The organism is Bacillus tianshenii (assembly GCA_020524525.2).
Classification (GTDB): Bacteria; Bacillota; Bacilli; order Bacillales; family Bacillaceae_N; genus Bacillus_AV.
On record CP129018.1, the window covers coordinates 3,342,501 to 3,400,171 of the forward strand.

At 41.4% G+C, this 57,671-nt stretch carries 51 protein-coding genes, 4 tRNA genes, 5 rRNA genes, 1 other RNA gene and 1 other annotated feature (2 of these 62 cut by a window edge); of the genes, 59 read left to right on the forward strand and 2 right to left on the reverse strand.

Features of this window, described 5'->3' with window-relative positions:
* Both LC040_16775 and rrf (LC040_16780) read left to right on the forward strand, forming a co-directional pair.
* A 23S ribosomal RNA gene (locus LC040_16775) occupies nucleotides 1–1,658 on the forward strand; it begins 1,274 nt to the left of the window's first position.
* Nucleotides 1,659–1,759: 101 nt separating this feature from the next.
* Nucleotides 1,760–1,875: ribosomal RNA gene (gene rrf, locus LC040_16780) — 5S ribosomal RNA — on the forward strand.
* Between the two features lie 20 nt (nucleotides 1,876–1,895).
* Here the strand turns inward: rrf (LC040_16780) and LC040_16785 are convergent.
* Nucleotides 1,896–2,855 carry a YaaC family protein gene (locus LC040_16785; GenBank protein WLR50871.1) on the reverse strand — a complete coding sequence of 320 codons (960 nt, stop codon included), beginning with the start codon at nucleotides 2,853–2,855 and terminating at the stop codon, nucleotides 1,896–1,898.
* 131 nt (nucleotides 2,856–2,986) lie between these two features.
* On the opposite strand from LC040_16785, the gene guaB reads away from it, so the two are divergent.
* The 27 genes from guaB (at nucleotide 2,987) to rsmI (ending at nucleotide 27,470) form a co-directional block, all read left to right on the forward strand.
* A complete protein-coding gene (guaB, locus tag LC040_16790) occupies nucleotides 2,987–4,450 on the forward strand; it encodes an IMP dehydrogenase (GenBank protein WLR50872.1) in 1,464 nt (487 codons plus the stop codon).
* Between the two features lie 130 nt (nucleotides 4,451–4,580).
* On the forward strand, nucleotides 4,581–5,891 hold the full coding sequence (locus LC040_16795) for a D-alanyl-D-alanine carboxypeptidase family protein (GenBank protein ID WLR53323.1): 1,311 nt from the start codon (nucleotides 4,581–4,583) through the stop codon (nucleotides 5,889–5,891).
* 220 nt (nucleotides 5,892–6,111) lie between these two features.
* Entirely contained in the window at nucleotides 6,112–6,996 is an 885-nt protein-coding gene (gene pdxS, locus LC040_16800) for a pyridoxal 5'-phosphate synthase lyase subunit PdxS (GenBank protein WLR50873.1), read from the forward strand.
* Between the two features lie 20 nt (nucleotides 6,997–7,016).
* Nucleotides 7,017–7,604 (forward strand): pyridoxal 5'-phosphate synthase glutaminase subunit PdxT, encoded by a 588-nt coding sequence (gene pdxT / locus LC040_16805; protein WLR50874.1) that lies wholly within the window; start codon nucleotides 7,017–7,019, stop codon nucleotides 7,602–7,604.
* A gap of 55 nt (nucleotides 7,605–7,659) precedes the next feature.
* Nucleotides 7,660–7,875, forward strand: a binding site (T-box leader).
* Between the two features lie 75 nt (nucleotides 7,876–7,950).
* Complete coding sequence (gene serS, locus LC040_16810; protein ID WLR50875.1) at nucleotides 7,951–9,234, forward strand: serine--tRNA ligase; 1,284 nt, start codon at nucleotides 7,951–7,953, stop codon at nucleotides 9,232–9,234.
* A 99-nt stretch (nucleotides 9,235–9,333) separates the two neighbouring features.
* Nucleotides 9,334–9,426 (forward strand) — tRNA-Ser (locus tag LC040_16815).
* 84 nt (nucleotides 9,427–9,510) lie between these two features.
* Nucleotides 9,511–9,584, forward strand: a tRNA-Arg gene (locus LC040_16820).
* 146 nt (nucleotides 9,585–9,730) lie between these two features.
* Nucleotides 9,731–11,293 carry a glycosyl hydrolase family 18 protein gene (locus tag LC040_16825; GenBank protein WLR50876.1) on the forward strand — a complete coding sequence of 521 codons (1,563 nt, stop codon included), beginning with the start codon at nucleotides 9,731–9,733 and terminating at the stop codon, nucleotides 11,291–11,293.
* Nucleotides 11,294–11,326: 33 nt separating this feature from the next.
* On the forward strand, nucleotides 11,327–11,797 hold the full coding sequence (gene tadA, locus LC040_16830) for a tRNA adenosine(34) deaminase TadA (GenBank protein WLR53324.1): 471 nt from the start codon (nucleotides 11,327–11,329) through the stop codon (nucleotides 11,795–11,797).
* A 95-nt stretch (nucleotides 11,798–11,892) separates the two neighbouring features.
* An RNA gene (gene ffs / locus LC040_16835) (signal recognition particle sRNA large type) lies at nucleotides 11,893–12,158 on the forward strand.
* A gap of 181 nt (nucleotides 12,159–12,339) precedes the next feature.
* Entirely contained in the window at nucleotides 12,340–14,019 is a 1,680-nt protein-coding gene (dnaX, locus tag LC040_16840) for a DNA polymerase III subunit gamma/tau (GenBank protein WLR50877.1), read from the forward strand.
* 23 nt (nucleotides 14,020–14,042) lie between these two features.
* Nucleotides 14,043–14,366: a YbaB/EbfC family nucleoid-associated protein gene (locus LC040_16845; protein ID WLR50878.1), complete on the forward strand. Its 324-nt coding sequence runs from the start codon at nucleotides 14,043–14,045 to the stop codon at nucleotides 14,364–14,366.
* A gap of 25 nt (nucleotides 14,367–14,391) precedes the next feature.
* Entirely contained in the window at nucleotides 14,392–14,988 is a 597-nt protein-coding gene (gene recR, locus LC040_16850; protein WLR50879.1) for a recombination mediator RecR, read from the forward strand.
* A gap of 29 nt (nucleotides 14,989–15,017) precedes the next feature.
* Nucleotides 15,018–15,245 (forward strand): YaaL family protein, encoded by a 228-nt coding sequence (locus tag LC040_16855; protein ID WLR50880.1) that lies wholly within the window; start codon nucleotides 15,018–15,020, stop codon nucleotides 15,243–15,245.
* Between the two features lie 76 nt (nucleotides 15,246–15,321).
* Nucleotides 15,322–15,588, forward strand: coding sequence for a pro-sigmaK processing inhibitor BofA family protein (locus LC040_16860; GenBank protein ID WLR50881.1), 267 nt, complete (start codon nucleotides 15,322–15,324; stop codon nucleotides 15,586–15,588).
* Between the two features lie 298 nt (nucleotides 15,589–15,886).
* Nucleotides 15,887–17,432: ribosomal RNA gene (locus LC040_16865) — 16S ribosomal RNA — on the forward strand.
* A 195-nt stretch (nucleotides 17,433–17,627) separates the two neighbouring features.
* Nucleotides 17,628–20,561: ribosomal RNA gene (locus LC040_16870) — 23S ribosomal RNA — on the forward strand.
* Nucleotides 20,562–20,662: 101 nt separating this feature from the next.
* Nucleotides 20,663–20,778, forward strand: a 5S ribosomal RNA gene (rrf, locus tag LC040_16875).
* Together the 16S, 23S and 5S rRNA genes form the textbook arrangement of a ribosomal RNA operon.
* 164 nt (nucleotides 20,779–20,942) lie before the next feature.
* Nucleotides 20,943–21,143 carry a sigma factor G inhibitor Gin gene (locus tag LC040_16880; GenBank protein WLR50882.1) on the forward strand — a complete coding sequence of 67 codons (201 nt, stop codon included), beginning with the start codon at nucleotides 20,943–20,945 and terminating at the stop codon, nucleotides 21,141–21,143.
* An 86-nt stretch (nucleotides 21,144–21,229) separates the two neighbouring features.
* On the forward strand, nucleotides 21,230–22,660 hold the full coding sequence (locus tag LC040_16885; protein ID WLR50883.1) for an aminotransferase class I/II-fold pyridoxal phosphate-dependent enzyme: 1,431 nt from the start codon (nucleotides 21,230–21,232) through the stop codon (nucleotides 22,658–22,660).
* Between the two features lie 16 nt (nucleotides 22,661–22,676).
* A complete protein-coding gene (gene tmk, locus LC040_16890) occupies nucleotides 22,677–23,324 on the forward strand; it encodes a dTMP kinase (protein ID WLR50884.1) in 648 nt (215 codons plus the stop codon).
* 14 nt (nucleotides 23,325–23,338) lie between these two features.
* Nucleotides 23,339–24,328 carry a DNA polymerase III subunit delta' gene (holB, locus tag LC040_16895; protein WLR50885.1) on the forward strand — a complete coding sequence of 330 codons (990 nt, stop codon included), beginning with the start codon at nucleotides 23,339–23,341 and terminating at the stop codon, nucleotides 24,326–24,328.
* A 3-nt stretch (nucleotides 24,329–24,331) separates the two neighbouring features.
* Nucleotides 24,332–25,159, forward strand: coding sequence for a stage 0 sporulation family protein (locus LC040_16900; GenBank protein WLR50886.1), 828 nt, complete (start codon nucleotides 24,332–24,334; stop codon nucleotides 25,157–25,159).
* Between the two features lie 16 nt (nucleotides 25,160–25,175).
* Nucleotides 25,176–25,523 (forward strand): DNA replication initiation control protein YabA, encoded by a 348-nt coding sequence (yabA, locus tag LC040_16905; protein ID WLR50887.1) that lies wholly within the window; start codon nucleotides 25,176–25,178, stop codon nucleotides 25,521–25,523.
* A gap of 79 nt (nucleotides 25,524–25,602) precedes the next feature.
* On the forward strand, nucleotides 25,603–26,343 hold the full coding sequence (locus LC040_16910; protein WLR50888.1) for a tRNA1(Val) (adenine(37)-N6)-methyltransferase: 741 nt from the start codon (nucleotides 25,603–25,605) through the stop codon (nucleotides 26,341–26,343).
* Nucleotides 26,330–26,599 (forward strand): GIY-YIG nuclease family protein, encoded by a 270-nt coding sequence (locus tag LC040_16915; GenBank protein WLR50889.1) that lies wholly within the window; start codon nucleotides 26,330–26,332, stop codon nucleotides 26,597–26,599. The genes LC040_16910 and LC040_16915 overlap by 14 nt, the downstream gene beginning before the upstream one ends.
* Nucleotides 26,592–27,470, forward strand: coding sequence for a 16S rRNA (cytidine(1402)-2'-O)-methyltransferase (rsmI, locus tag LC040_16920; protein WLR50890.1), 879 nt, complete (start codon nucleotides 26,592–26,594; stop codon nucleotides 27,468–27,470). The genes LC040_16915 and rsmI overlap by 8 nt, the downstream gene beginning before the upstream one ends.
* A 68-nt stretch (nucleotides 27,471–27,538) precedes the next feature.
* Here the strand turns inward: rsmI and LC040_16925 are convergent, their stop codons facing one another.
* A complete protein-coding gene (locus tag LC040_16925) occupies nucleotides 27,539–27,823 on the reverse strand; it encodes an AbrB/MazE/SpoVT family DNA-binding domain-containing protein (GenBank protein WLR50891.1) in 285 nt (94 codons plus the stop codon).
* 718 nt (nucleotides 27,824–28,541) lie between these two features.
* Between LC040_16925 and metG the strand changes: the two genes are divergently transcribed.
* The 30 genes from metG to LC040_17075 all read left to right on the forward strand — a co-directional run.
* The gene (gene metG, locus LC040_16930) at nucleotides 28,542–30,491 is read left to right on the forward strand and encodes a methionine--tRNA ligase (protein ID WLR50892.1); all 1,950 of its coding nucleotides are present in this window, start codon (nucleotides 28,542–28,544) and stop codon (nucleotides 30,489–30,491) included.
* A 78-nt stretch (nucleotides 30,492–30,569) separates the two neighbouring features.
* Complete coding sequence (locus tag LC040_16935) at nucleotides 30,570–31,337, forward strand: TatD family hydrolase (GenBank protein WLR50893.1); 768 nt, start codon at nucleotides 30,570–30,572, stop codon at nucleotides 31,335–31,337.
* A gap of 324 nt (nucleotides 31,338–31,661) precedes the next feature.
* Complete coding sequence (locus tag LC040_16940) at nucleotides 31,662–32,846, forward strand: ubiquitin-like domain-containing protein (GenBank protein WLR50894.1); 1,185 nt, start codon at nucleotides 31,662–31,664, stop codon at nucleotides 32,844–32,846.
* 118 nt (nucleotides 32,847–32,964) lie between these two features.
* Complete coding sequence (rnmV, locus tag LC040_16945) at nucleotides 32,965–33,528, forward strand: ribonuclease M5 (protein ID WLR50895.1); 564 nt, start codon at nucleotides 32,965–32,967, stop codon at nucleotides 33,526–33,528.
* 7 nt (nucleotides 33,529–33,535) lie between these two features.
* A complete protein-coding gene (rsmA, locus tag LC040_16950; protein WLR50896.1) occupies nucleotides 33,536–34,414 on the forward strand; it encodes a 16S rRNA (adenine(1518)-N(6)/adenine(1519)-N(6))-dimethyltransferase RsmA in 879 nt (292 codons plus the stop codon).
* Between the two features lie 71 nt (nucleotides 34,415–34,485).
* On the forward strand, nucleotides 34,486–35,373 hold the full coding sequence (gene yabG, locus LC040_16955; GenBank protein ID WLR50897.1) for a sporulation peptidase YabG: 888 nt from the start codon (nucleotides 34,486–34,488) through the stop codon (nucleotides 35,371–35,373).
* 209 nt (nucleotides 35,374–35,582) lie between these two features.
* Entirely contained in the window at nucleotides 35,583–35,852 is a 270-nt protein-coding gene (locus tag LC040_16960) for a Veg family protein (GenBank protein ID WLR50898.1), read from the forward strand.
* A 188-nt stretch (nucleotides 35,853–36,040) separates the two neighbouring features.
* Nucleotides 36,041–36,229, forward strand: coding sequence for a small, acid-soluble spore protein, alpha/beta type (locus LC040_16965; protein ID WLR50899.1), 189 nt, complete (start codon nucleotides 36,041–36,043; stop codon nucleotides 36,227–36,229).
* Nucleotides 36,230–36,371: 142 nt separating this feature from the next.
* Entirely contained in the window at nucleotides 36,372–37,241 is an 870-nt protein-coding gene (ispE, locus tag LC040_16970; protein WLR50900.1) for a 4-(cytidine 5'-diphospho)-2-C-methyl-D-erythritol kinase, read from the forward strand.
* Between the two features lie 56 nt (nucleotides 37,242–37,297).
* Nucleotides 37,298–38,125, forward strand: a complete 828-nt coding sequence (purR, locus tag LC040_16975; GenBank protein WLR50901.1) for a pur operon repressor — start codon at nucleotides 37,298–37,300, stop codon at nucleotides 38,123–38,125.
* A gap of 35 nt (nucleotides 38,126–38,160) precedes the next feature.
* Complete coding sequence (locus LC040_16980; protein ID WLR50902.1) at nucleotides 38,161–38,535, forward strand: RidA family protein; 375 nt, start codon at nucleotides 38,161–38,163, stop codon at nucleotides 38,533–38,535.
* Nucleotides 38,536–38,742: 207 nt separating this feature from the next.
* Nucleotides 38,743–39,033, forward strand: coding sequence for a septation regulator SpoVG (gene spoVG / locus LC040_16985; GenBank protein WLR50903.1), 291 nt, complete (start codon nucleotides 38,743–38,745; stop codon nucleotides 39,031–39,033).
* A gap of 229 nt (nucleotides 39,034–39,262) precedes the next feature.
* Nucleotides 39,263–40,642: a bifunctional UDP-N-acetylglucosamine diphosphorylase/glucosamine-1-phosphate N-acetyltransferase GlmU gene (gene glmU, locus LC040_16990; protein ID WLR50904.1), complete on the forward strand. Its 1,380-nt coding sequence runs from the start codon at nucleotides 39,263–39,265 to the stop codon at nucleotides 40,640–40,642.
* Between the two features lie 14 nt (nucleotides 40,643–40,656).
* A complete protein-coding gene (locus LC040_16995) occupies nucleotides 40,657–41,610 on the forward strand; it encodes a ribose-phosphate diphosphokinase (protein ID WLR50905.1) in 954 nt (317 codons plus the stop codon).
* Nucleotides 41,611–41,696: 86 nt separating this feature from the next.
* Nucleotides 41,697–42,344, forward strand: coding sequence for a 50S ribosomal protein L25/general stress protein Ctc (locus LC040_17000; protein WLR50906.1), 648 nt, complete (start codon nucleotides 41,697–41,699; stop codon nucleotides 42,342–42,344).
* A gap of 280 nt (nucleotides 42,345–42,624) precedes the next feature.
* On the forward strand, nucleotides 42,625–43,182 hold the full coding sequence (pth, locus tag LC040_17005; protein ID WLR50907.1) for an aminoacyl-tRNA hydrolase: 558 nt from the start codon (nucleotides 42,625–42,627) through the stop codon (nucleotides 43,180–43,182).
* Between the two features lie 77 nt (nucleotides 43,183–43,259).
* Complete coding sequence (locus LC040_17010; protein WLR50908.1) at nucleotides 43,260–43,490, forward strand: anti-sigma-F factor Fin family protein; 231 nt, start codon at nucleotides 43,260–43,262, stop codon at nucleotides 43,488–43,490.
* Between the two features lie 153 nt (nucleotides 43,491–43,643).
* Complete coding sequence (gene mfd / locus LC040_17015) at nucleotides 43,644–47,174, forward strand: transcription-repair coupling factor (GenBank protein ID WLR50909.1); 3,531 nt, start codon at nucleotides 43,644–43,646, stop codon at nucleotides 47,172–47,174.
* Nucleotides 47,175–47,349: 175 nt separating this feature from the next.
* Complete coding sequence (spoVT, locus tag LC040_17020) at nucleotides 47,350–47,889, forward strand: stage V sporulation protein T (GenBank protein WLR50910.1); 540 nt, start codon at nucleotides 47,350–47,352, stop codon at nucleotides 47,887–47,889.
* A gap of 125 nt (nucleotides 47,890–48,014) precedes the next feature.
* Nucleotides 48,015–49,613 (forward strand): polysaccharide biosynthesis protein, encoded by a 1,599-nt coding sequence (locus tag LC040_17025; GenBank protein WLR50911.1) that lies wholly within the window; start codon nucleotides 48,015–48,017, stop codon nucleotides 49,611–49,613.
* A 3-nt stretch (nucleotides 49,614–49,616) separates the two neighbouring features.
* A complete protein-coding gene (gene mazG / locus LC040_17030; protein ID WLR50912.1) occupies nucleotides 49,617–51,092 on the forward strand; it encodes a nucleoside triphosphate pyrophosphohydrolase in 1,476 nt (491 codons plus the stop codon).
* Nucleotides 51,093–51,121: 29 nt separating this feature from the next.
* Nucleotides 51,122–51,382: an RNA-binding S4 domain-containing protein gene (locus tag LC040_17035; protein ID WLR50913.1), complete on the forward strand. Its 261-nt coding sequence runs from the start codon at nucleotides 51,122–51,124 to the stop codon at nucleotides 51,380–51,382.
* 91 nt (nucleotides 51,383–51,473) lie between these two features.
* Complete coding sequence (gene yabP, locus LC040_17040) at nucleotides 51,474–51,776, forward strand: sporulation protein YabP (GenBank protein WLR50914.1); 303 nt, start codon at nucleotides 51,474–51,476, stop codon at nucleotides 51,774–51,776.
* 601 nt (nucleotides 51,777–52,377) lie between these two features.
* Complete coding sequence (locus LC040_17045; GenBank protein WLR50915.1) at nucleotides 52,378–52,749, forward strand: septum formation initiator family protein; 372 nt, start codon at nucleotides 52,378–52,380, stop codon at nucleotides 52,747–52,749.
* Between the two features lie 262 nt (nucleotides 52,750–53,011).
* Entirely contained in the window at nucleotides 53,012–53,455 is a 444-nt protein-coding gene (locus tag LC040_17050; GenBank protein WLR50916.1) for a S1 domain-containing RNA-binding protein, read from the forward strand.
* 185 nt (nucleotides 53,456–53,640) lie between these two features.
* Nucleotides 53,641–53,717 (forward strand) — tRNA-Met (locus LC040_17055).
* A 7-nt stretch (nucleotides 53,718–53,724) separates the two neighbouring features.
* A tRNA-Glu gene (locus tag LC040_17060) sits at nucleotides 53,725–53,796 on the forward strand.
* Between the two features lie 395 nt (nucleotides 53,797–54,191).
* Entirely contained in the window at nucleotides 54,192–56,585 is a 2,394-nt protein-coding gene (spoIIE, locus tag LC040_17065) for a stage II sporulation protein E (protein ID WLR53325.1), read from the forward strand.
* A gap of 86 nt (nucleotides 56,586–56,671) precedes the next feature.
* Nucleotides 56,672–57,409 carry a VWA domain-containing protein gene (locus LC040_17070; GenBank protein WLR50917.1) on the forward strand — a complete coding sequence of 246 codons (738 nt, stop codon included), beginning with the start codon at nucleotides 56,672–56,674 and terminating at the stop codon, nucleotides 57,407–57,409.
* A protein-coding gene (locus LC040_17075; GenBank protein WLR53326.1) for a protein kinase family protein crosses the window boundary here: on the forward strand, nucleotides 57,378–57,671 show its beginning. The gene runs 702 nt beyond the window's last position; the window shows 294 of its 996 coding nt (coding positions 1–294); the start codon lies at nucleotides 57,378–57,380; its stop codon lies beyond the right edge, outside the window. Before LC040_17070 ends, LC040_17075 begins: the two co-directional genes overlap by 32 nt.

A 57,671-nucleotide genomic window follows, 5' to 3' on the forward strand; every position in this document is an offset into this window, starting at 1 on the left:
GGAGTACTTAGAAGTGAGAATGCCGGTATGAGTAGCGAAAAGACAAGTGAGAATCTTGTCCATCGAAAGCCTAAGGTTTCCTGAGGAAGGCTCGTCCGCTCAGGGTTAGTCGGGACCTAAGCCGAGGCCGAAAGGCGTAGGCGATGGCCAACAGGTTGAAATTCCTGTACCACCTCCTCACCATTTGAGCAATGGGGGACGCAGGAAGGTAGGGTGAGCACGCCACTGGATGTGCGTGTCCAAGCCGTTAGGCTGACAACGAGGCAAATCCCGTTGTCATAAGGCTGAGCGGTGATGGCGAGGGAAATTTTAGTACCGAAGTCCCTGATCCTACACTGCCAAGAAAAGCCTCTAGCGAGGTGAGAGGTGCCCGTACCGCAAACCGACACAGGTAGGCGAGGAGAGAATCCTAAGATGAGCGGGAAAACTCTGGTTAAGGAACTCGGCAAAATGACCCCGTAACTTCGGGAGAAGGGGTGCTCTTTGGGGTTTATAGCCCCGAAGAGCCGCAGTGAATAGGCCCAAGCGACTGTTTAGCAAAAACACAGGTCTCTGCGAAGCCGCAAGGCGAAGTATAGGGGCTGACACCTGCCCGGTGCTGGAAGGTTAAGAGGAGGGGTTATCCTCACGGAGAAGCTCTGAATCGAAGCCCCAGTAAACGGCGGCCGTAACTATAACGGTCCTAAGGTAGCGAAATTCCTTGTCGGGTAAGTTCCGACCCGCACGAAAGGTGCAACGACTTGGGCACTGTCTCAACCAGAGACCCGGTGAAATTATACTATGCGTGAAGATGCGCATTACCCGCGACAGGACGGAAAGACCCCGTGGAGCTTTACTGCAGCCTGATATTGAATTTTGGTACAGCTTGTACAGGATAGGCAGGAGCCTTGGAAGCGTGAGCGCCAGCTTACGTGGAGGCGCTGGTGGGATACTGCCCTTGCTGTATTGAAATTCTAACCCTGAGCCGTTATCCGGCTCGGAGACAGTGTCAGGTAGGCAGTTTGACTGGGGCGGTCGCCTCCCAAAAGGTAACGGAGGCGCCCAAAGGTTCCCTCAGAATGGTTGGAAATCATTCGCAGAGTGTAAAGGCACAAGGGAGCTTGACTGCGAGACCTACAAGTCGAGCAGGGACGAAAGTCGGGCTTAGTGATCCGGTGGTTCCGCATGGAAGGGCCATCGCTCAACGGATAAAAGCTACCCCGGGGATAACAGGCTTATCTCCCCCAAGAGTCCACATCGACGGGGAGGTTTGGCACCTCGATGTCGGCTCATCGCATCCTGGGGCTGTAGTCGGTCCCAAGGGTTGGGCTGTTCGCCCATTAAAGCGGTACGCGAGCTGGGTTCAGAACGTCGTGAGACAGTTCGGTCCCTATCCGTCGTGGGCGCAGGAAATTTGAGAGGAGCTGTCCTTAGTACGAGAGGACCGGGATGGACACACCGCTGGTGTACCAGTTGTTCCGCCAGGAGCATCGCTGGGTAGCTACGTGTGGACGGGATAAGTGCTGAAAGCATCTAAGCATGAAGCCCCCCTCAAGATGAGATTTCCCATAGCGTCAAGCTAGTAAGATCCCTCAGAGATGATGAGGTAGATAGGTTCGGGGTGGAAGCGTGGCGACACGTGCAGCTGACGAATACTAATCGATCGAGGACTTAACCAATTTAATTGGAATGCAAGACAACCAGCGTGCATCACACATGCACTGCACACTTCTGTTTCACGTGTTATCTAGTTTTGAGGGAATAAACCTCAATTAAATAGTCTGGTGGCAACAGCGAAGAGGTCACACCCGTTCCCATACCGAACACGGAAGTTAAGCTCTTCAGCGCCGATGGTAGTTGGGGTTCTTCCCCTGTGAGAGTAGGACGCCGCCAGGCATATAAAAGAGTCAATCTTCTTATGGATTGACTCTTTTTTCGTGTAATAAAAGAGAAATATAAAAAGGGATCTTCTCTTTAGTAGTTTGTAAAAACTGCATAATAAAAGGGAAATCATGATGTGAAAAGTGATGTCGAATATCTCCCCACCACTCTGTTTCATAGCGACAGATCATGCTTAAATTGTATAAAAGAAGATAGTGAACCATAAGCTCATTTAAATTGGAGGTTAATAATGGTTTATTCTTTGGAAGGAAGAAAGATTCTTCCTGATAATGATAAAGCAGTGGTATGCTTGAAATAGGCGAAGGATTGTATGGTAACTCTAGGATGAAATGGTCATCAGTAATCATAATATTATCTGGATGTAAAATTTGTTTAATGAATCGACTGAAATGTTGCACTGTCATCTTTAATTGATCGATAATGGACAGAGGGATAAAAAGTCGCTTTCCCTCCTTATTGATAGGGTAATGATAAGAACGGTTAAAACTATCTGAAAATAGAGCATTCATCTCAGGTATATGCTGTAGGAGCATTTCCATCGAATATTTTTCGTTTTCTAGATGTTCCACGTGAAACATTTTGCTGAAAAAATGTGTAAACAGTCCATTCTTTTGTATTTTGATTTGGTCATGTAGGAATTGGTACTGTTTTTTCTTTCTCTTTCGCGTTGTTACGCCATGAGATAAAACAGCTGCGCTTTCAGGATAGGTTGCATCGGTTGTGAGGAGACAAGCTTTCATCAGCTGGATATATCCATAGAAAAGTAATACTGGCTGAATTGATATAGGTGCTTTTTCTGCTGTAATATAATAATTTTGTCCATGTTCTAAGTAGTAAATAAAGGCATAGCAGTTTTCATAGCTCCACTTTTCTGCATTTTCAATATTCTCTTTAAGATAGCTTTTATGTAAGTATGTTTGCACATGATCTGTAGAAAGATAAAAGTTGAGCCAGCTCCAATTTGATGCAGACATATGATTCCTCCGAAGGTGAATAAATTTTGAAAATTCAATCTAATTGTTCGTTTCTTGACAGTAGTTTAACCAATTGTTAAGCTACTAATTAATATTTTCACGAAAATTAGCGGGAGAGAGGGTTGAAATAAATGTGGGAAGATAAATTTGTTAAAGAAGGTCTAACGTTTGATGATGTGCTTCTTGTTCCACAAAAGTCAGAAGTATTACCTAGAGCTGTATCAGTTCAGACAGAGCTTTCAGACTCGATTAAATTAAACATTCCAATGTTAAGTGCAGGGATGGATACGGTAACTGAATCGGAAATGGCAATTGCAATGGCTAGACAAGGTGCGCTTGGTGTTATCCATAAGAATATGTCGATTGAGCAGCAAGCGGAACAAGTGGATAAAGTTAAGCGTTCTGAAAGTGGCGTCATTACAGACCCTTTCTACTTAACGCCAGATCATCAAGTATATGATGCAGAACACCTAATGGGTAAATATCGCATCTCTGGTGTACCGATTGTCAACAATGTAGAAGAGCAGAAGTTAGTTGGTATTCTTACAAACCGTGACTTAAGGTTCATTCAAGATTATTCAATTCAGATTAAAGAAGTTATGACGAAAAAGGACCTTGTTACTGCTCCAGTTGGCACAACTCTCGACGAAGCAGAAAAAATTCTTCAACAATACAAAATCGAAAAACTGCCGTTAGTAGATGAGAATGATGTACTTAAGGGACTTATTACAATCAAAGATATTGAAAAAGTAATTGAGTTCCCTCACGCGGCGAAAGATAATCAAGGGCGTTTGTTAGTAGGAGCTGCAGTAGGCGTTACTGCTGACGCGATGATGCGTGTTCAAAAGCTTGTTGAGGCAGCAGTAGATGTGATTGTTTTAGATACTGCTCACGGCCACTCAGCGGGCGTGTTGGACAAGGTACGGGAAATTAGAGAAGCGTACCCTAAATTAAATATTATTGCTGGGAATGTAGCGACTGCTGAAGGAACAAGAGACTTAATTGAGGCTGGGGCAAATATTATTAAAGTCGGTATCGGACCGGGCTCGATTTGTACAACACGTGTAGTAGCAGGTGTTGGTGTTCCGCAAATTACAGCTATTTATGACTGTGCAACAGAAGCTCGTAAATATGGTGTCCCAATTATTGCTGATGGTGGCATCAAATATTCTGGTGATATTGTAAAAGCATTAGCTGCAGGAGCACATGCGGTTATGATGGGAAGTATTTTTGCAGGAACATCAGAAAGCCCTGGTGATACAGAAATTTATCAAGGGCGTCGTTTCAAAGTGTATCGCGGCATGGGTTCTGTCGGAGCAATGAAGCAAGGAAGTAAGGATCGTTATTTCCAAGAAAATAATCAGAAATTCGTTCCAGAGGGTATTGAAGGTCGTGTTCCATATAAGGGGCCTGTTGCTGAATTAATTTATCAATTAATTGGTGGTCTTCGTTCCGGTATGGGCTATTGTGGTGCGAAAGATTTACAAGTGTTGCGAGAAGAAAGCAAATTCATTCGTATGACAGGTGCTGGCTTACGTGAAAGTCATGCTCATGATGTCCAAATCACGAAGGAATCACCAAACTATTCCATTTAGACAGAGGGACTTTCCTCTGTCTATTTTTTTATGGAATCTTGTGATAGAATTACCTCTGTACATAATAAAGTTGGAGGTTTAGGCATTGGATAATAAGTGGAAGAAAATGCTGTCTTTCGGCATGATTCTGATGCTTCTGATTGGAATTTTTTCAACACATGGAGCCAAAGAAGTACATGCTGCAGGCGAATTAGAAATGAATGCAAAATCTGCTATCTTAATTGATGCAGACACAGGGAAAATTTTATATGCTTTGGAACCGGACTTAACGCTTCCTCCTGCAAGTATGACAAAGATGATGACTGAGTACTTAGTGTTGGATGCAATAAAGAAGAAGCAGATTTCTTGGAAAGATAAAGTCAAAATTTCAGACTTTGTATACAAGATCTCTCAGAATAAGCAATTATCGAATGTTCCTCTTCGCAAAGATGCAGAATATACAGTAGAAGAACTGTATGAAGCGATGGCTATTTATTCAGCAAATGGTGCTACAATCGCGCTAGCAGAACATATCGCTGGTTCTGAAACGAAATTCGTGAAGAAAATGAATGAAAAAGGTAAAGAGTTAAATCTTAAGGATTATAAATTTGTGAATTCTACGGGCCTGAATAACCGTGACTTGAAAGGGAACCATCCAAAAGGAACAGGTGCTAATGAAGAGAATATGTTGTCAGCACGAGCAACTGCTAAGCTTGCTTATCAACTTCTGAACAAATATCCAGAGGTTTTAGAAACGGCAAGCATTCCAACTAAAACATTTCGTAAAGGAACAAATGATGCAATTGAAATGTTGAACTGGAACTGGATGCTCCCTAATATCCCTGGTTATCTACAAGCATATGCCTATGAAGGCGTAGATGGCTTGAAAACAGGTTCAACTGAACTGGCTGGCTATTGTTTCACAGGAACAGCTGAACGTGACGGTATGCGCTTAATTAGTGTCGTGATGGGAACAGACTCAATTACGAAGCGTTTTGAAGAAACGAAGAAAATGATGGATTATGGCTTTGAAAATTTTGAAAAGCAAGAGGTTTTCCCTGCAAACTATAAAGCAAAAGAAAAATCTTCTGTTGCTGTAGAAAAAGGGAAAGAAAAATCAGTTGATGTTGTTTCGGCGAAACCATTAGCTATGGTTATGAAGAAAGGTGAAAAGAAACAATATTCACCGAAAGTGGTGTTTGATAAGTTAAATAAAGATGATGCATTAGTTGCTCCAATTAAAGAAGGCCAAAAAGTTGGTACTTTAACATATGATTACAAAGGCAAAGATGAATATGGTTATATAACAGCTAAGGGTGAACAGGCAGCAAGTGTAGACATGGTTACAGCTTCTTCTGTGGAAAAAGCAAATTGGTTTATATTATCAATACGTGGTATTGGTGGGTTTTTTGCCGATATATGGACTAGTGTAGCCAGCTCTGTAAAAGGGTTATTTTCGTAAATAACGAACGTTTATGAATCCTGTTGTAACTACAACAGGATTTTTCATATGGAAAGCATATTTTCCTGCCATAAATAATAGGAATTTTCAGCATTTTGGGTTACAATAAAGGACGTGAAGAATGACAGGTGTTTAATTTACACAATGTTCTAATTGTCATATGAGACTTTTTTCAGTAAAATTAGAAATTAAATGATTTGCATAACAGGAGGAATCTTCGATGGCACAAACAGGTACTGATCGTGTAAAACGCGGAATGGCAGAAATGCAAAAAGGCGGCGTAATTATGGACGTTGTCAATGCAGAACAAGCAAAGATTGCTGAGGAAGCTGGCGCTGTAGCCGTAATGGCTCTTGAGCGAGTTCCTGCTGATATCCGCGCAGCAGGTGGGGTAGCACGTATGGCTGACCCAACTGTTGTAGAAGAAGTTCAAAATGCAGTAACAATCCCAGTAATGGCAAAAGCTCGAATTGGCCATATCGTTGAAGCGCGTATATTAGAGGCGCTTGGCGTTGATTATATCGACGAGAGTGAAGTACTAACACCTGCTGATGAGGTGTATCATATTAATAAGCGCGATTACACGGTTCCATTTGTATGTGGATGCCGTGACTTAGGTGAAGCAGCACGCCGTATTGGTGAAGGTGCTTCAATGCTTCGTACAAAAGGTGAGCCGGGTACAGGTAATATTGTTGAAGCGGTTCGTCATATGCGTGAAGTTCAAGCTCAAATTCGCAAAGTTGTGAGCATGAGTGAAGATGAGCTTATGACATATGCAAAGAACATTCAAGCACCATATGAGTTGCTTCTTGATATCAAACGTGAAGGCCGTCTTCCTGTTGTAAACTTTGCAGCAGGTGGAATTGCAACACCAGCAGATGCAGCACTTATGATGCAGCTTGGTGCAGACGGTGTATTCGTAGGTTCAGGTATTTTCAAATCAGATAATCCGCAACGTTTTGCTCGTGCAATTGTGGAAGCAACAACTCACTACGAAGATTACAAGCTAATCGGTGAGCTTTCCAAAGGTCTTGGCACAGCAATGAAGGGGATTGAAATTTCATCATTGCAGCCGGAACAACGTATGCAAGACCGCGGCTGGTAAAAATAAAGGAGTCATGTGTGATGATTAAGGTTGGAGTATTGGCATTACAAGGCGCTGTCCGTGAACATATTCGTGCGATTGAAGCGTCTGGTGCAGAAGCCGTTTCAGTCAAGCGTATTGAACAGCTAGATGAAATAGACGGGCTTGTTATCCCGGGCGGTGAAAGTACGACAATGCGCCGTCTTATCGATAAGTATGATTTCATGCAACCGCTAAAAGAATTCGGCGAGAGTGGAAAACCGATTTTTGGTACATGCGCTGGGATGATTCTTTTGGCAAACCGTATTCAAGGCCAGGAAGTTGTTCACCTTGGTTTAATGGATATGTTAGTTGAGCGAAATGCATTCGGCCGTCAGCGGGAAAGCTTTGAAACACAGCTTATCGTAAAAGATGTAGCGGATGATTTTGAAGCAGTCTTTATTCGGGCGCCACGCATCATTGAAGTAGGCGAGAACGTCGAAGTATTATCAAAGTATGGAGAAGAGATCGTAGCTGCAAGACAAGGGCAATATCTTGCATGTGCTTTCCATCCAGAGTTAACCGATGACCATCGCTTAACTAATTACTTTGTTCAGATGGTTGAGGCTTCAAAGCTCGAACTTGTATAAGGGTGTTGTCATTTGGAAATAAATATAGTAAATTAACTAATACGTTATTTATATGTTTAATGTGATGATGGGAAGTAGTAATACAAGTATCTGTTTGATAGAGAGCCGGTGGTTGGTGCAAACCGGTACAGAGCCTTGTATGAATCCATCCCTGAGCGAAATGCTGAAAATGATTAGTAGGCATTTACGGTGACGCCGTTATCGTTTTTAAGTGGAAGGCTTATAATGTCTTCAACTAGGGTGGCAACGCGGGTAAACTCTCGTCCCTTCTTTTATAGAAGGGCGGGAGTTTTTTGTATTTAGAAAGGGAAAAGAAAAAGGCAAAGATTTTATAGGAGGGTGAACCATGCTTGATATTAAATATTTACGTGAGAACTTTGTAGAAATCAAAACGAAGATGCAGCACCGCGGAGAAGATGTAGGGGATTTAGACCGCTTTGAGGAGCTTGATGAAAAACGTCGTGAACTGATTCAGAAGACAGAGGAGTTGAAACATAAACGAAACGAAGTATCGAAAGAAATCTCTGTTTTGAAGCGTGAAAAGAAAGACGCAGAAGATAAAATCGTTCAAATGCGTGATGTAGGGGCCCAAATTAAAGAAATGGATAATGAGCTTCGTGAGGTCGAAATTAACCTTGAACATTTGCTTCTTTCTATTCCGAATGTACCGCATGAAAGCGTACCTGTAGGGGAAACAGAAGATGACAATGTAGAAGTTCGCAAATGGGGGGAAATCCCACAGTTTGATTATGAAGCCCAACCTCATTGGGACATTGCTGATGAGCTTGGTATTCTTGACTTTGAACGTGCTAGTAAAGTAACGGGAAGCCGCTTTGTTTTCTATAAAGGTCTTGGAGCGCGCTTGGAGCGGGCGTTAATTAACTTTATGATGGATTATCATGAAGAAAACCATGAATATGAAGAAGTTATCCCGCCTTATATGGTTAATCGTGATAGCATGACAGGTACTGGGCAGCTTCCGAAGTTTGAGGAAGACGCCTTCAAAATTGAAGGGGAAGAATATTTCCTTATTCCGACAGCTGAAGTACCAGTGACTAACCTTCATCGTGATGAAATTTTAAATGCAGAAGAATTGCCGAAGAGTTATGTTGCTTACAGTGCTTGTTTTCGTTCAGAGGCAGGTTCTGCAGGTCGTGATACACGCGGCTTAATTCGTCAGCATCAGTTTAATAAAGTAGAACTTGTAAAATTCGTGAAGCCAGAGGATTCTTATGCAGCGCTGGAAAAACTAACAGGGCATGCAGAGAAAATCTTGCAGCTTCTTGGCCTGCCATACCGTGTTATGAGCATGTGTACAGGTGACTTAGGTTTTACGGCTGCGAAGAAGTATGACATTGAAGTATGGCTTCCAAGTTATGAGACATATCGAGAAATCTCTTCTTGTAGTAACTTTGAGTCATTCCAAGCAAGACGTGCAAACATCCGCTTCCGTCGTGAGTACGGAGCAAAGCCTGAACATGTTCATACATTGAATGGTTCTGGACTCGCGGTAGGCCGAACTGTTTCTGCAATCTTAGAAAATTATCAGCAAGCTGATGGCACGGTTATCATTCCAGAAGTTCTTCGTCCTTATATGAGGGGAAAAGAAGCAATCAAACGCAAAGCATAAAGTAGAAGGGAGCAGGTCGAACTGCTCCCTTTCGCTTTTTCTGAAAAAGTGTTGACAGGCTATTTGTTCTATGCTAAATTAAGTGTTGTCGGTCGTTACGGAGGAGTACCCAAGTCCGGCTGAAGGGAGCGGTCTTGAAAACCGCCAGGGGGTTTACGCCCCGCGGGGGTTCGAATCCCTCCTCCTCCGCCATAAAACTACAAACAAACCCAAACGCAAACATATTGGAGATTGTCAAAATTCGTTACAGATGTAACGAATTTTTATTTATATTGTGTCCCAGTAGCTCAGCTGGATAGAGCAATCGCCTCCTAAGCGATAGGTCGGAGGTTCAAATCCTCTCTGGGACGTTTTGAAGCTTTCTGTAACTTACAGGAAGCTTTTTCTTTTTGTCTTATCTAGAGATTTGAGAGAGAACTTATGAATGATTTTCTGCACAAGGACACTCACCTACTGAATATAGTAGAACAGATAGCCATAAAGGGGAGAGGTTACTGTGCATTCAAATCATTACTTGTATTTCGTTCAGCCGGGGGATAGTCTTGTCTCAATTTCGAATCAGTTTCAGACAACGGTAGAAACTGTGCAAAGCTTAAACCAATTGCGTTCTACAACTCTCTATTATAATCAGCCGCTTATTATCCCTGTTGAGGAGATGACAAGAACGGTTGAATATGGGAGAGAGAGACAGCAAGGTGTTACAACCTACAAGGTTAAGTCTGGTGACTCTTTATTTGAAATTGCTAAGAAGTATAATACGATTGTCGACGCAATCAAGCAGTTAAATAATTTGGAAACAAATGCACTTACGGTGGGGCAGGTATTGCGTATTCCTGCTTATACGGAAGCGGTCATCACTGTTTCGCGGGCAAATATTCGAGAGGAGCCGACATCTGGGGGAAGAGTTATTATTCAAATGGATAAGGGCACGCGCTTAGCTGTAACGGGAACACGTGGAGACTGGTATAAGGTAACATTATTTAATGGAGGCACTGGCTGGGTTTCGAAAAATGTTTCTGAATTAAAGGTGTATGACGGAAGCAAGCCAATTATTTCGATTCTTGGATATTACACCTTGCGTGAAGGTCCCGCGTTACCGGGCTCTTATCAATCATTTGTTTCTAACACAGATGATTTAAGTCAGCTAGGGTTATTTTTATTTCAAATTTCAAAAGCAAATCCAACAAAGATTGATAAGTTTGGAGAGTTTGAAGATAATGAGGTTAACGTCTTACGGGCGCTTGCACACCGAAATAATATAAAAGCCCTTGGAGTGGTCCATAATTTATTATATGAAAACGGAAGTCAGGAAGTATCCAAGAAAGTAGTAGAAGAGATGCTGTCCTCACCGCAAAATCGGACTGCTTTTGTGAATTCACTTGTCGAACTTGTGGAACGTTACGGGTTAGATGGTGTTGATATTGATATAGAAGATGTATTTGAGAAAGATCGAGATCGTCTTTCGCTTCTATATGAACAGGTTGGCCGTGTCTTTAGGCAAAAAGGTTATTTTTTCTCAACTGCTATTCCTTCTAAAACAGGCCCTGAGGACCCGAGTGAATTTGCAAAACCGTTTGATTACCCTCGCATTGGAAATGCTGCCGATCAAGTTGTCATTATGCTCTATAATGAACATGGCTGGCCTGGCAGTGGTCCTGGACCTGTCGTGTCGTATGGGCGAATGGAGAATGTCTTAAAATACGCCACTTCTGTTATGCCGAAGGAAAAAATCATAGCAGCTGTGTCGGTGTTTGGATTTGACTTCAACTTAACGACTGACAAAAGTCAATATGTGACGTATCAGGGTGCGGTTGATTTAGCTAACAAGTACAATAGTGAAATCATGTTTGACGAGGAAACGAAAACACCAATGTTCTCTTATACAGCTGAGAACGGGGATAAGCATGAAGTTTGGTTTGAAGATGAACGAAGTATTAAAGCAAAAGCTGAGCTTGCAAATCAATATGGGGTAAGAGGCCTTGCTCTTTGGCGGTTAGGAATGGAAGACCCGCAGATTTGGGCGATGTTAAATCGTGATGTGATCGTCAGCAAGCCATAAATGACTGATTATTAAAGGTGAGAAGCAATGGATATGAAAACAGATGAATACTGGATGAGAGAAGCAATTGCAGAAGCAAAAAAAGCACAGGATATTGAGGAAGTGCCAATTGGAGCCGTACTTGTAAAAGGTGGCGAAATAATTGCAAAAGCACATAATTTGCGTGAAACGGAACAGCGTTCACTTGCACATGCAGAAATGCTTGCAATTGATGAAGCATGTCGTAAGCTTGGAACATGGCGCTTAGAAGATACAACGTTATATGTAACGTTAGAGCCCTGCCCGATGTGCGCGGGAGCTATTGTTCTTTCAAGGGTGGAACGGGTTGTATTTGGAGCTAAGGACCCGAAAGGCGGCTGCGCTGGAACATTGATGAACCTTTTACAAGAAGAACGTTTTAATCATCAGGCTGAGGTTACAGCAGGGGTGCTGGAGGAAGAGTGTGGTCAAATGTTGACTCTCTTCTTTCGGCAATTACGTGAACGTAGGAAAAAGAACAAATAATTGGTTTTGTACGTGAGTTGCATTTTAAGTAAATACGAGTTATACTTATTATTGCGCTTGATTGAAAGCGTAACTGAATATTGGTAGTAACTTTGCCGTGCTAGGTGGGGAGGTAGCGGTGCCCTGTACCCGCAATCCGCTATAGCGGGACTGAATCCCTTCCCGAGGTAGATACGCCTTGAGGTCTGACTTAAGTAAGTGGTGTTGACGTCCGGGTCCTGCGCAACAGGAACCCGTGAACCCTGTCAGGTCCGGAAGGAAGCAGCAGTAAGCGGCCACTCTTGTGTGCCGCAGGGTTGCCTGGTCCGAGCTAACTGCTTAAGTAGCGCTTGGGGCGATCTTATCGACGGAAGGTGCACGGCGTTATATACATATAAAACAACTCACCCATCATAATGGCGTGGGTTTTTTTATGCTTTGAGGGGAAAACGGCCGTCATTTATAAATGGGTGCGCTGGTCTTTCTTTATTTAGTTTTGGAAAGCGAAAAAAGAATCAGTTATAATAATGAAAGATAACCGAAAGGAACAGGAGGGAAGTACAATGGCATATCAGGCCCTGTACCGTGTTTGGCGGCCGCAAGCATTTCAAGATGTAGTCGGACAAGAGCATATTACACAAACACTACAGAATGCATTGGTACAAGAAAAGTTTTCACATGCTTATTTATTTTCAGGGCCACGCGGTACAGGTAAGACGAGTGCTGCCAAAATCTTATCGAAAGCGGTAAACTGCGAACAAGCGCCTGTTGCTGAACCTTGTAATGAGTGCCCTTCCTGTGTCGGTATCACAGATGGTTCGATTTCTGATGTCATTGAAATTGACGCAGCTTCTAATAATGGTGTTGATGAAATTCGCGATATTCGTGACAAAGTGAAATATGCACCAAGTGCTGTTCGTTATAAGGTGTACATCATTGATGAAGTGCATATGCTGTCTATTGGGGCATTTAATGCTTTGTTAAAGACATTGGAAGAGCCGCCGAAGCATGTTCTTTTTGTATTAGCAACGACAGAACCTCACAAAATTCCGCCGACTATTTTATCACGTTGTCAACGATTCGACTTTCGAAGAATCCCATTGGCTTCGATGATGAATCGAATGAGAATGATTGCGGATGAACAGCATGTTGATGTACAGGATGAAGCTCTTGCATTAATTGCTAAGTCTGCAGAAGGCGGAATGCGTGATGCCTTAAGCTTGTTTGACCAAGCGATTTCCTTTAGTGGAGATACAGTGAAGACAGAGGATGTCTTAGCGATTACCGGGTCTGTTTCGCAGCAGTTTTTAGCTGTATTGGCGAAAGCACTAATTGAGCAAGATGTAGCCCAAGGGTTAAAAACAATTGATGACTTGATTAAACAAGGAAAAGAGCCAGTTCGGTTTCTTGAGGATTTTATTTTTTACTTCCGTGATATGCTGTTGTACAAGTCAGCTCCACAACTTGAAGAAGTGCTAGAGCGGACGGCTGTAGATGAAGTGTTTCAAAACTTAGCTGAACAAGCGCCAACGGCTTGGATCTACGAGGTAATTGAGCACTTGAACAATGCTCAGCAAGAAATGAAATTCACTAGTCATCCGAAAGTATTCTTAGAAATTGCGGTTGTGAAGCTTTGTCAGCAATCTGCTTCGCGTGATGCGGGTAGTTCAGAAGCTTATGCAGACTTACAGAAAACTGTAAAACAGTTACAGGCAGAACTTCAGACGTTGAAGCAGCAAGGCATTACCGTACAAGCAGCAGAGGAAAGTCAGCAACAGCGCCCGAAGAGAGTGAAGAAGTCTTCAAGTCGTTCTGTTCAAGTTCCGATAAAACAAGTGAAAGAGATGCTTCGTACTGCTTCAAAGAAAAAAGCACAGTGGCTTTCCGGCCAATGGGGAAATATGAAAGAGCAATTGAAAAAGCAAGATATCGGTGCGCAGGCGATGCTGATCGATAGTGAACCTGTAGCGGCTTCAGATGATGCTTTCATTCTTGCTTTCAAGCATGATTTTCATTGTCAGATGGCAGGGACAACGAAAAAGGAAATTATTGAACAAGTTGTTCATGAGACGGTTGGACGTCCGTTAAAGATGTTTGCCATGACAAATGAAGATTGGGAGAGGATTAAGCAGGAATTTATCGAAGAACAACAAGGGACGAATGAAGGTCCTGCAGAAGAAGATCCGCTTATTTCTGAAGCAAAGAAATTGTTTGGCGAAGATATTTTAGAAATTAAAGAATAAATTCATTCAAGGAGGTTTTATCTATGCGAGGTGGCATGGGAAACATGGGCGGCATGATGAAACAAATGCAGAAAATGCAGAAGAAAATGCAAAAAGCCCAAGAAGAACTAATGGAGATGACGTTTGAAGGGACTGCTGGCGGCGGTATGGTAAAAGTAACTGCCAAAGGGTCAAAGGAAATTATTGATGTTGAGATTGCAGAAGATGTTGTCGACCCAGATGATATCGAAATGCTTCAAGACCTTGTAATTGCAGCAACTAATGAAGCGTTGAAAAAAGTTGATGATAAAACAAACGATACAATGGGACAGTTTACAAAAGGCTTAAATATGCCTGGTATGTTTTAAGTGACGCAGTATAGGAGGCGCTTGCATGCACTATCCTGAACCGATTTCGAAGTTGATTGACAGTTTTATGAAATTGCCGGGCATTGGTCCGAAGACAGCAGTCCGTCTTGCTTTTCACGTATTAGAAATGAAGGAAGATGATGTGCTTGATTTCGGTAAAGCGCTAGTCAATGCTAAACGGCAGCTTACACATTGTTCGATTTGTCATCATATAACCGATCAAGATCCTTGTTCGATCTGTGAAGACAATCATCGGGATAAGAGCATCATTTGTGTCGTGCAAGATTCAAAGGATGTTATCGCTGTTGAGAAGATGAGGGAATACAATGGCCTTTATCACGTGCTTCAAGGGGCGATTTCTCCTATGGATGGTATAGGGCCAGAGGATATTAATGTGCCCGATCTATTGAAGCGGCTCCAAGATGAAACTGTTCAAGAGTTAATTTTGGCTACTGATCCGACCATTGAAGGTGAAGCAACGGCAATGTATATTTCCCGTCTTGTAAAACCAACAGGTATAAGAATTACACGAATTGCTCATGGATTACCTGTAGGCGGGGATTTGGAATATGCGGATGAAGTGACATTGTCGAAGGCGCTGGAAGGTCGTCGAGAGCTTTAGAATAGAGCGGTTGAGAAGGAAGTGGAGCAGTGCGGCTTTTTAGGAGAAGGAAGAAGTTATCCCAAGAGCGTGATGAGAAGCTTCTTTCATTACTACACAAAACCAAGACAGAGTGGATGAACACCAAGGATTTATATGAAAAAAGTGTTGAGCCATCTGATGAGCTGCGGATGGAATTGCAACTCACCAAAGCAAAGTATATCTATTTAATGAAAGAAGCAAAACAATGCAATTTAAGGTTAAGAGGGCGGAGCTAATCCGTCCTCTTGTTCTTTTTCTCGATATTCTTTCATATATATACAAATATAATAGATGAATGAAAGAGGTGTCGAGGTGGAACCGGTGATTGTGTTTTCAATTTTGGGAGGATTAATTTTGTTGTTGCTGATACTTGGTGCCCCAATTAAGCCTTTGCAAATAATTGGACAAGGTTGTGTTAAATTAATTGTTGGTGCATTATTGCTATTCTTTCTAAATGCATTTGGCACGTCACTAGGTATGCATATCCCAATTAACTTTATAACGGCTGCCATTTCTGGCTTTCTAGGTTTGCCAGGGCTTGCAGCACTTGTTGCTATTGAGGCAATCATTCTGATATAATCAACAGGCTTGTGCTTGTTGATTTTTTTATTTAAAAAAGTTTCATAATACCCTTGACTATTAAGTTTATATATTATATATTATTACTTGTCGCCAAAACAAAGCGGCAAAATAAAAATAGTAAACAAGCAAGTCGAAAAAAACAACTTTAAAAAAGTTGTTGACATTAACTACTCAGCTTGATATACTGTTAAAGCAGTCGTGGTTGAAAGCGACAAAATGCTCTTTGAAAACTGGACGAAATGAACATGCTTAACGAGCAAGTTTCAAATTTTTTCGAACTTCCATTTGGAAGCATTTATCGGAGAGTTTGATCCTGGCTCAGGACGAACGCTGGCGGCGTGCCTAATACATGCAAGTCGAGCGGATGAAGGGGAGCTTGCTCCCTGGATTCAGCGGCGGACGGGTGAGTAACACGTGGGCAACCTGCCTGTAAGACTGGGATAACTCCGGGAAACCGGGGCTAATACCGGATAATCAAGTGAACCGCATGGTTCGCTTGTAAAAGACGGTTTTGCTGTCACTTACAGATGGGCCCGCGGCGCATTAGTTAGTTGGTGGGGTAACGGCCTACCAAGACGACGATGCGTAGCCGACCTGAGAGGGTGATCGGCCACACTGGGACTGAGACACGGCCCAGACTCCTACGGGAGGCAGCAGTAGGGAATCATCCGCAATGGACGAAAGTCTGACGGTGCAACGCCGCGTGAACGATGAAGGCCTTCGGGTCGTAAAGTTCTGTTGTTAGGGAAGAACAAGTGCCGGAGTAACTGCCGGCACCTTGACGGTACCTAACCAGAAAGCCACGGCTAACTACGTGCCAGCAGCCGCGGTAATACGTAGGTGGCAAGCGTTGTCCGGAATTATTGGGCGTAAAGCGCGCGCAGGCGGTTTCTTAAGTCTGATGTGAAAGCCCGTGGCTCAACCACGGAGGGTCATTGGAAACTGGGGAACTTGAGTGCAGAAGAGGAGAGTGGAATTCCACGTGTAGCGGTGAAATGCGTAGATATGTGGAGGAACACCAGTGGCGAAGGCGACTCTCTGGTCTGTAACTGACGCTGAGGCGCGAAAGCGTGGGGAGCAAACAGGATTAGATACCCTGGTAGTCCACGCCGTAAACGATGAGTGCTAAGTGTTAGGGGGTTTCCGCCCCTTAGTGCTGAAGTTAACGCATTAAGCACTCCGCCTGGGGAGTACGACCGCAAGGTTGAAACTCAAAGGAATTGACGGGGGCCCGCACAAGCGGTGGAGCATGTGGTTTAATTCGAAGCAACGCGAAGAACCTTACCAGGTCTTGACATCCTCTGACCACCCTGGAGACAGGGCTTCCCCTTCGGGGGCAGAGTGACAGGTGGTGCATGGTTGTCGTCAGCTCGTGTCGTGAGATGTTGGGTTAAGTCCCGCAACGAGCGCAACCCTTGTCCTTAGTTGCCAGCATTTAGTTGGGCACTCTAAGGAGACTGCCGGTGACAAACCGGAGGAAGGTGGGGATGACGTCAAATCATCATGCCCCTTATGACCTGGGCTACACACGTGCTACAATGGATGGTACAAAGGGAAGCAAGACCGCGAGGTGGAGCCAATCCCATAAAGCCATTCTCAGTTCGGATTGCAGGCTGCAACTCGCCTGCATGAAGCCGGAATCGCTAGTAATCGCGGATCAGCATGCCGCGGTGAATACGTTCCCGGGCCTTGTACACACCGCCCGTCACACCACGAGAGTTTGTAACACCCGAAGTCGGTGGGGTAACCTTTGGAGCCAGCCGCCGAAGGTGGGACAAATGATTGGGGTGAAGTCGTAACAAGGTAGCCGTATCGGAAGGTGCGGCTGGATCACCTCCTTTCTAAGGATTTTATATGCACCAACGGTGCAAAACGATTAAGCATGTTTCATTTTGTTCAGTTTTGAGAGAGCATTCTCTCAATCAATGTTTGTTCCTTGAAAACTAGATAACCGAAACAGAAGTAAAGATTCCTTTTTAAATTAAACCGATTTAAAGGGTATGTGCAAATGCGTTTTATGTATGATGCTCATCAATGGTTAAGTTAGAAAGGGCGCACGGTGGATGCCTTGGCACTAGGAGCCGATGAAGGACGAGACTAACATCGATATGCTTCGGCGAGCTGTAAGTAAGCGTTGACCCGGAGATTTCCGAATGGGGAAACCCACTGTCCGTAATGGGGCAGTATCATCATCTGAATCCATAGGGTGATGAAGGCAGACCCGGGGAACTGAAACATCTAAGTACCCGGAGGAAGAGAAAGCAAACGCGATTTCCCGAGTAGCGGCGAGCGAAACGGAAACAGCCCAAACCAAGAGGCTTGCCTCTTGGGGTTGTAGGACGTTCCACATGGAGTTACAAAGGAACAGGATAAGTGAAGCGGCCTGGAAAGGCCGGCCACAGAAGGTAACAGCCCTGTAGCTGAAATCCTGTTCTCTCCGGAGCGGATCCTGAGTACGGCGGAACACGTGAAATTCCGTCGGAAGCAGGAGGACCATCTCCCAAGGCTAAATACTCCCTAGTGACCGATAGTGAACCAGTACCGTGAGGGAAAGGTGAAAAGCACCCCTGACGGGGAGTGAAAAGATCCTGAAACCGTGTGCCTACAAGTAGTCGGAGCCCATTAACGGGTGACGGCGTGCCTTTTGTAGAATGAACCGGCGAGTTACGATCTCGTGCAAGGTTAAGTCGGAAAGACGGAGCCGCAGCGAAAGCGAGTCTGAACAGGGCGATATAGTACGTGGTCGTAGACCCGAAACCGAGTGATCTACCCATGTCCAGGGTGAAGTTCAGGTAACACTGAATGGAGGCCCGAACCCACGCACGTTGAAAAGTGCGGGGATGAGGTGTGGGTAGGGGTGAAATGCCAATCGAACTCGGAGATAGCTGGTTCTCCCCGAAATAGCTTTAGGGCTAGCCTCAAGGGAAGAGTCTTGGAGGTAGAGCACTGATTGGATGAGGGGCCCCCAACGGGTTACCGAGTTCAGTCAAACTCCGAATGCCAATGACTTATCCTTGGGAGTCAGACTGCGAGTGATAAGGTCCGTAGTCGAGAGGGAAACAGCCCAGACCACCAGCTAAGGTCCCTAAGTATACGTTAAGTGGAAAAGGATGTGGAGTTGCCCAGACAACCAGGATGTTGGCTTAGAAGCAGCCACCATTTAAAGAGTGCGTAATAGCTCACTGGTCGAGTGACTCTGCGCCGAAAATATACCGGGGCTAAACGTATCACCGAAGCTGTGGATGTTCCGCATGGAACATGGTAGGGGAGCGTTCTAAGCGCTTTGAAGCCAGACCGTAAGGACTGGTGGAGTACTTAGAAGTGAGAATGCCGGTATGAGTAGCGAAAAGACAAGTGAGAATCTTGTGTCCATCGAAAGCCTAAGGTTTCCTGAGGAAGGCTCGTCCGCTCAGGGTTAGTCGGGACCTAAGCCGAGGCCGAAAGGCGTAGGCGATGGCCAACAGGTTGAAATTCCTGTACCACCTCCTCACCATTTGAGCAATGGGGGGACGCAGGAAGGTAGGGTGAGCACGCCACTGGATGTGCGTGTCCAAGCCGTTAGGCTGACAACGAGGCAAATCCCGTTGTCATAAGGCTGAGCGGTGATGGCGAGGGAAATTTTAGTACCGAAGTCCCTGATCCTACACTGCCAAGAAAAGCCTCTAGCGAGGTGAGAGGTGCCCGTACCGCAAACCGACACAGGTAGGCGAGGAGAGAATCCTAAGATGAGCGGGAAAACTCTGGTTAAGGAACTCGGCAAAATGACCCCGTAACTTCGGGAGAAGGGGTGCTCTTTGGGGTTTATAGCCCCGAAGAGCCGCAGTGAATAGGCCCAAGCGACTGTTTAGCAAAAACACAGGTCTCTCGCGAAGCCGCAAGGCGAAGTATAGGGGCTGACACCTGCCCGGTGCTGGAAGGTTAAGAGGAGGGGTTATCCTCACGGAGAAGCTCTGAATCGAAGCCCCAGTAAACGGCGGCCGTAACTATAACGGTCCTAAGGTAGCGAAATTCCTTGTCGGGTAAGTTCCGACCCGCACGAAAGGTGCAACGACTTGGGCACTGTCTCAACCAGAGACCCGGTGAAATTATACTATGCGTGAAGATGCGCATTACCCGCGACAGGACGGAAAGACCCCGTGGAGCTTTACTGCAGCCTGATATTGAATTTTGGTACAGCTTGTACAGGATAGGCAGGAGCCTTGGAAGCGTGAGCGCCAGCTTACGTGGAGGCGCTGGTGGGATACTGCCCTTGCTGTATTGAAATTCTAACCCTGAGCCGTTATCCGGCTCGGAGACAGTGTCAGGTAGGCAGTTTGACTGGGGCGGTCGCCTCCCAAAAGGTAACGGAGGCGCCCAAAGGTTCCCTCAGAATGGTTGGAAATCATTCGCAGAGTGTAAAGGCACAAGGGAGCTTGACTGCGAGACCTACAAGTCGAGCAGGGACGAAAGTCGGGCTTAGTGATCCGGTGGTTCCGCATGGAAGGGCCATCGCTCAACGGATAAAAGCTACCCCGGGGATAACAGGCTTATCTCCCCCAAGAGTCCACATCGACGGGGAGGTTTGGCACCTCGATGTCGGCTCATCGCATCCTGGGGCTGTAGTCGGTCCCAAGGGTTGGGCTGTTCGCCCATTAAAGCGGTACGCGAGCTGGGTTCAGAACGTCGTGAGACAGTTCGGTCCCTATCCGTCGTGGGCGCAGGAAATTTGAGAGGAGCTGTCCTTAGTACGAGAGGACCGGGATGGACACACCGCTGGTGTACCAGTTGTTCCGCCAGGAGCATCGCTGGGTAGCTACGTGTGGACGGGATAAGTGCTGAAAGCATCTAAGCATGAAGCCCCCCTCAAGATGAGATTTCCCATAGCGTCAAGCTAGTAAGATCCCTCAGAGATGATGAGGTAGATAGGTTCGGGGTGGAAGCGTGGCGACACGTGCAGCTGACGAATACTAATCGATCGAGGACTTAACCAATTTAATTGGAATGCAAGACAACCAGCGTGCATCACATACGCACTGCACACTTCTGTTTCACGTGTTATCTAGTTTTGAGGGAACAAACCTCAATTAAATAGTCTGGTGGCAACAGCGAAGAGGTCACACCCGTTCCCATACCGAACACGGAAGTTAAGCTCTTCAGCGCCGATGGTAGTTGGGGTTCTTCCCCTGTGAGAGTAGGACGCCGCCAGGCAACTTTAAAGTCGACCGTTTATGGTCGATTTTTTGTGTTTTTTATAAGAATAAGTTGTCTTTGCTTCACCACTATTAATATACTTTCATATCCTACTTATAGAAGAAAATAGATGTATAAAAGATTGTTAGATGGAGAAGATAAATAGTGGAGGTGGAAGAACGATGACGATTTCTTATCATAAGCATTTAGGGGAAACGTGTATAGTTTGTGAAGAGAAAAAAGAACGCGGGATTCACATTATAAATGAATTTATTTGTACTGAATGTGAGCAACAAATGATTCAGACTGAAACACACGAACAAAAGTATCGTTATTTTATTGAGAAATTACAAAAAATCAAAGAAACGAAATTATATTCTTAAAATCAGCCCCCTTAGTCGGGCTTTTTCTTTTTCTTTATTTTTTTGCTTATAAATGATTGAATAAGAGTTAAAAAGGATGAACAAGAATGGCAGGTAAGCTACCATTGTATGAGGCACTAGTGAGTCATGCAAAGCAACATACATCTTCATTTCATGTCCCGGGTCATAAATCAGGTCAAGCTTTTCCGAATGAAGCAGCTGAGTTTTTTCGAAAAATTTTACATATCGATTTGACAGAAATAACAGGAATGGATGATTTGCATGCACCAGAAGGGATTATTGAAGAAGCACAACAATTAACTGCAGAGCTGTATGGAGTGAGAAAAAGCTTTTTTCTTGTTGGCGGAAGTACAGCAGGGAATCTTGCGATGATCGCAGCATCTTGTGAACGAGGCGATCTTGTATTCGTTCAACGTAATTGTCATAAATCTATTTTTCATGCTTTACAGTTAGCAGGTGTGAAGCCTGTTTTTTTGTATCCAGAAATTGATGAGGACACGCAAACCCCTGTTGGATTGGTAAGAGAGACACTTCAAGAAGCGATAAAGCAATATCCGCAGGCTAAGGCATTGGTGTTAACTTACCCGAGTTATTATGGTTTAGCAAATGATATAAGTGAGCTAATTTCTCTTGCCCATAAGCATGAGTTAACAGTTTTGGTTGATGAAGCACATGGGGCACACTTTGTCATTGGTGAGCCTTTTCCGCGTTCTGCTGTTTCGATGGGAGCAGATCTTGTTGTACAGTCGGCCCATAAAACATTGCCCGCGATGACAATGGCATCATTTCTTCACTTAAATAGTGAGCGTGTTAACGAAGAAAAACTTGTTTATTATCTTCAAGTTTTTCAGTCAAGCAGTCCTTCATATCCAATAATGGCCTCTTTAGATATTGCCAGATATTATTTACAATCTTTTATAGAGAACAATAAGAAAGAAGCAGTGATCCAAGAGATCCAATGCTTTAAAGAAGAACTAGTGAACATTGGTTATCAAGTGGTGAAGCCAAAGCATGATGCAGTCCGACATGACCCACTAAAAGTAATTTTACAGGCAGATGCAAGTGGATATGAATTACAACAAGCATTAGAAGCAGAAAATATATTCACTGAATTAGCAGATCCATTAAATGTGTTATTAGTGTTACCGCTAGATGAAATAAAACAAAAAGAAGAAATATTATCACGTTTCAAGCAGGCAATGTTATCATTAAATCAGTCAATGAATCAGAAAGCTTCCTATACAGTGAAACAACCAAAGCAATCAGTAGCAGCATTAATGCTTTCATATAATGACATTCAAGCCAAAACAAAATACCGCCTTCCGTTCAAGCAAGCAATTGGTGCAATTTGTGCAGAGATGATTGTGCCGTATCCTCCAGGTGTCGCATTATTAATGCCAGGGGAAATGATTGAACTGCCTCATATCGAGCAAATTCATCAACTAAAGGAAATGGGCGCGCGCTTCCAAAACGGTGAGGAATTATGGAATGAAGGTATTTTAGTTGTCCGTGATTAAAGGAGAGTGCTAAGTAATGAACGGGGTATTTATCACATTTGAGGGTGGAGAAGGTGCTGGGAAAACAACAGTGCTTTCAGAGCTATCCCGACGTATGAAACATCAAGGCAAAGAGGTTGTCATAACGAGGGAGCCGGGTGGAATTGAAATTGCTGAAAAAATTCGCGAAGTCATTTTAAATCCTGCTCATACAAAGATGGACGCAAGAACAGAAGCATTACTGTATGCGGCGGCACGTCGTCAGCATCTAGTAGAAAAAGTTATACCAGCACTGAAAAGAGGAGCAATTGTCTTGTGCGATCGTTTTATCGACAGCAGCCTGGTGTACCAAGGGTATGCGAGAGGACTTGGAGTAGATGAAGTTCTGGAAATAAACGAGTTTGCTATTCAACAAACGATGCCTCATTTAACCTTTTTCTTAGATCTTCCCCCGAAAATAGGTCTTGAACGCATTAATAAAGAAGAAGGCAGAGAAGTAAATCGCCTTGATCTAGAGGAGCTGTCCTTTCATGAGAGAGTGAGGGAAGGGTATTTACTTATGCTAAATCGGTTTCCAGAACGTATCATAAAGATTGACGCTGTTCAAGAACTTGAGGCAGTAGTAGCCGAAGTCGAAGAGCACCTTGAAGAATTATTGAATGGAAGAGTAGATGAAGTAAAATAAGTGAGTGGTTATTAATGAAGAGTTGGAGCAGTCTTAAAGATATTCAACCTAATGTCGTTCAAATGCTTACAAATGCACTGCAAAAGGATAGGGTTGCACATGCCTATCTGTTTGAAGGCGGGAGAGGTACTGGCAAGAAGGATGTTAGTGTGCAATTAGCAAAAAGCTTGTTGTGTCAGAACCGGCAAGAAGCAGATCCTTGTGGAAGCTGTCGAAATTGTCAACGGATCGCCTCAGGCAACCATCCAGATGTTCATTTGCTTGCCCCTGATGGTCAATCCTTAAAGAAGGAACAAATCCTTTTCTTGCAGCGTGAATTTTCGAAAACAGGTGTGGAATCAAATCGTAAAATTTATTTAATTGAACATGCAGACCGAATGACAGTCCAAGCTGCTAATAGTTTATTAAAGTTTCTTGAAGAACCGAGTACAGAGACTACGGCTGTCTTAATGACAGAGCAGCCTCATCGGATGTTAGAAACAATCCTTTCGAGATGTCAAATTCTATCATTTCGAGCTCTTCCGCCTGAACATCTTGTTAATAAGCTTCAGGAGCAGGAAGTTCCGCTCAAGTTAGCGCTGACAGTTGCCAACATCACAAATAATTTAAATGAAGCACTTGATATTGTGAAAGAGGATTGGTTTGCACAGGCGCGAAAATTAGTGATACAATTGAATGAGGCACTTAAGCAACGTTCTGAATTTGTGCTTATATGGATTCAGAATAATTGGGTGCCACATTTCCAAGATAGAGAACAAGTCAACTTAGGTCTTGATTTACTGCTACTGTGGTATAAAGACTTACTATATATGCAAGCTGGTGAAGAAGACAAGCTTGTTTTTATTGACCAGCAGGAAATGATTAAGCAGGAGGCTCTTCGAGTTTCACAGCAAACGGTCGCCCACCAATTATCGGCTATTTTAGAAGCTAAGAAACGCATTCACAGCAACGTGAATGCACAATTATTAATGGAGCAGTTGATGCTTCGTTTGCAGGAGGGATAATGGTTGTATGAAGTAGTCGGTGTCCGTTTTAAGAAAGCGGGCAAAATATATTATTTCGATCCTGGTGATTATAAGATTCAAGAGGGCGATTGTGTTATAGTCGAAACCGTTCGTGGTGTGGAATATGGCAAAGTTGTTGTCAGCCAGAAGAAAGTAGACGAGAATGATGTTGTCCTTCCATTGAAACGGGTAATTCGTATCGCCGATGAGAAAGATCGGATGGTTGTGCAAGAAAATAAGCGTTCGGCAGAAGAAGCTTATGATATATGTATTGGAAAAATTAGCGAACATGGGCTTGAAATGAAGCTCGTTGATGTTGAATATACATTTGACCGAAATAAAGTGATTTTTTATTTTACAGCGGATGGACGAGTTGATTTCCGGGAGCTTGTAAAGGATTTAGCATCTATTTTCCGCACACGCATTGAACTTCGTCAAATTGGTGTTAGAGATGAAGCGAAAATGCTTGGAGGGATTGGCCCTTGTGGAAGAATGCTCTGTTGTTCAACATTCCTGGGCGATTTCGAACCGGTATCAATCAAGATGGCAAAGGATCAAAATCTTTCTCTTAACCCTGCAAAAATCTCAGGGTTATGTGGACGATTGATGTGCTGCTTAAAATATGAGAATGATAATTATGAATCGGCGAAGCAAGAATTACCGGATATTGGTGAAACGATTGAAACACCTCAAGGAAAAGGCCGTGTTGTTGGCTTAAACTTGCTTGAAAGACTTGTACAGATTGAACTATTCGATATCGAACGAGTAATTGAATATACACTTGATGAATTGATGAAAGCAGGAGCGGTTTCAATTCAAGCCACAGAATAGCTGAGGTGGAAGTCTCGTGGAAAAGAAAGATATCTTCGAACAAGTAAGTAATATGGAAGAACAAATCGGTCATCTTTATAAGCAGCTGGGCGGTTTAAAGCAGCAGATTGCTGATTTGTTAGAAGAAAACCAACATATGAAAATGGAAAATCAACACCTTCGCCAGCGTCTACAACAGACAGAGGATAAAAATAAGCGAAAGCGTAAACGCAATCGCAAAGAGAAAAAGGTCGATGTTGGGGAAGGTTACGATAACCTTGCCCGCTTGTATCAAGAGGGGTTTCATATATGTAATCTTCATTACGGCAGTGTTCGTAAAGAAGGCGACTGTTTGTTCTGCTTGTCTTTCTTAAACAAGTCATGACCGATTGGACCTTCCCAGTCTATGGGGAGGTTTTTTCTACGTTAAAAATTATAAAAGTAGCTGAAAGGATTGCTAAAAGATGAAGCTTAATGAAGATGAACGTCTTGATTATCTTCTTAATGAAGAAATGAAAATTATACAAAGCCCTTCTGTATTTTCTTTTTCCTTAGACGCAGTTCTGCTTGCTAATTTTGCCTATGTTCCGATCCAAAAGGGGAAATTAATTGATTTATGTACAGGGAATGGAGTAATTCCTCTTCTTCTCAGTAAGCGGACAAAAGGAGAGATTACTGGAGTTGAGATTCAAGAGCGACTTCATAATATGGCAGTAAGAAGTGTCGAATATAACCAACTATCGGATCGATTGAAGATGATAAAAGGTGACCTAAAAGACATGCCAGACGTATTAGGGCATGGTAAATTTGATATCGTCACATGCAACCCGCCTTATTTTCCAACCCCAGGAGAAAATGAATTTAATAAGAATCCTCACTTTGCGATTGCTCGTCATGAAATTTACTGTACATTAGAGGATGTAATCCGCGTCAGCAGTCAATTGTTACGTGCAGGCGGGAAAGCCGCTTTTGTTCATCGACCTGGACGATTGCTTGATCTTGTTACATTAATGAGAAAATACAAGCTTGAGCCAAAGAAATTGCGCTTTGTCTATCCGAAAGAAGGCAAAGAAGCGAACACCATACTTATTGAAGGAACAAAGCTTGGAAAGCCAGACTTAAAGATTATGTCGCCTTTATATGTTTATAATAAAAATGAAGAGTATACGGAAGAAGTGAACGACATTTTATATGGAAACCGATAATCATTGTATGTATGTACTGGAATGTAAAGACGGCACCTATTATACAGGGTATACAAATAATCTTCATAAACGTGTTGAGAAGCATCAGAATGGCCGAGGAGCTAAATATACACGAGGTAGGACACCTGTAAAGCTGATTTATCATGAAATGTTCTCAACAAAACGTGAGGCGATGCAGGCTGAATATCAATTTAAGCAATTAAGCCGGCAGGAGAAAGAACAATATATGTTTAAAGGAGCGGAAAATATTGAATAGACAACAAAGTTACGCCTCTACAAATAAAGGCATACTATATCTTGTGCCTACTCCCATCGGGAATTTAGAGGATATTACATTTCGGGCGCTCCGTATCCTGAAAGAAGTCGATGTCATTGCTGCGGAAGATACGCGTCAAACCCGAAAGCTGTTAACTCATTTTGATATTACAAAACCTTTAACAAGCTACCACGAGCATAATAAAAAGCAAAGTGGTGACAAGCTTCTTGTTCAGCTTGAACGTGGAGAACAGGTTGCTCTTGTCAGTGATGCAGGGATGCCGGCAATCTCTGACCCTGGAAGCGACCTCGTTAAAGAAGCAATTGGCCGCGGGATTACAGTTATTCCATTGCCTGGTGCAAATGCTGCATTAACAGCTCTTATTTCCTCGGGGCTGAATACTGCTCAATTCTATTTCTATGGATTTTTGCCCCGTAAGAAAAAAGAGAAGCTTTCCGTTCTAGAATCAATTAAAAGTATTCACGGTACGCTAATCTTTTACGAATCTCCGCACAGGGTGAAAGACACGGTTGCAACGTTGAAAGAGACGTTCGGAGCGGAACAAAAAGTAGTTCTGGCAAGAGAATTGTCGAAACGGTACGAAGAGTTTCTTCGCGGAACGCTAGAAGAAATGTATGAACTGGTCAACAGCGAAGATTTCAAAGGTGAATTTTGTATATTAGTTGAGGGCAGTCAAAGTGAGGAAGTTACTCAAAGTTGGTGGGAGACATTAACGGTAGAACAGCATGTCGAGCATTTCATTTCTGTTCAAGGCCTCTCCTCAAAGGAAGCAATTAAGCAAACAGCTAAAGAACGGGGACTGCCTAAGAGAGAAGTTTATCAAACGTACCATGTGCATAATGAAAAATAAAAATGCTCGCCGTTATTTAGGCGAGCATTTTCTCGTTCTAGAGGTTGAACAATCGTTCTTATAAGTAGTTATTTTGTTTCGTTTAATTTGCCTTGGATTTCATTAAGGATTTGCTCAGCGCCTTCGCGGCTTAGGATAAGCTTCCCGTTTCCAAGTGTGAAGTTTGAATCGCTTACTTCACCTGTTACGTGACAAGTCATGTTTGGCTTATATTTTTTAAGGATGATACGGTCATCATCAACATAAATTTCAAGAGCATCTTTCTCTTCAATTCCAAGTGTGCGACGAAGTTCAATCGGAATAACGACGCGACCTAATTCATCAACTTTACGTACGATACCAGTAGATTTCATATTATCCAATCTCCTCTCAATTTTTAAAAGTTATAATCTATCTTTTTCGTCAAGATTCGACATAAACTGTGTATACTTATCATACCAGTCGCTGTCAATGGCGTCAACTGATTTTGTAAAAAGTTGTAGCTTTTATAAAAAAATGTATCTGAAGTGTTAGGAATATTGACGCCCTTACGTTATGAAATAGTGCCAACCTCTAGTTAATGGCATATAACTTCAAATTAAATCCCATTATTAAACGAAAACTAACAAACTTATAATTTCTTTCTAATATCATTATTCGACAAATTTCAACATTTTTGTATGGGTAATTGATAAATTTATTTATTTACCTTAGATGTAATAATTTGAAAATTAGGCTTTGTTATAGAATAACGTTGATTTTTATACGTTGTTGAATGCACCTAAAGTTAAAAGAAATTAGAATCAAAATTGTTCGTTTCTTGACATTTAATAAGGGATTTAGGTATATTTTGATAAGAGTAACGCTATAATGTTAGCTATTAAAACAATCGGTATCACTTTGTTCCAACTAATTGTTCGTAAGTTCGGAACTTTTTATGGGAAATGGAACAAAAAAAGGTAAATATTATTTGTCCTAATGCTTATTTAGCGAGGGACTTTGCAAATGCGATGCTCTCGTCCTTCGGGCGGGAGTATTTTTATTGAGAAGGAAGACAAAACTTTTCTTCATTTACATAAGGAGGCGGATGAAGTGGGAGAGAATAAAACGTTTTATATTACAACACCTATTTATTATCCAAGCGATAAGCTTCACATTGGACATGCTTATACAACAGTAGCTGGAGATGCAATGGCACGATACAAGCGTTTGCGTGGCTATGATGTCATGTACCTTACAGGAACGGATGAGCATGGGCAGAAGATTCAAAGAAAAGCAGATGAAAAAGGCGTGTCAGCGCAACAATTCGTAGATGAAATTGTCAGCGGTATTCAAGACCTTTGGAAGAAGCTTGACATTTCATATGATGATTTTATTCGTACAACTGAAAAGCGTCATAAAGATGTAGTTGAAAAGATTTTTAAACAGCTTTTGGACCAAGGCGATATTTATTTGGATGAATATGAGGGATGGTATTGTACCCCTTGTGAATCCTTTTATACAGACCGGCAGCTTGAGGATGGTAAATGTCCAGACTGCGGCCGCCCAGTTGAAAAAGTAAAAGAAGAATCCTATTTCTTTAGAATGGGAAAATATGCAGATCGACTATTGAAGTTTTATGAGGATAATCCAGAGTTTATCCAACCAGAAACACGTAAAAATGAAATGATTAATAACTTCATTAAGCCAGGGCTTGAAGATTTGGCTGTCTCACGGACAACGTTTGACTGGGGTGTAAAGGTTCCTGGCGACCCGAAGCATGTAATCTATGTCTGGATTGATGCGTTGTCAAACTATATTACCGCGTTAGGATATAATACGGAAAATGACCAGAAATATCAAAAATACTGGCCGGCAGATGTTCATTTAGTGGGGAAAGAAATTGTCCGCTTCCATACAATCTATTGGCCAATTATGTTGATGGCATTAGATTTACCGCTTCCGAAGAAAGTATTCGCACATGGTTGGTTATTGATGAAAGACGGTAAAATGTCAAAATCAAAAGGAAATGTCATTGACCCAGTAACATTAATTGACCGTTACGGCTTAGATGCATTACGTTATTACCTATTACGCGAAGTTCCATTCGGTTCTGATGGTGTCTTCACGCCAGAAGGCTTCGTCGATCGAATGAATTATGATCTTGCCAATGACTTAGGAAATCTACTAAACCGAACAGTAGCGATGATTACAAAATACTTTGATGGTGTTATGCCGGAATATGCAGGCCCGTTAACGCCATTTGATGATTCATTAGTTGAACTTGCAAGTGCAACCGTGAAGAAAGTTGAAGATGAAATGGAAGACATGGAGTTTTCCGTAGCATTAACGTCAATCTGGCAGCTTGTAAGTCGTACAAATAAATATATTGATGAAACACAACCATGGGTACTGGCAAAGAATGAACAAGAAAGAGACCGTCTAGCATCAGTTATGGTCCATCTTGCAGAATCTCTGCGTCACATTGCAATTATGCTTCAACCATTCTTAACCCAAGCACCGACTGAAATCTTTAGACAGCTTGGTGTCAAAGATGAGCGCTTAATGAGCTGGGAAAGCCTTTATAAGTTCGGGCTGATTGAAGGCGGTTCAAAAGTCGAAAAGGCAAACCCAATCTTCCCGCGCCTTGAAGTAGAAAAAGAAATTGAACAAATTAAAAGCGATATGCAAAACACAGCACCCGAGCCTGTAAAGGAAGAAAAGAAAGAAGAAAAAGTCGATGAAATTGTCTTTGATGATTTCATGAAAATCGACATGCGTGCAGCGGAAGTCATTTCAGCTGAACGTGTGAAGAAAGCCGATAAATTGCTTAAGCTTCAGCTTGACCTAGGTGATGAGAAACGACAAGTTGTTTCAGGAATTGCAAAAACATTTGCACCAGAAGATTTAGTGGGCAAGAAAGTCGTCTGCGTAACGAACTTAAAGCCAGTTAAATTACGCGGTGAGCTTTCACAAGGAATGATTTTGGCTGGGGAAGAAAACGGCAAGCATGTTTTAGCAGAGGTTAACCCTTCTCTTCCAAACGGTACAAAAATTAAATAACCATTTGACACTCTCACTTCATCAGTGAGAGTGTTTCGTTATACTGATTAATAAATTTTACACAAAAGGAGCTTGATTATGCTTTTCGATACACACGTCCATTTAAATGCAGACCAATTTAAAGATGACTTAGAAGAAACGGTTGAAAGAGCAAAAGAAGCAGGCGTTACGGAAATGGTTGTGGTAGGTTTTGATCGTGAAACAATCCCAGGTGCCATTAAGATTGCAGAAACTTATGATTTCATCTACGCTGCTGTTGGCTGGCATCCTGTTGATGCAATTGATATGACGGAAGAAGATTTGAAGTGGATTGAAGAGCTGGCTGCTCATCCGAAAGTGGTTGCAATTGGGGAGATGGGGCTCGATTACCATTGGGATAAGTCGCCACAAGATGTGCAACAAGATGTTTTTCGTAAACAAATTCGCCTTGCGAAAAAACTAAATATGCCAATTATTATTCATAACCGTGAAGCAACACAAGATATAGTAGATATCTTAGAAGAAGAAGACGCGGCAGAAGTTGGCGGGATTATGCATTGTTATAGCGGCAGTGTAGAAATTGCCCATAAGTGTATTGATATGAATTTCTATATTTCATTAGGCGGGCCTGTTACATTTAAAAATGCGAAAAAACCGAAAGAGGTCGCAAAAGAAATTTCACTGGAACATTTGCTAATTGAAACAGACTGTCCATTCCTTGCACCGCACCCAAATCGCGGCAAGCGCAATGAACCAGCATATGTACAGCTTATTGCAGAACAAATTGCAGAGTTAAAAGGGTTATCTTATGAAGAGGTTGTTCAGAAAACAAACGAAAATGCGAAAAAGCTTTTTAAAATTAAATAAATGTTCATTCTGACAAATTAATTAACATGTTTTGTGGTCGTGTAACATGGTTTAGGGTAGGGCGTTGAAGTTGTCGAACGATTTTTATTGCACTTTCCTTTGTTTGGTCTTCATAATTACTAATACGGTCAAGCAAAGGGAGGTGTCCAATACCGACGTAAAAGCTGATTGGCGCTGCGAATAGATAAAATAGTTTTATAGCACAGGATCCTTTTCCAGCAAAGGGGTTGGGACGATTAAAGGGAAAAAAATTCCGTTGTAATGATTGACAAGTAGCGAGACCCTCTATATAATTCACTCCGTAAGAAGGAGGAGACCCAAATTATGTTAAACAATAGATTTGGACTGACGAAAAAATCATTAATGATTTGGTCAGTCACACTCATTGCCGCATTGTTGTGTATCAGTCTTCTTGTGTTTGAGGGAACGAAAGCAACAGTTACGTTTGATGCAAACGGGCAAGAAAAAACGATACGTACACATGCAGACACAGTTGAAGAACTGCTAGCGGCGCAAGATGTGAAGTTCGCAAATACAGATTTGGTCGAACCAAGTAAAGGTACAAAGATTGAGGATGGCATGGAAGTGTCTTGGAAGAAGGGTAAGAAGGTAACGTTAACAGTTGAGGGTAAGAAGGAGACTGTTGTGACAACGGCTGAGACTGTCCGTGATCTTCTACATGACCAAGCTGTTCCGATGATGCAACGAGATAAAGTAACCCCATCGAAAACGACAAAAATTAAAGATGGAATGAATATAAGCGTTGAAGAAGCGTTCCAAATTCCACTGGCCGTAGGTGGAGAAAAGAAAGACGTTTGGACCACTTCGACTACTGTCGCTGACCTTTTGAAGCAACAAGGAGTGTCAATGGATAATGATGACCGGGTCGTTCCTGGTTTACAAGCGAAGGTAACCAAAGAGACAAAGATAAAGGTTGTTCGCGTAGAAAAGGTCACCGATGTAGTGGAAGCAACAGTTGATTATGCTGTTGTTACTCGTAAAGACTCTTCATTAACTTCTGGAAAAGAAAAGGTACTTTCTGAAGGACAAGAAGGAAAAGTTAAAAAGCATTACGAAGTAACATTGGAAAACGGAAAAGAAGTAGCACGAAAATTGCTTAAGAAAGAAACAACGCAAGAAAGTAAAGATCGTATTGTTGCAGTCGGTACAAAGCCGAAGCCAGCTAGTCAGCCAATAGTGTCTCGTGGTGGCTCAGCTGTTAAAGAAATGTATATGAAAGCTACTGCGTATACAGCTTATTGCAACGGATGTTCAGGGAAAACACGCACAGGTATTGACTTACGTGCTAATCCCGGTGCGAAAGTTGTAGCAGTTGACCCTAATGTCATTCCTTTAGGTACAAAGGTGTGGGTAGAAGGGTATGGTTATGCAATTGCTGGTGATACTGGCGGTGCGATTAAAGGGAATCGTATTGACCTCTTTATCCCGGATAAATCAAAAGTTCATGCTTATGGTGTGAAAAGAGTAAAAGTGAAAATACTTAAATAATAACTTTTTAACTCAGCCACAGGGGAAGCCCTCTGTGGTTTTTCTATGTGAAAATTTGATATGATGGAAAGACATGATCGCTAAGTAAGACGAACACAAATATGAAAAAGTTACATATTTGGAGGGAAAAATGAAAATAAAAGAAATTATCGTTGTTGAAGGCAAAGATGATACTGTTGCAATTCGACGGGCAGTGAATGCAGATACAATTGAAACAAATGGGTCAGCCATTAACGATGCAACCCTTGAACGAATTCGTGTAGCACAGGAAACGAGAGGTGTTATCGTTTTAACAGATCCTGATTATCCAGGTGAGCGTATACGTAAGATCATTTCCCAAAATGTGCCTGGTTGTAAACATGCTTTTATACCAAAAGGCCAAGCAATTTCAAAAAAAGGTAGAGGGCTTGGTGTGGAGCATGCCTCCCCAAGTGCGATTCAACAAGCGTTGGAGGGTATTCGTGAGGAAATGGTAGAGCCGGAGGAGGAAATTAGCTGGCAAGAGTTAGTGCAAGCTGGCCTCATCGGAGGTTCACAGGCGAAGGAACGGCGCAGAATGCTCGGAGACCTTTTAAAGATAGGTTATACGAATGGAAAACAATTTCATAAGCGCCTAACGATGTTTCAAATTTCTAGAAGTCAATTTGAACAAGCATTAGACAAGGTGCTACAGGAGGAATAGAGAGAATATGGAAAGAGATATTGCAACACCGAGCCGTACGCGGGAAATATTAGAGAAATATGGCTTTTCTTTTAAAAAGAGCTTAGGTCAGAACTTTCTCATTGATACAAATATTTTACGTAAGATTATTAGCTTTGCTGGTTTGACAGAAGAAAGTGGCGCAATTGAGATCGGTCCAGGTATTGGAGCGTTAACAGAACAGCTTGCTAAAGCTTCAAAGAAGGTTGTGGCATTTGAAATTGACCAACGCTTGCTTCCGATTCTTGATGATACCCTTTCAGCTTATCAAAATGTCGAAATCGTTCACCAAGATGTATTGAAAGCCGACGTACAGCAGGTTATTGACGAGAAGATGGGAGACATCAAAGATATTATGGTTGTGGCAAACTTGCCTTATTACGTCACAACGCCGATTTTAATGGGGTTATTGCTTGAGAATTTACCTATTCGCGGCTTTGTAGTCATGCTTCAAAAAGAAGTGGCAGATCGAATTGCTGCGAAGCCTGGTACAAAAGATTATGGCTCATTGTCAATTGCAATCCAGTACTATACGGAAGCTGAAGTTGTGATGACTGTGCCGAAGACGGTATTTATGCCTAAGCCAAATGTTGATTCAGCAGTTATTCGTTTAATCCGCAGAGAGAAGCCAGCAGTGGTTGTAGCGGATGAAGAATTCTTTTTTAAAGTTGTGCGAGCAAGCTTTGCGCAGCGTAGAAAGACGATTTTTAACAACCTTGTGCATAATGTTGCTAGTAAGCAGCAAAAGGACCTTGTTAGTGCTGCCCTAGAAGCAGCTGAGGTTGAACCAAGCCGTCGCGGTGAAACATTATCGATGGAAGAGTTTGCTCGGTTAAGTGATGAATTGAAACAACAACTTTCTGTTTAAGGGTAACCGTTTCTCCTCAACGCTCATAAGCTATGACAGAAGCCCTTGTTAATGATGGCAGGAGGAGAACTATGAGTGTACACATTGGAGATATCGTTGGACGTAAGTCGTACAAGTGTGATTTGTTATTTCGTGTCATTGAAGTAAAAGAGAAAGATGACAAAAAACTTGTCGTTTTATACGGAGAAGATGTGCGGTTAATAGCAGATGCTCCCCTAGAAGATTTGATCGTCATTGATGAACGTGAGTATAAAAAACGAAAGAAACAATTAGAGGAGATTGAGAATCACTCCTTTCGTCTTTTTCGCCAGGCTTATCGTTTAGTAAGGCAAAAAAATGAATATACGTCGACGAGTGGGTATAAGAACGAGCATGCCATTTTTCAAATGCCTGGCAAGGTGTTACATCTAGATGGCGATCCTCTTTATCTAAAGAAATGTAAGATGCTTTATGAGCGACTCCATATCCCGGCATACGGCTTTCATATGAATGAGAAAGAGATGCCTGAGAAAGTGGAAAGGCTGATTGAACAATTTCGACCGGATATTTTAGTTATAACTGGTCATGATGCCTATTCAAAAACAAAAGGAAAAGTAACAGAGTTAAAAGCGTATCGCCATTCCCGTTATTTTGTAGAAACAGTACGCAGGGCGCGCGGGATAGAGCCTAACCTTGATCAGTTGGTGATTTTTGCTGGGGCATGTCAATCACATTTTGAGTCGTTAATTCGTGCAGGGGCTAATTTTGCCAGCTCACCAACAAGGGTTAATATCCATGCCCTCGATCCGGTCTATGTCGTCGCGAAAATAAGCTATACACCGTTTAGTGAGCATGTAAACGTGTGGGAAGTGCTTCGTAACACCCTAACTGGCGAAAAAGGGTTAGGGGGCATACAAACGAGGGGAATCCTGAGAACAGGAATGCCGCTTATGGAACATCATGATGAAGAAAAGCCTTAGTGACATTAAGTTGTCATTAAGGCTTTTCTTTATGAATAAAATTGAGTGAATAATTTAATGCATTAAAGGAATGATATTAAAAGAGAGGAAAATTTAAATATTTTTTCTAAATTTCATTGACATTAAAAACACCATATTGTTATAATTTAAAGTTTTATTTGACTTTTATTTTGTTGCGTGTTATACTACATATAGTGAGGTGGAGCGAGATGCCAAAAACTTTAGCTGATATTAAGCAGGCGTTAGATGGCAATTTAGGAAAACGTTTGACGTTAAAAGCAAACGGAGGCCGCAGAAAGACAATTGAACGTTCTGGGGTTCTTGCGGAGACGTATCCATCAGTATTTATTGTAGAGTTAGACCAAGAAGAAAACGCGTTTGAGCGCGTGTCATACAGCTATGCTGATGTGTTAACAGAAACAGTAGAGTTAACGTTTGACGGAGAAGCACATGAAGGTATGGTAATGAGCGGGCAGTGAACAATTTGTTTACTGCTTTTTTATATGCCTTCGTAAGTTGTACTTTATCATATGCATGTGGCTTGCTTTTAAGACACAGGTTTTTACGTAAAATTTTAATTATTTTTGGAAATGGGTAGATGCTGAATAATGCGGCTTAACTTGATTATGCTAAAATTATCACGGCATATTGAAAGGGGTCGTTGCAATTGAGCAGACGCCGTGGCGTGATGTCTGAGCAGCTTAAAGTAGAGTTGGCGAAGGAATTAGGGTTTTATGATACTGTGAAGAACGAAGGCTGGGAATCCATTACTGCTCGTGATGCAGGGAATATGGTGAAGCTCGCCGTTCAATTGGCAGAACGTCAACTTGCAGAGCAAACACAACAAAAGCAATAACGAACCGTATACTCATTCGTTTACGAAAATAAATATTGCCGTGATAAAAACCGGGGTTTACCTCGGTTTTTATTTTTATCTAATCATAGGGGAGGTTTGTGATACAATATGTGAAGGATTGTCGAAGAAGTAGGTGATCATATTGAAAATATTAGTGAAGGCTCCAGCAAAAATTAATTTGGCGTTGGATGTCTTACATAAACGTGATGATGGTTTTCATGAAGTTGAAATGATAATGACAACAGTTGATTTAGCGGATCGAATTGAACTTGAAGATAACAATAGTGGCATTATTAAGCTATCTTCACAAAATCGATTTGTCCCGAATGATGAGCGAAATTTAGCTTTTCAAGCAGCTAAGTTACTGAAGGACCGCTACCATATTAACAGAGGCTTAAATATATCGATGGCTAAAACAATTCCTGTCGCTGCAGGTTTGGCAGGCGGAAGTAGTGATGCGGCAGCTGTACTAAGAGGCTTGAACCAATTATGGAACTTAGGTCTATCGCTTGATGAGTTGGCTGAACTTGGTTCAGAAATTGGGTCAGACGTTTCTTTTTGTGTACACGGGGGTACGGCGTTAGCTACAGGACGAGGAGAAAAGATCAAGAAACTTCCATCGCCGCCTTCTTGTTGGGTCATTCTTGCGAAGCCCACAATCGGTGTTTCAACAGCTGAGGTTTATAAGCACTTAGATTTGTCAAAAGTCGAACACCCTGATGTGGAAGGGATGATCGAGGCAATTGAGGAGAAAAATTTTGAAAAAATGTGCAGTCGGGTCGGGAATGTACTAGAAACGGTAACTTTTAAACGCTATCCAGAAGTTCAAGCTTTGAAGGAGCAAATTCAACGATTCGGGGCAGATGCTGTATTGATGAGCGGCAGTGGTCCAACTGTATTTGCGCTTGCACAGTATGAATCTCGAATGCACCGAATATACAACGGTTTAAGAGGGTTTTGTGACCAGGTATTTGCCGTTCGTATGTTAGGAGATGGGATGGATGTTGATTAAATCCGTATAAAGATGTTATATTATCTTTAAAACATTCGGATTTTGGAGGTTTTCCTATGAAGATGCGACGGAGCGGTCGGTTAGTTGACATGACTAACTATTTAATTGAACATCCTCGTACACTTGTCCCACTTACATTTTTTTCAGAACGGTATGGTGCAGCCAAATCCTCAATCAGTGAAGATTTAGGCATTATTAAATTAACGTTTGAGCAACAGGGAATTGGCACTCTCTATACAATTTCAGGGGCAGCTGGTGGCGTTAAGTTTTACCCTTTAATTAAGCCTGAAGGGGCAAAAGGGTTCATTGAACAATTATGCACCAAAATTGCTGATCCAGAACGTCTTCTTCCTGGCGGTTATTTATATTTAACAGATATATTAGGTGATCCGCGCTTAGTGAAAGAGATCGGACGTCTGTTCGCGTCCATCTTTTCAGAGCGAAACATTGATGTCGTCATGACAGTAGCAACAAAAGGAATCCCATTAGCTTATGCAGTTGCAGCTCACCTTAATGTACCAGTTGTAATTGTTCGTCGTGACACGAAAGTTACAGAAGGCTCAACAGTTAGTATTAACTATGTTTCAGGCTCAACGAAGCGCATCCAAACTATGACATTAGCGAAGCGGAGCTTGAAAGAAGGTTCAAAGGTCTTAATTATTGATGATTTCATGAAGGCCGGTGGAACAGTTCATGGCATGATTAGTCTGCTGAACGAATTTCAAGCAGAAGTTGCTGGGATTGGTGTCTTAGTAGAGTCAGAAGATATTGAAGAACGCTTAGTCGATGAGTATGTCTCATTAGTGCAGCTTGCTGATGTAGATGTGAAGGATAAGCAGATTTCAGTGGAAGAAGGAAATTATTTTAAGTTTGTCGAAGAGTGAGAAGCGACATTCTAATTTAGAGGAGGTTGCTACATATGAAAAAGGTATATACAAAGAAAGCACCAGAAGCAATTGGACCGTATTCACAAGGCATTATCGTCAATAATATGTTCTACAGCTCAGGACAAATTCCATTGACTCCAGCTGGAGAACTTGTGCAAGGAGATATCCAAGAACAAACACATCAAGTTTTTGCAAATCTTAAAGCAGTACTTGCAGAGGCTGGCGGTTCTTTAGAAAGCGTCATTAAAACAACTGTTTTTATTAAAAACATGGATGAGTTCGGCTTAATTAACGAAGTATATGGTGAATATTTTAACGAGCATCAACCTGCCCGTTCATGCGTAGAAGTTGCGCGCTTACCAAAAGATGTTGGCGTTGAAATTGAAGTTATTGCGTTAGTAAAATAGAAGTGAAAGAGAAAAGAGAAGGGTCTTTCCTTCTCTTTTTTTAGTAATAAATGGTATTGTTTATAACTATATACCTAGAGTTAATGTTCAATATTTAAAATAATAGGATTTTTTTACAAAAATTTTTTCTAATAAAGAAGGATTTTGAGAAAAGTCGTTGAATATTTGGTAATAAGTTTTTATATAGGGAAAAGGTGGTGAAACACAATGGAAGTGACAGACGTTAGACTACGCCGTGTAAACACCGATGGTCGTATGCGCGCAATTGCCTCTATAACGTTGGATAATGAGTTTGTTGTCCATGATATTCGTGTAATTGATGGAAATAACGGTTTATTTGTTGCGATGCCAAGTAAGCGTACTCCTGATGGAGAATTCCGTGATATTGCGCATCCAATTAACTCGTATACACGCGGCAAAATTCAAGATGCTGTTTTAGCTGAGTACCACCGTGCGGGTGAAATGGAAGTCGAACTTGAAGAAGCTGGTGCTTCGTAAAATATGATTTTGTTTAAAAACAGGACCCAATTAATGTGATTGGGTCTTTTTTATTTTTTGAATCCTCTTGTAATTTTTTGCTTAATTTAATGTACATTTCCCAAAATGTGTCACACTTAAACGTAAAAACATTAACAAAATGGTGGACATTTTTGAGCAATTGTTGAAATACATATGTTTTTAGGATATATTCGTAAATGGATAAAATGGGTGCAATGGAGGCTTTGTAATGACAAAACGCTACGCAGTTGTTTTAGCAGCAGGACAAGGAACTCGTATGAAGTCGAAGCTTTATAAGGTACTACATCCCGTTTGTGGGAAACCGATGGTACAGCACGTTGTCGACCATATTAGCAGTCTCTCAGCAGAGCAGATTGTGACAGTAATTGGTCACGGTGCAGAATTGGTGAAAACACAAATTGGAGAGCAAAGTAATTATGTATTGCAGGAAGAGCAGCTTGGAACAGCGCATGCCGTTATGCAGGCAGAAGAAATTTTATCAGACAAAAAAGGTACAACACTTGTAATTTGCGGTGATACGCCACTAATTACACCTGAAACGATGGAAGCGCTTTTAACACATCATGAACAAGCAAAAGCAAAAGCAAGCATTTTAACTGCACATGCTGATGACCCGACTGGTTACGGAAGAATTGTAAGAAGCGGCAACGGAGATGTTAGTCGTATTGTCGAGCACAAAGATGCTTCTGATGATGAATTGGCAATCAAAGAAATTAATACAGGTACTTATTGTTTTGACAATGAAGCTTTATTCGCAGCACTGAAGAAAGTAGATAATGACAATTCTCAAGGTGAGTATTATTTACCAGACGTAATCGAAATCCTGAAAGCTGAAGGTGAAACAATTGCAGCTTATCAAACGGATGATTTCTCCGAAACACTTGGAGTTAATGACCGTGTTGCATTGTCTAAAGCGGAAGGATACATGCAACAACGTATTTTGGAAAAGCATATGAGAAATGGCGTCACCATTATCAATACGAACCAAACTTATATTGAGTCAAATGTCGAAATTGGTCGAGATACAGTTATCTATCCAGGAGCTGTTCTAAAAGGTGACACTGTGATTGGTGAAGATTGCATAATTGGTCCAAATACTGAAATTGAGAATTGCCATGTTGGTGATAAAACTGAAATTCGCCATTCAGCTGCCTATGAGAGCAGCATTGGTTCAGAAGTAAAGATCGGCCCGTTTGCACATATACGTCCTCAATCAAGCTTAGGTAATGAAGTGAAAATTGGTAACTTTGTTGAAGTGAAGAAATCTGTATTTGGGCAAGGCAGTAAGGCTTCACATCTTAGCTACATCGGCGATGCTGAAGTAGGGAAAGATGTGAACTTAGGTTGTGGTTCAATTACAGTTAATTATGATGGTGAGAACAAGCATTTGACGAAAATCGAAGATGGTGCCTTTGTAGGTTGTAATGCGAACTTAATTGCCCCTGTAACAGTTGGAAAGGGTGCATACGTAGCTGCAGGTTCAACGATTACACAAGATGTACCAGGAGAAGCATTGTCAATTGCTCGAAGCCGTCAGACAAATAAAGAAGGTTATGCAGCTCGTATAACTCGTAAGAATAATGAATAACGGAGGTTCTACTGATGTCAAACGAATACCATGACGGTAGCTTGAAGGTCTTTACTCTTAACTCGAATCGTGCACTTGCCGAGGAGATTGCCGAAACAATCGGATGTGAAATGGGAAAATGCTCTGTTTCCCGATTTAGTGACGGTGAAATTCAAATTAACATCGAAGAAAGCATTCGTGGTTGTGATGTGTTCGTCATCCAATCAACAAGTGATCCTGTGAATCAGCATATTATGGAATTGTTGATTATGGTTGATGCACTGAAACGTGCTTCGGCGAAAACAATCAATGTTGTACTTCCTTACTATGGTTATGCGCGTCAAGACCGTAAAGCACGTGCTCGTGAGCCAATCACTGCAAAGCTTGTGGCAAACCTAATTGAAACAGCAGGAGCTACGCGTGTGATTACGCTAGACTTGCATGCACCGCAAATTCAAGGTTTCTTCGATATTCCAATCGACCATCTTGTAGGTGTACCGATTTTGGCTGATTACTTCGAAGAAAAGAATTTCGATGACGTTGTTATCGTTTCTCCTGACCACGGTGGCGTAACACGTGCAAGAAAAATGGCAGATCGCCTTAAAGCTCCAATTGCGATTATCGACAAGCGTCGCCCACGCCCGAACGTGGCAGAGGTAATGAATATTGTTGGTAACATTGAAGGGAAAACAGCGATTTTAATTGATGACATTATCGATACTGCTGGAACGATTACATTAGCTGCAAATGCACTTGTAGAAAATGGTGCAAGTGAAGTATACGCATGCTGTTCACATCCAGTTCTTTCTGGTCCTGCGCTAGATCGTATTGAAAATTCTAAGATTAAAGAGCTTGTTGTAACAAATTCAATTGCAATGCCAGCTGAAAAGCAAATTGGCAAGCTAACACAACTGTCTATCGCGTCATTGTTTGCAGAAGCAATTATCCGTGTACACGAAGAACAATCAGTAAGTACGTTATTTGACTAAGTTAGAAATTTTTCATGTTTGATTTTCACATGTTTAGGGGAATAAATAGATAAGAACGCATTATTCCAATTAGGAAGGTGATATTCTTGTCTAATGCATTAAAAGCTAACGTACGTGAAGATTTAAAACATTCAACTACAAGAGAAATTCGCCAAAATGGAGGCTTCCCAGCAGTTGTTTATGGGAAAAATAAACCTACAAAGAGTATTTCAGTAACCGCTGTCGAATTTGTGAAAACAATTCGTGAAGTTGGACGCAATGGGATTATCGATTTAGCAATTGACGGCGACACAAAAGAACGCGTCATGTTACATGATATTCAAATTGATCCGATTAAAGACGAAGTGGTTCATGCTGACTTCTTCATTGTGGACATGTCTTCTACAGTGGACGTTGAGGTAAATGTACATATTGTCGGCGAGGCAAAAGGTGCACAAGAAGGTGGAGTACTTGACCAACCTGCACACGAATTGTCTGTACGAGCACTTCCATCAGATATTCCAGAATCGATAGAGGTCGATGTTTCTAATCTAGAAATTGGCGATACGATTCAGGTCAAAGACTTGAGGGAAGGTCGACAATATGAAATTCTCGATGATGAACATACTACAATCGCAACTGTTGTCCCTCCAACAACTGAAGTAGAAGAGGATAGCGGAGAAGTTCAATCTGGTGAAGAAGCGGAAGAACAAGAAGAAACACAGGATACAGAGGAACAAAACGACGAAGAGTAGGAGGCGTAGCCGGTTTTTCCGGTTACGTCTTTTTTCAGAATAAGAAATGAAATATATCTAGCTTTGAGTGAGTGCTCTAGATTACAATCTAACGCTTCTGAAAGCCACCAAACTGTCTTCAATAGCGCTTGTCTACCAATAAGCAGACGTTTTGTGCTTTGTTATTAAGTAAACTTTTTAATATAAATATGCAGGATTTTTGGTTTTAGAAGTGAAGTGTTTCATATGTTATTCTGGATAGAGGTAGTTTTGTTTGAGTTGTTGAGGAGGAGTACGTGTCGTGAAATTAATCGTAGGATTAGGAAATCCGGGTAAGAAGTATGCAGAAACACGTCATAACGCTGGTTTCATGGTCATTGACCATCTAGCGGAGCAATTGAATATTTCATTAACGAAAGAAAAGTTCAATGGTATTTATGGAGATGGAATAATTAACGGCGAGAAAGTTCTATTACTAAAGCCACTTACATATATGAACTTATCAGGGGAGTCTATTGCCCCTTTAATGGATTATTTCAATATCCCAATAGAAGACCTAATCGTCATTTATGATGATCTTGATTTACCAACTGGAAAAGTGAGACTTAGATTAAAAGGGGGTACTGGGGGACACAATGGCTTGAAATCTATCTTCCAACATCTTGGGTCGAAAGAATTTAAGCGTGTTCGTATTGGAATCGGCAGACCTCAAGGCCCAATACCTGTGGTTGATTACGTATTAGGTCGATTTAATAATGAAGAATCGATTGAAATGAAAGAGGCAATTGAGCATGCTGCAAAAGCTTGTGAGGCTTGGGTGACTACACCCTTTCAAGAAGTTATGAATCAATACAATTAGGTTCTTGCAAGAATAGATTCCCTTTTCACTGTGCATACTAAGGGTAAACAGTATGGACAAGGAGAAGGAGGATTACAATGGCAATTCGCTATTACTGCAGACATTGCGGCTATAAGGTAGGCGAAATTTCTGATTTAACAGCTTCAGCGGAACGTCTTGGGTTTCATCATTTAACGGATCAAGAGCGTTTAGACATGCTCACATATCAAGCTAATGGAGATATCGATGTGAAAACAATTTGTGAAGATTGCCATGAAGCTTTACATCGTAACCCAGATTTCCATCAATTGCGTACATTTATACAATAAATCCCACGAACAATTAATTGAATTTAAAACGATAATTACAAAATTATATAGAAATCTTTCTGTCTCTATACATTTATAAGAGTCAAGCTTTGGTAACGTGAACCAAAGCATTTTTCTGTTTTGTTAGATTGCTTTTACGGGGAGGGAATGGTGTTGCAAGGGTTATTAGAACATTTTAAGAAAAGTAGTGAGGTTCTCTCGGTCACGGATGGATTAGCTAATGGTTTAAAAGAGCAATTAATTGCTGGTCTATCAGGAAGTGCAAGAGCATTATACCTCGCATCAATTTATAAAGAGACGAAGCGTCCTCAACTGATCGTAACGCACAACTTATATCAAGCCCAAAAGATTTATGATGATTTATTAGAGTTGTTGGATGAAGATGAAGTGTATTTATATCCAGTAAATGACTTGATTGCTTCAGAAATAGCAGTTGCTAGTCCAGAGCTGAAAGGACAGCGAATTGAAGCTTTGAACTATTGGAGCAAGCATAAGAAAGGTGTTGTGATTGCGCCGATTGCTGGATTGAGGCGTTTCTTGCCCCCGGTGGATATTTGGAAAGAAGGGCAAATTTCATTTACAAAAGACAAAGAAATTGACCTAGAGAGTACATTAAACATGCTGATTAAGTATGGTTATGAGCGTGTTGATATGGTTGCAGCTCCTGGGGACTTTAGTTTGCGTGGCGGTATTTTAGATATCTTTCCTCTTACGGAAGAGATGCCGGTACGCATTGAGTTGTTTGATACAGAAATTGAGTCTATTCGTTTTTTTAATGTCGAAGACCAACGTTCGAAAGAGACGATGGACTCTGTTTCGATTGGTCCAGCGTCAGAAGTACTTCTTGAAGGGAAAAATTATGTACGAGCAATTGAGAAGCTTGAGGAAGGGCTTGCCACTTCGCTTAAAAAAGTGAGCAATAAACAAGCAAAAGAGGCATTAACGGATAACATCTCCCAAGAGATTGAGCAATTGAAGGAACAGCATCACTTTGAAGAAATCTATAAGTATATGTCTTTGTTTTATGACATGCCTGCAAGCTTAATAGACTATCTTCCGGATGAAGGTGTGTTGTTTTTTGATGAATTAAGCCGTGTTGCAGAAATGTCAGACCGTTTAGAGAAAGAAGAAGCAGAATGGCATACTGCTCTGCTCGAAAAGGGTCAAATTATTACCGATATCCAATTATCTCATCCCTATGAAGATTTAATGCAAACAACATCACATTCTTTTATCTATTTATCGCTTTTCCTGCGTCATGTACCGAACACAAACCCGCAAAATATCGTTAATATTACATGTAAATCGATGCAAGATTTCCATGGGCAAATGGAGCTTCTCAAGAATGAAATTGAACGTTGGAAAGAAGCAAATTTTTCAGTTGTTATATTATCAACCAACAAACAACGTGCAGATAAAGTTCAAAGTGTTCTTCAAGATTACAAAATGGAAGCGGTTATTTTAAAAGATGATGCTGTTCTGATGGCGAGTAAAACACAGATCATGACAGGCGGATTAAATGGGGGCTTTGAGCTGCCGACACAGCAGCTTGTCGTAGTGACTGAAGAGGAACTGTTCAAACAAAAAGTAAAGCGTCGCAGACGGAAACAGAAGATGTCAAATGCTGAACGGATTAAAAGTTATTCTGAGCTAAAGGTCGGCGATTACGTTGTTCATATCAATCACGGGATCGGGAAATATCTCGGCATTGAGACATTAGAAATTAACGGTATACATAAAGACTATTTAAATATTCGTTATTCCGGAAATGATAAGCTTTATGTACCTGTAGAACAAATTGATCAAGTGCAGAAATATGTCGGCTCAGAAGGGAAAGAACCGAAAGTCTATAAGTTAGGCGGCAATGAGTGGAAGAAGGTAAAGAGCCGTGTACAATCTTCTGTGCAAAACATTGCCGATGATCTTATCAAGCTATACGCAGAGCGAGAAGCGACGAAAGGTTTTGCTTTTGATGTAGATGAGGGAATGCAAAGGGAGTTTGAAACTGCTTTCCCATATCAAGAGACAGAGGACCAGCTTCGGGCTGTCGAGGAAATTAAGCAAGATATGGAGCGAGACCGACCGATGGATCGCCTCTTATGTGGTGATGTTGGTTACGGAAAGACAGAGGTTGCATTGCGAGCTGCTTTCAAGGCCATTGTGAACCAAAAGCAGGTTGCGATTTTGGTACCGACAACTATTCTGGCACAACAGCATTATGAAACGATGGTGGAGAGATTCAACAACTTCGGTGTTGAAGTCGGATTGCTTAGTCGCTTTCGAACACGTAAGCAGCAGAAAGACACATTGAATGGCATTAAAGCTGGTACTGTAGATATTGTAGTTGGTACACATCGTTTACTTTCAAAGGACTTAGAGTTTCGGGAGCTCGGTTTACTGGTAATCGATGAAGAACAGCGCTTTGGCGTGACACATAAGGAAAAAATTAAGCAAATGAAAGCGAATGTAGATGTCTTAACATTAACAGCTACACCAATTCCAAGAACACTTCATATGTCGATGCTCGGTGTCCGTGACCTTTCAGTATTAGAAACACCTCCTGAAAATCGGTTTCCGATCCAAACATATGTTGTGGAATACAATGGAGCGCTCGTCCGTGAAGCAATTGAACGTGAATTAGCACGGGATGGACAAGTGTATTTCTTATATAATCGGGTCGAAGATATTGAACGAAAAGCAGAAGAAATTCGAATGCTTGTGCCAGATGCCCGGGTAGCCTTTGCTCATGGTCGCATGAACGAGAGTGAACTTGAATCCATAATCTTTGATTTCCTAGAAGGAGAATATGATGTTCTTGTAAGTACGACCATTATTGAGACTGGTGTTGATATTCCGAATGTAAATACGTTAATTGTCGATAACGCTGATCGAATGGGCCTTTCTCAGCTGTATCAGCTTCGAGGCCGAGTGGGTCGTTCAAATCGTGTGGCCTACGCGTATTTCACTTATCAAAAAGATAAAATCTTAAAAGAAGAAGCGGAGAAGCGTTTACAAGCAATTAAGGAATTTACTGAGCTGGGCTCAGGATTCAAAATTGCGATGCGGGACTTATCGATTCGAGGTGCAGGGAATTTGTTAGGTGCTGAGCAGCATGGCTTTATTGATTCAGTTGGTTTCGATATGTACTCTCAAATGCTTCAGGATGCGATTGAAGAACGAAAAGGAATGAAGCCAGAAGAGAAGAAAACAGACGTTGAACTAAACTTGCCATTAGACGCATATATCCCAGAAGAATATATTCCTGATAGTAAACAGAAGATCGACATGTATAAACGCTTCCGCTCTCTCGAAACTTATGAAGAGATGAAAGATTTAAAAAAGGAAATGAAGGACCGTTTTGGTAAATACCCGAAAGAAGTGGAAGATTTGTTCCGTGTATCCTATCTTCGAGTTCTCGCTAAGCATGCAAGTGTTGAGTCGATCACAATTAAGAACAAAGATATTGTAATCTACGTAGCTGAAGCAAAAAGTAAGGTAGTCGATGGTTCAAAGTTATTTGATTATACAAGCCAGTATCGTCGTGCTTTCCGTATTGGAACGGAAGACGAGCGCTTGAAGATTGTTGTTGATAATAAATACGGAACGATGGAAGAGAGGTTAAAATTAACGGAAGAATTGTTAGAGAAGTTACCCAAAATGGATCGTGAAGAAGAAACTGCTTGAATAAATGGTAAAATTTAGTTTCGTTTTTATGCAAAATATGCACATTGAGCGTGTATAGAACTTATGTGATGTAGGATACTAAAGGCAAGAAAATGGTGATTTCTTCATCTCAAGGACAGGTCCCTCCCAATCACCAATTTTTACAATCATCAGATGAAAGTGAGGCATCATAAGAATGAAAGCAACAGGTATCGTTCGTCGTATTGATGATTTAGGAAGGGTTGTAATCCCGAAGGAAATTCGCAGAACACTGCGCATTCGTGAAGGCGATCCTTTAGAAATATTTGTTGATCGCGATGGAGAAGTAATTCTGAAGAAATATTCTCCGATTAATGAATTAAGTGATTTTGCAAGAGAATATGCTGAGGCATTATATGACAGTCTTGGGGCTACGATTCTAATTAGTGACCGAGATGTCTATATTGCAGTAGCAGGCGGTTCAAAGAAAGAATTTGTTAACCGTAGTGTTGGAGATAAGATCGAACAAATCATGAATGAACGTTCAACAGCTATGGAAACTTCAGAAAAATCGATTGAGCTTGTTGACGGGGTTGAAGATACGATTTCTTCCTATGTTGTCAGTCCGATTGTCGCAAATGGAGACCCAATTGGTTCAGTTATCATTTTCTCTAAAGAAGGAAAAACGGTTGGTGAAGTGGAGCAAAAAGCAGCTGAGACAGCTTCAAGCTTCCTTGCCCGACAAATGGAACATTAAGAAGTGGGAAGGCGGCTAAATTAGCCGTCTTTTCTAATGCAGGAAATACATAATACAATATTGACGGAATTATCATGTGATATAATGGCAAATACGAGTAATTAACATGCGGAAGGAAGAGCAACTTGAAGCATGGCGTTATGAATGAAAAAAATATTTGGAAGGGTGCATGGATTTTAACCTTTGCTGCAATTATTGTGAAAATCTTAAGCGCCGTGTACCGCATTCCATACCAAAATATAACAGGTGATCTTGGTTTTTATATCTATCAGCAAGTGTATCCAATTGCAAGCGCTGTATTTGTATTATCAACATATGGCTTTCCAGTGGTTTTGTCACGAATGCTTGCTGGTGAACAAAATGAAAGTAAGCAAAACAGTATTTTAAGTATATCGATATTAGGATTAAGTCTTTTTGGCGGAAGTGTCTTTTTTATTCTCTTTTTTTGTGCAGAATTGATTGCTGAATTAATGGGTGATGTGCATTTAGCATTACCAATTAAAACAGCGTCATTTACTTTTTTGTTAATGCCGTTCTTATCCTCATTTCGAGGTTTCTTTCAAGCAAATCAATGGATGACCCCAACGGCTACGTCTCAAATTGCTGAACAATCTGTTCGGGTAGGGGTTATTTTGGGCTTAACTTTAATTCTTGTTTCAAATGGTGCAAACGTTTATGAAGCAGGAGCAGCGGCCGCGTTTGGTTCAGTTATTGGAGCGGTCACATCTGTTACTGTATTGATTTTTTACTTTCGAAAATATTTTCATCTTTTTCAGCTTAACCAAAGATATTTCCGTAGGTTAGTGAGGCCTGTATTATTCCGGCTATTTAAGCAGGGTTTCTTGATTTGTGTCAGCAGTTTATTTATTGTGTTTCTTCAGCTAATCGATTCATTTACCGTTCTCAATACTTTGATACGAAGCGGTATTGAATTGGAACAAGCAAAGGTTTTGAAAGGCGTGTATGACCGAAGCTTACCTTTCATCCAATTAGGAACAACCTTAGCTGTTTCAATTTCATTAACATTGGTTCCTTTAATTACAAACTCCGTGAAAAAGCGTGATATTGATGCGACGAAACGTTATATCTATCTGGCTTATCGGATTTGTTCATCTGTTGGTCTGGCAGCAGCAGTTGGTTTAGTTGCAATTATTGGACCGGCAAATCGGATGCTTTATGAAAATGACAGTGGATCGACAGCTTTAGCAATTGCCGGGTTATCAATCTTTTCATACTCGGTTGTTTTAACAAGCTCGGCTGTTTTACAAGGTTATGGTGATTTTGTTTCGCCTGTTTTGTATATAGCATTTGGATGTGTTCTGAAATTATTATTGACGGTTCTTTTGTCTGTTCCATTTGAAATTATCGGCACAGCTCTTTCAACTCTGATTGCATTTACGGCGGTCGCTTTTTTCATGGTGAGGAAAGTATCGCATAAGAGTAAAACACAACTAAAGGACTTATTTTTATTTCATAAATTAATTATTCCACTTTTCATGATGGCTGCAGCTGTGCTTATTTACCAGTGGTTGCTTGGACAGTTTCCTTTGGTAGAAGAAAAAAACCGTCTTTATTGGGGATTTATTGCGCTGAGCGGTGTGAGTATTGGGGCAATAATTTACTTAACAACATTATTACGTTCAGGATATTTTAGTGAGAATGAGCTGGCGCTTCTGCCGCTTGGTAGTAAGCTTCAAGGTTTCTTAAGGAAGAAGGGGGTTTAAGAGATGAGTAAATGCATTACAGTTATCGGACTCGGCTATGGAGGTCTAGAGCAGCTTTCACTCGGTCTCTATCGAAAGGTCAAAGAGGCAACAAACGTTTTTGTCCGAACCGTAGACCATCCAGCTGTCAATGAATTAGAAGCGGAAGGGTTATCATTCCAGGCGTTCGATAAAATATATGAAAAGCATGAGCAATTTGAAGATGTATATGAAGAAATTACCGAAGCCCTTATCCAAGCCGCTATGAAGGAACGTGTAGTTTATGCTGTACCTGGCCATCCTCTTGTCGCTGAAAGAACTGTACAGCTGCTTTTTGAACGTGCTCGAACACAAGGGATTGAAGTAGAAATTGCAGGTGGACAAAGCTTCTTAGATGCGATGTTTACTGCCCTTGAAATTGACCCAATCGAAGGATTTCAAATGGTTAATGCTATGGACCTTCAGAAAGAAAACCTGCAATTACGGCAACACATCATTATTTCGCAAGTCTATGATGCCTTAATTGCGTCGGAAGTGAAGCTAACATTAATGGACAAGCTACCAGATGATTATGAAGTCATCATTGTTGTGGCTGCCGGGACTGACCAAGAAGTTATAAAGCGATTACCGTTATTTGAAATGGACCGAGAGATGTCACTGAACAACTTAACAAGTGTCTATGTACCGCCTGTTCAACAGGAACAGCACTTGTACCATGAGTTTGGTACATTGCGAGAGGTTATTGCTATTTTGCGAGGTCCAGACGGTTGTCCTTGGGATCGAAAACAAACACATGAATCATTGAAAAAATATTTAGTCGAAGAAACGTATGAAGTGCTTGATGCAATTGATGAGCAAGATGATGAGCATTTAGCAGAAGAGCTTGGAGATGTGCTGTTGCAGGTCATGCTGCATGCTCAAATAGGTGAGGATGAAGGTTACTTCTCAATTGATGATGTGATCTATACGCTTACTGAAAAAATGATTCGACGTCACCCGCATGTCTTTGCCGAGGCAAATGTAGAGGATGCTGAACAAGTGGTTCAAAACTGGGAAGCAATTAAGAAGGATGAAAAAGGAGAAACAGATACAGGCTCCATTCTTTCTGGAATACCGTCACACTTACCTAGTCTATATCGAGCATATGAGCTTCAAAAGAAAGCTTCAAAGGTTGGCTTTGATTGGCAGGAAGCTGAACCGATGTGGGCGAAAGTAACAGAAGAAATAGACGAACTTAAAGAAGCCCTCACTTTAAACCATGTAGCGGAAGCTCAAGCCGAGTTTGGTGATATCATTTTTGCACTTGTTAATTTAGCCCGTCACTATAAGCTTGATCCAGAGGAAGCTTTGCGCGCAACAAATCGAAAGTTTCAAAGTAGATTTCAATACATTGAGCAAGTTGTAGCAGAAAAGGGGCACAGCTGGGAAGAGCTGAATCTTGAGCAATTAGACGCAATTTGGGAAGAAGCGAAGCGCAGATCTACACAGGAAAATAAATAGAAACGAATGTTTTAAGGAGAGTGAGTTTCATGCGTTTAGATAAATTTTTAAAGGTAGCTCGTCTTATTAAGCGCCGTACTATGGCGAAGGAAGTAGCTGAACAAGGGCGAATTTCGATTAATGGTAATGAAGCAAAAGCGAGTACAAATGTAAAAGAAGGCGATGAATTAACAATTCGCTTCGGCCAAAAAATTGTGACAATACAAGTTAACGAACTTAAAGATTCCACGAAAAAAGAAGATGCGGCATCGATGTATACAGTATTGAAGGAAGAGCGTGTCGGAGAGTAAAGAGAGCTTGTTCTAATTTTCTCTTGTGCACATATACATAGGTTAGTAAGTGAGAAGAAATTTCCTGTATATGTGTATAGGAGGGGAAAGCATGGAGCGTTATTATGATTCAGCATCATCTCATTCACAACAAGCCCAGCATGATGTGATGATGAAAGGTAGACGTACGCTAGAAATTACCGGGGTGAAAGTGGTAGAAAGCTTTGATGAGGAAGAGTTTTTAATTGAAACTGTGATGGGTTTTCTAACTGTACGTGGTCAAAACCTGCAAATGAAGAACCTAGATTCTGAAAAAGGAATTGTCTCCATTAAGGGACGCATCTTCGAAATGATTTACTTAGATGAACACCAGGCGGAGAAAGCTAAAGGGTTCTTTAGCAAGTTGTTCAAATGACGTTAACGGTACAATTTCAAACAATGCTTTTGATGATTGCGGCGGGTGCTTTGATAGGGGGAAACCTTGATACATACCGCCGTTTTTTTAGACGAAACAAGCATGCAGGGTGGCTTGTTTTTCTGTTTGATTTATTTTTTTGGTTTGTACAAGCAATGATGGTATTTTACGTGTTGCTGCATGTAAACAATGGACAAATTCGCTTTTACGTATTTTTAGCGATTTTATGTGGTTATTCTGCATACCAAGCCTTATTTAAGGGAATATATGTAGCATTGTTAGAAAAGTTAATTTCATTTTTTGTAGGTTTTTTCCGTTTTATTATGAAAATTACACAACTTATGATTTTTAAGCCGATAATAATCTTGTATCAAGCTATTATTATTCTGTTGCTTTTTATTTTTCAGCTAATCTGGAGGACACTATCTTTTATACTTCGAGTATTATTCTTTCCATTTCGACTTTTTGGCAGGCTTCTATGGCGTTTCACACCGAAAAAAGTCAAAAACTTTTCTCTCGTCATAGCAGGGAAATATACAATTGTCAAGAATAAGATACATAAATGGATCGCAAAGCTACGGTCTTAGGAGGGAAAACATCAGTGCAGACAGAACGGAAACGCAATATAACCAAGATTCGTTCATCCTACACGGTACAGCAAGACCGAAAACAGGATATTGCACGTCTTAAGAAAAAACGACTGTTTCAACGTTTAGTGATGTTTGCTATCGTAGCACTCATCGTTACAGGCGGAATGATTGTCACGTTGATTTCACAATCACAGGCAATTGAGAAGAAAGAAATAGAAAAGGCTGAGTTAGAGGAAGAGCTTGCAGTTTTACAGAAGGACGAAAGAAACTTGAAGGAAGAAATCACAAAACTTAATGATATCGACTATATTAAAAAGATAGCACGCAGGGATTATTTCTTTTCAGAAGAAGGAGAAGTAATTTTTCAATTCTCAGATGAGTAGTATTGTCCCTCCCGCGCTTAAAGACGCAATTGCAAGCGGAGGCGAGGGAATCTTTATTAACTTATCGTACCAGCTCTTAAGTTCGGGGTTGTGTCATCAGTCTGCTGAACGTTAGAAAACAAAAAACAATTTAAGCATAATCTGAAATTAAAGCCGTGGGCTTTCTAGGATTAAATTCTGTTATATTGACACTTTAAATTTTAGTTGGGTATAATAAAGTAAAATTCACTTTTTTTATTAATCAAGGAGGAGCATTTCTTTTATGTCAATCGAAGTAGGCAGCAAGTTACAAGGTAAGGTTACAGGGATTACGAAATTTGGGGCGTTCGTCGAGCTGCCGGGAGGCTCAACAGGGCTTGTTCATATCAGTGAAGTGGACGATAACTATGTTAAGGATATCAATGATTTCTTAAGTGTAGGCGACGAAGTGACAGTTAAAGTTATCAATGTGGAAAAAGACGGAAAAATTGGTCTATCTATTAAAAAAGCAAAGGATCGTCCAGAACGTCCTGAGCGCCCGTCACGCCCAGTGAACAAACCAAGCGGTGGCCGTCCATCACGCCCACGAGGACCAAAAGGACCACCTCGCAGAGATGATTTCGAATCGAAGATGGCTCGCTTCTTAAAAGATAGCGAAGACCGCTTAGCATCCCTGCGTCGTAACACAGAATCAAAACGCGGAGGCCGCGGTGCAAAAAAAGGATAGTAACTTGTTGCTTATTTTAACAGGTTCGAAATAGACGAAGCGCTTTAAATAGAAGTACGCAAAAATGCTGAGGACGCCCTCAGCATTTTTGTATTATTAGAGCGCTTTCTCCTAGCTTTTTTTAAGCTTGACAAAAGGTAAATGATTAATTACAATATCTTTTGTGTCAAATTATTTTACATGATGGCGGTGTAGCTCAGCTGGCTAGAGCGTACGGTTCATACCCGTGAGGTCGTGGGTTCGACTCCCTCCGCCGCTACCATTATTATGGCCCGTTGGTCAAGTGGTTAAGACACCGCCCTTTCACGGCGGTAACACGGGTTCGAATCCCGTACGGGTCATCATGAAAGACAAAAAAGGTTGCATCGATTTACTCGGTGCAACCTTTTTTGTCTTTTCTTGTTCGCATTTCTTTTTCTTTCGACTTTGTTAGCTTAGCAAGCTTTCTTTTCAAAATATACAATGCAAGTTTCAACAATTCACTGCTTGAAATTGCTTAATACATTAGGGTTAGGAAGAAGAACTCAAAAATCACGTCAAAGAAAGTGGTATTTTTGGCATCTCGCTTAGAATAGCGTCGAACGATTTATTGGCACACACCTGTGATTTTGACAAAATCTTAATTTTTCGTGTGGTTTAATGAACACAACAAAAAATATTAGGTGGTGCTAGGGTAATGCAAAAAATTGAAAAAGAAGTTGGGGCGATTCATCGATTGCAGTTCTCGGGGATTCATATGGTGGACAAGGTAAAGAGTTCGATCGAGAGAAACATTTTGAATTCTGACCTTGTATTATTGTGTGTCGGCTTTTTGCTTGGACGAGCAATGATTCTTAATCAACTTACGCCATTTGCACTTCCGTTCTTTGCAGCTGTCCTAATGATGAAAAGGGAAAAGTCAGGCTGGGCAGCATTAGCAGTAATTGTTGGTTCAATCTCACAGTCTTGGATTCATACGGCATACATATCGGCCTTAATCGTCATGTTCTTTCTCTGTCATGCGATTATATCGAGGTTTAGTTACGATGTGTTAAAGATTGTGCCCGCCACCGTATTAATCGCAGCTGCCGCTACTAGGATAAGCTTTACTTACTTTTTAACAGGAAATATTACGAATTATGATTATATGATGTCAGCTGTAGAAGCTGGACTTGGATTTATTCTTACAATGATCTTTATTCAGAGTATTCCGCTTATTTCTCCTCAAAAACGCAAAAAAGCATTAAAACATGAAGAAATGATTTGTTTGATGATTTTATGTGCCTCTGTTCTTACAGGAACAATCGGCTGGTCAATCTATGACCTATCCGTTGAACATATTTTCGCTCGTTATCTTGTTGTTGTCTTTGCACTCGCCGGGGGGGCTGCCATCGGGTCCACTGTTGGAGTTGTAATTGGCCTCATCCTAAGTCTTGCTGATGTTGCCAGTCTTTATCAAATGAGCTTGCTTGCCTTCTCAGGTTTACTCGGAGGTCTTCTGAAGGATGGAAGGAAGGTAGGAGTGAGTGCGGGACTGTTAATAGGAACCCTACTAATTGGTTTATATGGTGAGAACCTGTATGCTTTTACACCAACTTTATTTGAATCACTTATTGCACTTGCCCTCTTCTTAATGACGCCCAAGAAGCTGTTTGCTAGAGTTGAACGGTATATTCCTGGAACAGAAGAGCATCGAAAGGAACAGCAACAATATTTACGAAGAATAAGGGATTCCACTGCGAAAAGAGTGGAACAGTTCTCTACGCTGTTTCAGACATTATCAAATAGCTTTCAGCAGCAAGGTATTATATCTGAAGAAGAGGAAGACGAAACGAAAGAGATTGATTATTTTCTAAGCAATGTGACTGAGAAGACTTGCCAAAGCTGCTTTCGAAAACATGCTTGCTGGCAGAAGAACTTTAATAAAACATATGACTACATGCTGCAAATTATGCAGGAAGCAGAAAATAATGCAAACGCGCCAAATCATCGTTTAGATTATGAATGGCGTCAACATTGTAAATATCCAAAGAAAGTTGTAGATACGATTTATCAGCAATATTCCTTCTACCAAGCAAATCAAAAACTAAAGCAGCAAGTAATGGAGAGCAGACGGCTTGTTGCAGAACAGCTGCTTGGTGTATCACAAGTAATGGGTGATTTCGCAAAGGAAATCCAAAAGGAGCGTGAAAACTTACAAAACCAAGAGGAACAAATTCTAGAGGCACTTGGGAAAATGGGTATAGAGATCGGCCATGTAGAGATCTTTACCTTAGTAAAAGGAAATGTCGACATCGAGATGAGTATTCCATATTGTAATGGCAATGGAGAGTGTGAGAAGGTCATTGCTCCAATGCTTTCAGATATATTAGGTGAAACAATTATTGTAAAGAAGGAGGAATGTGCTTCATATCCAAATGGCTATTGCCATGTTGTTTTTTCATCATCGAAAGCATTTGTCGTAGATACGGGAGTTGCGACAGCGGCGAAGGGAGGCGCCTTTGTTTCAGGTGACAGTTATTCATTAGTAGAGATCGGCAGCAGTAAATATGCATTAGCGATTAGTGATGGAATGGGAAATGGTGAACGAGCACATATGGAAAGTCATGAGACATTAAAGCTATTACAGAGAATTCTTCAATCAGGAATAGATGAGCAAGTAGCAATTAAATCAGTCAATTCAATACTATCACTGCGCACAACGGATGAAATCTTTTCAACATTGGATTTGGCGATGATTGATTTGCAAGATGCTACCGCTAAATTTCTGAAAATTGGTTCATCTCCAAGCTTTATAAAACGAGGGGAGCGAGTTATGAAAGTGGAGGCTGGAAATCTCCCGATTGGCATTATTCAAGATATGGAGGTTGATGTTGTTAGTGAGCAATTAAAAGCTGGAGATCTGCTAATAATGATGAGCGATGGTATTTTTGAAGGGCCACGTGACGTAGAGAATTATGATATTTGGATGAAACGGAAAATACGGGAGTTCGAAACAAAAGATCCACAGGAAATAGCAGATTTAATCTTAGAGGAGGTTGTACGAACGAGCGGACAAATTGCAGATGATATGACGGTAGTTGTGGCGAGGATTGAACATAATACTCCAAAGTGGGCGCCAATCCCGACTTATTACGAAAAAGCACTTTAGCAAAATTCAGCTTGTTCCCTCTTTGTAAAGGTATAATTCCAACAGTTTCTGCCAATGATGGTAGTAATCAAAAGGAGGGAGCTAAGTTGAAGAAAGGAACATTGAAACAAATTTTATTGATTACTGACGGATGCTCCAATCAAGGTGAAGACCCAGTCGCTATCGCGGCGTTAGCAAAAGAACAAGGAATTACGGTCAATGTTATCGGGGTAATGCAAGATGATGATGTAAGTGAACAAGGTAAGCGGGAAATAGAAGATATTGCTTCAAGTGGAGGTGGAATTAGTCAAGTCGTATACGCACAAATGCTTTCCCAGACTGTCCAAATGGTAACAAGGAAAGCAATGACACAAACTCTTCAAGGAGTTGTAAACAATGAATTGAAACAAATCCTTGGAAAGCAAACATCGATGGAAGACCTGCCGCCTGAGAAACGTGGGGAAGTGATGGAAGTAGTCGATGAGTTAGGAGAAACGATTAACCTAGAAGTTCTTATCTTAGTAGATACAAGTGCAAGTATGCGTGATAAGCTGCCAACTGTGAAGGAAGCATTGCTTGATTTATCAATTAGCTTAAATGCTCGCATGGGAGAAAATCTTTTCTCTGTGTTCACATTTCCCGGGAAAAGACAGGAGGTGGACAAGTTACTTGATTGGACGCCGAGAATGGAGTCCATTTCATCCATTTTCCCTAAACTTTCGTCTGGTGGGATAACACCGACTGGTCCAGCTCTTCAGACTGCCATGTCTCACTTTAAGAAAAAACGCTCATTGAGGAGTTTGATTTCACGTGATGATGAATACTTCGAAGAAGCCGGATTTTAATATTCAGCCAGGTGAGGTTATTCAAGGGAAGTGGCACCGACGCTCATACAAAATTATTAAACAGTTAGGTTACGGAGCAACAGGTGTTGTTTATTTAGCTCAGTATAATCGTAAGTTTGTTGCCTTAAAGCTTAGCGAGAATTGTATGGCAATTACATCGGAAGTCAATGTGCTTAAATCACTTTCCCAGGTCCAGGGGTCTTCCCTTGGGCCTTCTTTGCTGGATGTAGATGATTGGGTTGTACCGGGCAAACGTGAGACT

What these genes read in the sequence shown, in the direction of transcription:
- LC040_16785 (WLR50871.1), bottom strand. Translation starts at nt 2,855, where the DNA reads ATGTCTGCATCAAATTGGAGCTGGCTCAACTTTTATCTTTCTACAGAT.
- guaB (WLR50872.1), top strand. Translation starts at nt 2,987, where the DNA reads ATGTGGGAAGATAAATTTGTTAAAGAAGGTCTAACGTTTGATGATGTG.
- LC040_16795 (WLR53323.1), top strand. Translation starts at nt 4,581, where the DNA reads ATGCTTCTGATTGGAATTTTTTCAACACATGGAGCCAAAGAAGTACAT.
- pdxS (WLR50873.1), top strand. Translation starts at nt 6,112, where the DNA reads ATGGCACAAACAGGTACTGATCGTGTAAAACGCGGAATGGCAGAAATG.
- pdxT (WLR50874.1), top strand. Translation starts at nt 7,017, where the DNA reads ATGATTAAGGTTGGAGTATTGGCATTACAAGGCGCTGTCCGTGAACAT.
- serS (WLR50875.1), top strand. Translation starts at nt 7,951, where the DNA reads ATGCTTGATATTAAATATTTACGTGAGAACTTTGTAGAAATCAAAACG.
- tadA (WLR53324.1), top strand. Translation starts at nt 11,327, where the DNA reads ATGAAAACAGATGAATACTGGATGAGAGAAGCAATTGCAGAAGCAAAA.
- dnaX (WLR50877.1), top strand. Translation starts at nt 12,340, where the DNA reads ATGGCATATCAGGCCCTGTACCGTGTTTGGCGGCCGCAAGCATTTCAA.
- LC040_16845 (WLR50878.1), top strand. Translation starts at nt 14,043, where the DNA reads ATGCGAGGTGGCATGGGAAACATGGGCGGCATGATGAAACAAATGCAG.
- recR (WLR50879.1), top strand. Translation starts at nt 14,392, where the DNA reads ATGCACTATCCTGAACCGATTTCGAAGTTGATTGACAGTTTTATGAAA.
- LC040_16880 (WLR50882.1), top strand. Translation starts at nt 20,943, where the DNA reads ATGACGATTTCTTATCATAAGCATTTAGGGGAAACGTGTATAGTTTGT.
- LC040_16885 (WLR50883.1), top strand. Translation starts at nt 21,230, where the DNA reads ATGGCAGGTAAGCTACCATTGTATGAGGCACTAGTGAGTCATGCAAAG.
- tmk (WLR50884.1), top strand. Translation starts at nt 22,677, where the DNA reads ATGAACGGGGTATTTATCACATTTGAGGGTGGAGAAGGTGCTGGGAAA.
- holB (WLR50885.1), top strand. Translation starts at nt 23,339, where the DNA reads ATGAAGAGTTGGAGCAGTCTTAAAGATATTCAACCTAATGTCGTTCAA.
- LC040_16910 (WLR50888.1), top strand. Translation starts at nt 25,603, where the DNA reads ATGAAGCTTAATGAAGATGAACGTCTTGATTATCTTCTTAATGAAGAA.
- LC040_16915 (WLR50889.1), top strand. Translation starts at nt 26,330, where the DNA reads ATGGAAACCGATAATCATTGTATGTATGTACTGGAATGTAAAGACGGC.
- LC040_16925 (WLR50891.1), bottom strand. Translation starts at nt 27,823, where the DNA reads ATGAAATCTACTGGTATCGTACGTAAAGTTGATGAATTAGGTCGCGTC.
- LC040_16935 (WLR50893.1), top strand. Translation starts at nt 30,570, where the DNA reads ATGCTTTTCGATACACACGTCCATTTAAATGCAGACCAATTTAAAGAT.
- LC040_16940 (WLR50894.1), top strand. Translation starts at nt 31,662, where the DNA reads ATGTTAAACAATAGATTTGGACTGACGAAAAAATCATTAATGATTTGG.
- rsmA (WLR50896.1), top strand. Translation starts at nt 33,536, where the DNA reads ATGGAAAGAGATATTGCAACACCGAGCCGTACGCGGGAAATATTAGAG.
- yabG (WLR50897.1), top strand. Translation starts at nt 34,486, where the DNA reads ATGAGTGTACACATTGGAGATATCGTTGGACGTAAGTCGTACAAGTGT.
- LC040_16960 (WLR50898.1), top strand. Translation starts at nt 35,583, where the DNA reads ATGCCAAAAACTTTAGCTGATATTAAGCAGGCGTTAGATGGCAATTTA.
- purR (WLR50901.1), top strand. Translation starts at nt 37,298, where the DNA reads ATGAAGATGCGACGGAGCGGTCGGTTAGTTGACATGACTAACTATTTA.
- LC040_16980 (WLR50902.1), top strand. Translation starts at nt 38,161, where the DNA reads ATGAAAAAGGTATATACAAAGAAAGCACCAGAAGCAATTGGACCGTAT.
- spoVG (WLR50903.1), top strand. Translation starts at nt 38,743, where the DNA reads ATGGAAGTGACAGACGTTAGACTACGCCGTGTAAACACCGATGGTCGT.
- glmU (WLR50904.1), top strand. Translation starts at nt 39,263, where the DNA reads ATGACAAAACGCTACGCAGTTGTTTTAGCAGCAGGACAAGGAACTCGT.
- LC040_16995 (WLR50905.1), top strand. Translation starts at nt 40,657, where the DNA reads ATGTCAAACGAATACCATGACGGTAGCTTGAAGGTCTTTACTCTTAAC.
- LC040_17010 (WLR50908.1), top strand. Translation starts at nt 43,260, where the DNA reads ATGGCAATTCGCTATTACTGCAGACATTGCGGCTATAAGGTAGGCGAA.
- spoVT (WLR50910.1), top strand. Translation starts at nt 47,350, where the DNA reads ATGAAAGCAACAGGTATCGTTCGTCGTATTGATGATTTAGGAAGGGTT.
- mazG (WLR50912.1), top strand. Translation starts at nt 49,617, where the DNA reads ATGAGTAAATGCATTACAGTTATCGGACTCGGCTATGGAGGTCTAGAG.
- LC040_17035 (WLR50913.1), top strand. Translation starts at nt 51,122, where the DNA reads ATGCGTTTAGATAAATTTTTAAAGGTAGCTCGTCTTATTAAGCGCCGT.
- yabP (WLR50914.1), top strand. Translation starts at nt 51,474, where the DNA reads ATGGAGCGTTATTATGATTCAGCATCATCTCATTCACAACAAGCCCAG.
- LC040_17050 (WLR50916.1), top strand. Translation starts at nt 53,012, where the DNA reads ATGTCAATCGAAGTAGGCAGCAAGTTACAAGGTAAGGTTACAGGGATT.
- spoIIE (WLR53325.1), top strand. Translation starts at nt 54,192, where the DNA reads ATGGTGGACAAGGTAAAGAGTTCGATCGAGAGAAACATTTTGAATTCT.